The organism is Lentzea flaviverrucosa (assembly GCF_003350445.1).
GTDB classification, from domain to species: Bacteria; Actinomycetota; Actinomycetes; order Mycobacteriales; family Pseudonocardiaceae; genus Lentzea; species Lentzea californiensis.
Genome location: NZ_QQAU01000010.1, coordinates 71,003 through 126,179, shown reverse-complemented (window position 1 = coordinate 126,179; position 55,177 = coordinate 71,003). Strand labels below are relative to the sequence as shown.

62 protein-coding genes and 1 tRNA gene (1 of these 63 only partly in view) are annotated in these 55,177 nt (G+C 69.8%); 31 read left to right on the top strand and 32 right to left on the bottom strand.

Features of this window, described 5'->3' with window-relative positions:
* Nucleotides 1–452 carry the 5' portion of a DUF305 domain-containing protein gene (locus DFR72_RS28585; RefSeq protein ID WP_211335560.1) on the bottom strand. It extends 64 nt beyond the left edge of the window, so 452 of the gene's 516 nt are visible here — the first part of the coding sequence; the start codon lies at nt 450–452; its stop codon lies off the left edge, out of view.
* Nucleotides 453–585: 133 nt separating this feature from the next.
* Here DFR72_RS28585 and ctaD point away from each other — a divergent pair, with 133 nt between their 5' ends.
* The 6 genes from ctaD (at nt 586) to DFR72_RS28555 (ending at nt 7,024) form a co-directional block, all read left to right on the top strand.
* Nucleotides 586–2,376: an aa3-type cytochrome oxidase subunit I gene (gene ctaD, locus DFR72_RS28580; RefSeq protein WP_090068364.1), complete on the top strand. Its 1,791-nt coding sequence runs from the start codon at nt 586–588 to the stop codon at nt 2,374–2,376.
* A gap of 81 nt (nt 2,377–2,457) precedes the next feature.
* Nucleotides 2,458–3,672, top strand: a complete 1,215-nt coding sequence (serB, locus tag DFR72_RS28575) for a phosphoserine phosphatase SerB (RefSeq protein ID WP_090068366.1) — start codon at nt 2,458–2,460, stop codon at nt 3,670–3,672.
* Complete coding sequence (locus DFR72_RS28570; protein ID WP_090068624.1) at nt 3,672–4,349, top strand: peptidyl-tRNA hydrolase; 678 nt, start codon at nt 3,672–3,674, stop codon at nt 4,347–4,349. The genes serB and DFR72_RS28570 overlap by 1 nt, the downstream gene beginning before the upstream one ends.
* 132 nt (nt 4,350–4,481) lie before the next feature.
* A complete protein-coding gene (locus DFR72_RS28565; RefSeq protein WP_245983595.1) occupies nt 4,482–5,768 on the top strand; it encodes a phospholipase D-like domain-containing protein in 1,287 nt (428 codons plus the stop codon).
* 22 nt (nt 5,769–5,790) lie between these two features.
* Entirely contained in the window at nt 5,791–6,363 is a 573-nt protein-coding gene (locus DFR72_RS28560) for a VOC family protein (protein ID WP_090068370.1), read from the top strand.
* A 64-nt stretch (nt 6,364–6,427) separates the two neighbouring features.
* Nucleotides 6,428–7,024, top strand: coding sequence for a VOC family protein (locus tag DFR72_RS28555; RefSeq protein ID WP_090068372.1), 597 nt, complete (start codon nt 6,428–6,430; stop codon nt 7,022–7,024).
* Here DFR72_RS28555 and DFR72_RS28550 read toward each other — a convergent pair.
* From DFR72_RS28550 to xrtP, 7 genes are all read right to left on the bottom strand, one after another.
* Complete coding sequence (locus tag DFR72_RS28550; RefSeq protein WP_245983594.1) at nt 6,993–8,996, bottom strand: ATP-dependent DNA helicase; 2,004 nt, start codon at nt 8,994–8,996, stop codon at nt 6,993–6,995. The genes DFR72_RS28555 and DFR72_RS28550 overlap by 32 nt on opposite strands.
* Nucleotides 8,997–9,080: 84 nt before the next feature.
* A complete protein-coding gene (locus DFR72_RS28545; RefSeq protein ID WP_090068375.1) occupies nt 9,081–9,305 on the bottom strand; it encodes a hypothetical protein in 225 nt (74 codons plus the stop codon).
* 51 nt (nt 9,306–9,356) lie between these two features.
* Entirely contained in the window at nt 9,357–10,145 is a 789-nt protein-coding gene (locus DFR72_RS28540) for a TIGR04222 domain-containing membrane protein (RefSeq protein ID WP_170176425.1), read from the bottom strand.
* Between the two features lie 22 nt (nt 10,146–10,167).
* The gene (locus tag DFR72_RS28535; protein WP_143086830.1) at nt 10,168–10,830 is read right to left on the bottom strand and encodes a hypothetical protein; all 663 of its coding nucleotides are present in this window, start codon (nt 10,828–10,830) and stop codon (nt 10,168–10,170) included.
* Between the two features lie 10 nt (nt 10,831–10,840).
* A complete protein-coding gene (locus DFR72_RS28530; RefSeq protein WP_090068628.1) occupies nt 10,841–11,341 on the bottom strand; it encodes a biotin transporter BioY in 501 nt (166 codons plus the stop codon).
* Between the two features lie 171 nt (nt 11,342–11,512).
* Nucleotides 11,513–12,883: a glycosyltransferase family protein gene (locus DFR72_RS28525; protein WP_484169575.1), complete on the bottom strand. Its 1,371-nt coding sequence runs from the start codon at nt 12,881–12,883 to the stop codon at nt 11,513–11,515.
* Nucleotides 12,880–13,398 (bottom strand): exosortase P, encoded by a 519-nt coding sequence (gene xrtP, locus DFR72_RS28520; RefSeq protein WP_245983593.1) that lies wholly within the window; start codon nt 13,396–13,398, stop codon nt 12,880–12,882. The genes DFR72_RS28525 and xrtP overlap by 4 nt, the downstream gene beginning before the upstream one ends.
* Before the next feature lie 295 nt (nt 13,399–13,693).
* On the opposite strand from xrtP, the gene DFR72_RS28515 reads away from it, so the two are divergent.
* The 4 genes from DFR72_RS28515 (at nt 13,694) to DFR72_RS28500 (ending at nt 16,703) form a co-directional block, all read left to right on the top strand.
* On the top strand, nt 13,694–14,458 hold the full coding sequence (locus tag DFR72_RS28515; RefSeq protein ID WP_090068381.1) for a choice-of-anchor protein CoaP: 765 nt from the start codon (nt 13,694–13,696) through the stop codon (nt 14,456–14,458).
* A 14-nt stretch (nt 14,459–14,472) separates the two neighbouring features.
* Nucleotides 14,473–14,664, top strand: a complete 192-nt coding sequence (locus tag DFR72_RS28510; protein ID WP_090068383.1) for an LPXTG cell wall anchor domain-containing protein — start codon at nt 14,473–14,475, stop codon at nt 14,662–14,664.
* A gap of 70 nt (nt 14,665–14,734) precedes the next feature.
* A complete protein-coding gene (gene wecB / locus DFR72_RS28505) occupies nt 14,735–15,910 on the top strand; it encodes a non-hydrolyzing UDP-N-acetylglucosamine 2-epimerase (RefSeq protein ID WP_090068385.1) in 1,176 nt (391 codons plus the stop codon).
* Between the two features lie 124 nt (nt 15,911–16,034).
* Nucleotides 16,035–16,703, top strand: coding sequence for a hypothetical protein (locus tag DFR72_RS28500; protein ID WP_090068387.1), 669 nt, complete (start codon nt 16,035–16,037; stop codon nt 16,701–16,703).
* A gap of 160 nt (nt 16,704–16,863) precedes the next feature.
* Here the strand turns inward: DFR72_RS28500 and DFR72_RS28495 are convergent, their stop codons facing one another.
* Nucleotides 16,864–17,403, bottom strand: a complete 540-nt coding sequence (locus DFR72_RS28495; protein WP_090068389.1) for an isochorismatase family protein — start codon at nt 17,401–17,403, stop codon at nt 16,864–16,866.
* Nucleotide 17,404: 1 nt separating this feature from the next.
* On the bottom strand, nt 17,405–18,688 hold the full coding sequence (locus DFR72_RS28490) for a nicotinate phosphoribosyltransferase (protein WP_090068391.1): 1,284 nt from the start codon (nt 18,686–18,688) through the stop codon (nt 17,405–17,407).
* Nucleotides 18,689–18,767: 79 nt separating this feature from the next.
* Between DFR72_RS28490 and clpS the strand changes: the two genes are divergently transcribed.
* From clpS to DFR72_RS28470, 4 genes are read left to right on the top strand one after another with little or no spacing between them, the layout of a single operon-like run.
* Nucleotides 18,768–19,067 carry an ATP-dependent Clp protease adapter ClpS gene (clpS, locus tag DFR72_RS28485; RefSeq protein WP_030479230.1) on the top strand — a complete coding sequence of 100 codons (300 nt, stop codon included), beginning with the start codon at nt 18,768–18,770 and terminating at the stop codon, nt 19,065–19,067.
* On the top strand, nt 19,064–19,621 hold the full coding sequence (locus tag DFR72_RS28480) for a DUF2017 domain-containing protein (protein WP_177224604.1): 558 nt from the start codon (nt 19,064–19,066) through the stop codon (nt 19,619–19,621). The genes clpS and DFR72_RS28480 overlap by 4 nt, the downstream gene beginning before the upstream one ends.
* Nucleotides 19,618–20,529 carry a P1 family peptidase gene (locus DFR72_RS28475; protein ID WP_090068394.1) on the top strand — a complete coding sequence of 304 codons (912 nt, stop codon included), beginning with the start codon at nt 19,618–19,620 and terminating at the stop codon, nt 20,527–20,529. The genes DFR72_RS28480 and DFR72_RS28475 overlap by 4 nt, the downstream gene beginning before the upstream one ends.
* A 17-nt stretch (nt 20,530–20,546) precedes the next feature.
* On the top strand, nt 20,547–20,843 hold the full coding sequence (locus tag DFR72_RS28470; RefSeq protein ID WP_090068396.1) for a hypothetical protein: 297 nt from the start codon (nt 20,547–20,549) through the stop codon (nt 20,841–20,843).
* Here DFR72_RS28470 and DFR72_RS28465 read toward each other — a convergent pair.
* Genes DFR72_RS28465 through DFR72_RS28455 form a run of 3 tightly spaced genes read right to left on the bottom strand, consistent with a single transcriptional unit; the run spans nt 20,827 to nt 22,101 of the window.
* Nucleotides 20,827–21,246, bottom strand: a complete 420-nt coding sequence (locus DFR72_RS28465; protein WP_170176424.1) for an SRPBCC family protein — start codon at nt 21,244–21,246, stop codon at nt 20,827–20,829. The two genes, DFR72_RS28470 and DFR72_RS28465, sit on opposite strands and share 17 nt — an antisense overlap.
* Nucleotides 21,243–21,764 carry an SRPBCC family protein gene (locus DFR72_RS28460; protein ID WP_245983592.1) on the bottom strand — a complete coding sequence of 174 codons (522 nt, stop codon included), beginning with the start codon at nt 21,762–21,764 and terminating at the stop codon, nt 21,243–21,245. Before DFR72_RS28460 ends, DFR72_RS28465 begins: the two co-directional genes overlap by 4 nt.
* Nucleotides 21,757–22,101, bottom strand: a complete 345-nt coding sequence (locus tag DFR72_RS28455; protein ID WP_090068634.1) for an ArsR/SmtB family transcription factor — start codon at nt 22,099–22,101, stop codon at nt 21,757–21,759. The genes DFR72_RS28460 and DFR72_RS28455 overlap by 8 nt, the downstream gene beginning before the upstream one ends.
* Before the next feature lie 110 nt (nt 22,102–22,211).
* On the opposite strand from DFR72_RS28455, the gene DFR72_RS28450 reads away from it, so the two are divergent.
* Genes DFR72_RS28450 through DFR72_RS28440 form a run of 3 tightly spaced genes read left to right on the top strand, consistent with a single transcriptional unit; the run spans nt 22,212 to nt 23,885 of the window.
* Complete coding sequence (locus tag DFR72_RS28450) at nt 22,212–22,622, top strand: M67 family metallopeptidase (RefSeq protein WP_030479226.1); 411 nt, start codon at nt 22,212–22,214, stop codon at nt 22,620–22,622.
* 31 nt (nt 22,623–22,653) lie between these two features.
* Complete coding sequence (locus DFR72_RS28445; RefSeq protein WP_030479225.1) at nt 22,654–22,926, top strand: MoaD/ThiS family protein; 273 nt, start codon at nt 22,654–22,656, stop codon at nt 22,924–22,926.
* 8 nt (nt 22,927–22,934) lie between these two features.
* Nucleotides 22,935–23,885, top strand: a complete 951-nt coding sequence (locus DFR72_RS28440; protein ID WP_090068402.1) for a PLP-dependent cysteine synthase family protein — start codon at nt 22,935–22,937, stop codon at nt 23,883–23,885.
* A gap of 84 nt (nt 23,886–23,969) precedes the next feature.
* Here DFR72_RS28440 and DFR72_RS28435 read toward each other — a convergent pair whose 3' ends face one another.
* Nucleotides 23,970–24,830 (bottom strand): SMP-30/gluconolactonase/LRE family protein, encoded by an 861-nt coding sequence (locus tag DFR72_RS28435; protein WP_090068403.1) that lies wholly within the window; start codon nt 24,828–24,830, stop codon nt 23,970–23,972.
* A gap of 33 nt (nt 24,831–24,863) precedes the next feature.
* On the opposite strand from DFR72_RS28435, the gene DFR72_RS28430 reads away from it, so the two are divergent.
* The 4 genes from DFR72_RS28430 to DFR72_RS28415 are packed head-to-tail and all read left to right on the top strand — an operon-like array spanning nt 24,864 to nt 27,421.
* Nucleotides 24,864–25,475: a rhomboid family intramembrane serine protease gene (locus tag DFR72_RS28430; RefSeq protein ID WP_090068405.1), complete on the top strand. Its 612-nt coding sequence runs from the start codon at nt 24,864–24,866 to the stop codon at nt 25,473–25,475.
* Between the two features lie 11 nt (nt 25,476–25,486).
* A complete protein-coding gene (gene murI, locus DFR72_RS28425) occupies nt 25,487–26,239 on the top strand; it encodes a glutamate racemase (RefSeq protein ID WP_090068636.1) in 753 nt (250 codons plus the stop codon).
* 1 nt (nt 26,240) lies between these two features.
* The gene (locus DFR72_RS28420; protein WP_090068407.1) at nt 26,241–27,008 is read left to right on the top strand and encodes an MBL fold metallo-hydrolase; all 768 of its coding nucleotides are present in this window, start codon (nt 26,241–26,243) and stop codon (nt 27,006–27,008) included.
* On the top strand, nt 27,005–27,421 hold the full coding sequence (locus DFR72_RS28415; protein WP_090068409.1) for an OsmC family protein: 417 nt from the start codon (nt 27,005–27,007) through the stop codon (nt 27,419–27,421). Before DFR72_RS28420 ends, DFR72_RS28415 begins: the two co-directional genes overlap by 4 nt.
* Here the strand turns inward: DFR72_RS28415 and DFR72_RS28410 are convergent.
* Complete coding sequence (locus tag DFR72_RS28410; protein WP_090068411.1) at nt 27,379–27,873, bottom strand: DUF2231 domain-containing protein; 495 nt, start codon at nt 27,871–27,873, stop codon at nt 27,379–27,381. The two genes, DFR72_RS28415 and DFR72_RS28410, sit on opposite strands and share 43 nt — an antisense overlap.
* 49 nt (nt 27,874–27,922) lie before the next feature.
* Between DFR72_RS28410 and rph the strand changes: the two genes are divergently transcribed.
* Nucleotides 27,923–28,687, top strand: coding sequence for a ribonuclease PH (rph, locus tag DFR72_RS28405; protein ID WP_090068413.1), 765 nt, complete (start codon nt 27,923–27,925; stop codon nt 28,685–28,687).
* Entirely contained in the window at nt 28,684–29,283 is a 600-nt protein-coding gene (gene rdgB / locus DFR72_RS28400) for an RdgB/HAM1 family non-canonical purine NTP pyrophosphatase (RefSeq protein ID WP_090068415.1), read from the top strand. The genes rph and rdgB overlap by 4 nt, the downstream gene beginning before the upstream one ends.
* Before the next feature lie 199 nt (nt 29,284–29,482).
* Here rdgB and DFR72_RS28395 read toward each other — a convergent pair whose 3' ends face one another.
* The 5 genes from DFR72_RS28395 to DFR72_RS28375 form a co-directional block, all read right to left on the bottom strand.
* Nucleotides 29,483–29,824, bottom strand: a complete 342-nt coding sequence (locus DFR72_RS28395) for a DMT family transporter (RefSeq protein WP_090068417.1) — start codon at nt 29,822–29,824, stop codon at nt 29,483–29,485.
* Between the two features lie 284 nt (nt 29,825–30,108).
* Nucleotides 30,109–30,576, bottom strand: a complete 468-nt coding sequence (bcp, locus tag DFR72_RS28390; protein WP_090068419.1) for a thioredoxin-dependent thiol peroxidase — start codon at nt 30,574–30,576, stop codon at nt 30,109–30,111.
* Between the two features lie 22 nt (nt 30,577–30,598).
* Entirely contained in the window at nt 30,599–31,126 is a 528-nt protein-coding gene (locus tag DFR72_RS28385; RefSeq protein WP_090068421.1) for a hypothetical protein, read from the bottom strand.
* 336 nt (nt 31,127–31,462) lie between these two features.
* Entirely contained in the window at nt 31,463–32,491 is a 1,029-nt protein-coding gene (locus tag DFR72_RS28380; RefSeq protein ID WP_090068423.1) for an LLM class flavin-dependent oxidoreductase, read from the bottom strand.
* Between the two features lie 7 nt (nt 32,492–32,498).
* Nucleotides 32,499–33,251 (bottom strand): hypothetical protein, encoded by a 753-nt coding sequence (locus DFR72_RS28375; RefSeq protein WP_245983590.1) that lies wholly within the window; start codon nt 33,249–33,251, stop codon nt 32,499–32,501.
* 94 nt (nt 33,252–33,345) lie between these two features.
* Here DFR72_RS28375 and DFR72_RS28370 point away from each other — a divergent pair, with 94 nt between their 5' ends.
* On the top strand, nt 33,346–34,392 hold the full coding sequence (locus DFR72_RS28370; RefSeq protein ID WP_090068427.1) for an FAD-dependent oxidoreductase: 1,047 nt from the start codon (nt 33,346–33,348) through the stop codon (nt 34,390–34,392).
* A gap of 504 nt (nt 34,393–34,896) precedes the next feature.
* On the opposite strand, the gene DFR72_RS28365 is transcribed toward DFR72_RS28370, so the two are convergent.
* The gene (locus DFR72_RS28365; RefSeq protein WP_245983588.1) at nt 34,897–35,511 is read right to left on the bottom strand and encodes a DedA family protein; all 615 of its coding nucleotides are present in this window, start codon (nt 35,509–35,511) and stop codon (nt 34,897–34,899) included.
* A 363-nt stretch (nt 35,512–35,874) separates the two neighbouring features.
* Between DFR72_RS28365 and DFR72_RS45725 the strand changes: the two genes are divergently transcribed.
* Nucleotides 35,875–37,005, top strand: coding sequence for an ATP-binding protein (locus DFR72_RS45725; RefSeq protein ID WP_090068431.1), 1,131 nt, complete (start codon nt 35,875–35,877; stop codon nt 37,003–37,005).
* Between the two features lie 91 nt (nt 37,006–37,096).
* On the opposite strand, the gene DFR72_RS28355 is transcribed toward DFR72_RS45725, so the two are convergent.
* Nucleotides 37,097–37,173 (bottom strand) — tRNA-Leu (locus DFR72_RS28355).
* Between the two features lie 109 nt (nt 37,174–37,282).
* On the opposite strand from DFR72_RS28355, the gene DFR72_RS28350 reads away from it, so the two are divergent.
* Nucleotides 37,283–37,504, top strand: a complete 222-nt coding sequence (locus tag DFR72_RS28350) for a DUF3618 domain-containing protein (RefSeq protein WP_090068433.1) — start codon at nt 37,283–37,285, stop codon at nt 37,502–37,504.
* On the opposite strand, the gene DFR72_RS28345 is transcribed toward DFR72_RS28350, so the two are convergent.
* Entirely contained in the window at nt 37,501–38,115 is a 615-nt protein-coding gene (locus DFR72_RS28345; RefSeq protein ID WP_090068435.1) for a TetR/AcrR family transcriptional regulator, read from the bottom strand. The genes DFR72_RS28350 and DFR72_RS28345 overlap by 4 nt on opposite strands.
* Nucleotides 38,116–38,593: 478 nt before the next feature.
* Here DFR72_RS28345 and DFR72_RS28340 point away from each other — a divergent pair, with 478 nt between their 5' ends.
* Both DFR72_RS28340 and DFR72_RS28335 read left to right on the top strand, forming a co-directional pair.
* Nucleotides 38,594–39,736, top strand: coding sequence for a glycoside hydrolase family 27 protein (locus tag DFR72_RS28340; protein WP_090068638.1), 1,143 nt, complete (start codon nt 38,594–38,596; stop codon nt 39,734–39,736).
* Nucleotides 39,737–39,808: 72 nt separating this feature from the next.
* On the top strand, nt 39,809–40,462 hold the full coding sequence (locus DFR72_RS28335; protein ID WP_143086831.1) for a hypothetical protein: 654 nt from the start codon (nt 39,809–39,811) through the stop codon (nt 40,460–40,462).
* Here the strand turns inward: DFR72_RS28335 and DFR72_RS28330 are convergent.
* Nucleotides 40,434–41,189, bottom strand: coding sequence for a class I SAM-dependent methyltransferase (locus tag DFR72_RS28330; protein ID WP_090068439.1), 756 nt, complete (start codon nt 41,187–41,189; stop codon nt 40,434–40,436). The genes DFR72_RS28335 and DFR72_RS28330 overlap by 29 nt on opposite strands.
* Nucleotides 41,186–42,322 carry a carboxylesterase family protein gene (locus DFR72_RS28325; protein WP_090068441.1) on the bottom strand — a complete coding sequence of 379 codons (1,137 nt, stop codon included), beginning with the start codon at nt 42,320–42,322 and terminating at the stop codon, nt 41,186–41,188. The genes DFR72_RS28330 and DFR72_RS28325 overlap by 4 nt, the downstream gene beginning before the upstream one ends.
* Before the next feature lie 109 nt (nt 42,323–42,431).
* Here DFR72_RS28325 and DFR72_RS28320 point away from each other — a divergent pair, with 109 nt between their 5' ends.
* Nucleotides 42,432–43,469, top strand: coding sequence for a zinc-dependent alcohol dehydrogenase family protein (locus tag DFR72_RS28320; protein WP_090068442.1), 1,038 nt, complete (start codon nt 42,432–42,434; stop codon nt 43,467–43,469).
* Here DFR72_RS28320 and DFR72_RS28315 read toward each other — a convergent pair.
* Complete coding sequence (locus DFR72_RS28315; protein WP_090068444.1) at nt 43,450–44,922, bottom strand: flavin-containing monooxygenase; 1,473 nt, start codon at nt 44,920–44,922, stop codon at nt 43,450–43,452. The genes DFR72_RS28320 and DFR72_RS28315 overlap by 20 nt on opposite strands.
* Before the next feature lie 115 nt (nt 44,923–45,037).
* Here DFR72_RS28315 and DFR72_RS28310 point away from each other — a divergent pair, with 115 nt between their 5' ends.
* The gene (locus DFR72_RS28310; protein ID WP_211335575.1) at nt 45,038–45,613 is read left to right on the top strand and encodes a TetR/AcrR family transcriptional regulator; all 576 of its coding nucleotides are present in this window, start codon (nt 45,038–45,040) and stop codon (nt 45,611–45,613) included.
* On the opposite strand, the gene DFR72_RS28305 is transcribed toward DFR72_RS28310, so the two are convergent.
* The 4 genes from DFR72_RS28305 to DFR72_RS28290 all read right to left on the bottom strand — a co-directional run bounded on the left by DFR72_RS28305 (nt 45,597) and on the right by DFR72_RS28290 (nt 49,938).
* Nucleotides 45,597–46,304, bottom strand: coding sequence for a type 1 glutamine amidotransferase (locus tag DFR72_RS28305; protein WP_090068640.1), 708 nt, complete (start codon nt 46,302–46,304; stop codon nt 45,597–45,599). The two genes, DFR72_RS28310 and DFR72_RS28305, sit on opposite strands and share 17 nt — an antisense overlap.
* A complete protein-coding gene (locus DFR72_RS28300) occupies nt 46,297–47,544 on the bottom strand; it encodes a MurT ligase domain-containing protein (RefSeq protein WP_245983586.1) in 1,248 nt (415 codons plus the stop codon). Before DFR72_RS28300 ends, DFR72_RS28305 begins: the two co-directional genes overlap by 8 nt.
* 88 nt (nt 47,545–47,632) lie before the next feature.
* Nucleotides 47,633–48,118, bottom strand: a complete 486-nt coding sequence (locus DFR72_RS28295; protein ID WP_245983585.1) for a helix-turn-helix domain-containing protein — start codon at nt 48,116–48,118, stop codon at nt 47,633–47,635.
* Between the two features lie 116 nt (nt 48,119–48,234).
* Nucleotides 48,235–49,938 carry an LCP family protein gene (locus tag DFR72_RS28290; protein WP_090068448.1) on the bottom strand — a complete coding sequence of 568 codons (1,704 nt, stop codon included), beginning with the start codon at nt 49,936–49,938 and terminating at the stop codon, nt 48,235–48,237.
* A gap of 314 nt (nt 49,939–50,252) precedes the next feature.
* Between DFR72_RS28290 and DFR72_RS28285 the strand changes: the two genes are divergently transcribed.
* The gene (locus tag DFR72_RS28285; RefSeq protein ID WP_090068645.1) at nt 50,253–53,183 is read left to right on the top strand and encodes a glycine--tRNA ligase; all 2,931 of its coding nucleotides are present in this window, start codon (nt 50,253–50,255) and stop codon (nt 53,181–53,183) included.
* Nucleotides 53,184–53,619: 436 nt separating this feature from the next.
* On the opposite strand, the gene DFR72_RS28280 is transcribed toward DFR72_RS28285, so the two are convergent.
* Complete coding sequence (locus DFR72_RS28280) at nt 53,620–54,408, bottom strand: chitosanase (protein ID WP_090068450.1); 789 nt, start codon at nt 54,406–54,408, stop codon at nt 53,620–53,622.
* 144 nt (nt 54,409–54,552) lie between these two features.
* The coding region (locus tag DFR72_RS28275; RefSeq protein ID WP_147290343.1) for a chitosanase at nt 54,553–55,177 on the bottom strand (625 nt) is incomplete at its 5' end.

Genomic DNA, 55,177 nt, shown 5'->3' with positions numbered 1-55,177 from the left:
TGGGCGAGCTTGCGGGTCTCCGGGTCGGTGCCGGCCCCCAGGTGCTTCTGCGCCATCTCCACGGCGCCCCTGTGGTGCTGGATCATCAGCGACAGCCACTGGCGGTCGAACTCCGTGCCGTCCAGGTCGGCGAGGTCGCCCAGGTCGACCATGCCGTGGTTCTCGGGGTGGCCGTGCGAGGTGTGCGAGGAGGCCTGCACCGGCGCGTTCCAGGTGCGCAGCCAGCCGTTCATGCGGTCGATCTCGGGCTTCTGGGCGTCCGCGATGCGCTTGGCCAGGTCGATCACCCGGGGGTTCTCCGTGCGGGACGCGACGAGCCCGGACATCTCCAGCGCCTGCTCGTGGTGCGGCACCATCCCCTGGGCGAACGTGACGTCCGCGGAGTTGTGCGTGGCCGGAGAGCCACAGGCGGCCAGCAACAGGACGGAAGCGACAGCGAGCAATCGAAGCACGGCGGCAGGATACGTGTGACGTGCGCTACGCCGCTGGCCACCGGCCATGGCCCACCCGAATGGAGCTGATCGGCTCCGTCTAATATCCGGGGAGTTTCCCGAACTACTGGTCCCACCAAGGCCTGGAGGTACCGTGACGGCCGTAGCCCCGCAGCCGATCGCAACGCGTCCTTACCCGACGCGCACTGCGGTCAAGGGGTCCTTCCTGCTGCGGATGTTCCGCACCACGGACCACAAGCAAATCGGCATCATGTACCTGGTCACCTCGTTCGCCTTCTTCATGGTCGGCGGCGCGATGGCCATGCTGATGCGGACCGAGCTGGCCCGTCCCGGCATGCAGTTCCTGAGCCAGGAGCAGTTCAACCAGCTCTTCACGATGCACGGCACCGTGATGCTGCTGCTCTACGCGACGCCGATCGTCTTCGGCTTCGCGAACTTCGTGCTCCCGCTGCAGATCGGCTCGCCCGACGTGGCGTTCCCGCGGCTCAACGCCTTCTCGTACTGGCTCTACCTCTTCGGTGGCCTGATCGTGATGGCGGGCTTCGTCACCCCCGGTGGCGCGGCTGACTTCGGCTGGTTCGCGTACACGCCGCTGTCGAGCGCCATCCACTCGCCCGGCGCGGGTGCCGACCTCTGGATCTCCGGCCTGGTGGTCGGTGGTCTCGGCACCATCCTCGGCGCGGTGAACATGATCACCACCGTGGTCTGCCTGCGCGCGCCCGGCATGACGATGTTCCGGATGCCGATCTTCACCTGGAACATCCTGGTGACGTCGGTGCTGGTGCTGCTCGCGTTCCCGATCCTGACCGCGGCCCTGCTGGGCCTGCTGGCGGACCGGCACCTCGGTGCTCACGTGTTCGACCCCGCCAACGGCGGCGTGATCCTGTGGCAGCACCTCTTCTGGTTCTTCGGGCACCCGGAGGTCTACATCGTCGCCTTGCCGTTCTTCGGCATCGTGTCGGAGATCTTCCCGGTGTTCAGCCGCAAGCCGATCTTCGGTTACAACGGCCTGGTCTACGCGACGCTCGGCATCGCGGCCCTGTCCGTCGCCGTGTGGGCGCACCACATGTACGCGACCGGCGCCGTGCTGCTGCCGTTCTTCGCCTTCATGACGTTCCTCATCGCGGTCCCGACCGGTGTGAAGTTCTTCAACTGGATCGGCACGATGTGGAAGGGGCAGCTGACGTTCGAGACGCCCATGCTGTTCAGCATCGGCTTCATCGTCACGTTCCTCTTCGGTGGTCTGTCCGGCATCCTGCTGGCCGCGCCCGCGATCGACTTCCACGTGTCCGACACGTACTTCGTCGTCGCGCACTTCCACTACGTGCTCTACGGCACGATCGTGTTCGCGACCTTCGCCGGCATCTACTTCTGGTTCCCGAAGATCACCGGCCGCTTCATGGACGAGCCGCTCGGCAAGCTGCACTTCTGGACGACGTTCCTCGGCTTCCACGCGACGTTCCTCGTGCAGCACTGGCTGGGCAACGAGGGCATGCCGCGCCGGTACGCCGACTACCTCGCGTCCGACGGCTTCACGACGCTGAACATGATCTCGACGATCGGCGCCTACATCCTGGGCGCGTCGACGCTGCCGTTCATCTGGAACGTCTTCCGGAGCTACCGCTTCGGTGAGGTCGTCACGGCGGACGACCCGTGGGGCTACGGCAACTCGCTCGAGTGGGCCACCTCGTCCCCGCCGCCGCGGCACAACTTCACCGAGCTGCCCCGGATCCGTTCGGAGCGCCCGGCGTTCGAGCTGCACTACCCGCACATGATCGAGCGGATCCGGAACGAGGGTCACGTGACCTTCACCGGCAAGACCATCCCGCACGAGAAGGCGGCACCCGCGCTGTCCGAGATGGCTGCATCCGCCATCAAGTCGGGCACTGCCTCCGAGAAGGACGATTCGGAGCACGACAAGTAACCTGCCAGTAACAGGTTCAACGATGAGCCCCGGCTGCTTCGCGCGGTCGGGGCTCTTCGCGTCTGACGAGGAGACGACGACGTGAAAACGCCCGTGCTCATCACCGTGACCGGCCCCGACAAGCCCGGCGTCTCCTCGGTGCTGTTCGCCGTGCTGACACGGCACGGCGTCGAGGTGCTCGACGTGGAGCAGGTCGTGATCAGGGGCAGGCTGGTGCTCGGCGCGCTGGTCTCGACCGACCACGACCCCGAGGGTCTGCAGGAGTCGGTCGAGCAGGCCATGGCCACCGTCTCGATGCACGTGGAGATCGAGATCGGCGCGAACTCGAAGCGCACCGCGCGCCTGGAGTCCTCGCACGTGCTGATCGTGCTGGGCCGCCCCGTGACCGCGAAGGCGTTCACCGAGGTCGCGCGCCGGCTGGCGTCGCTCGGCGTGAACATCGACGCGATCCGCGGTGTCGCCGACTACCCCGTCACGGGCCTCGAGCTGCGCGTTTCGGTCGCGGACGACACGATGGAGAACGACGCCGCGCTGCGGTCGGCGCTCGCCGACGTGTCCGTCAGGGTGGGTCTCGACATCGCGGTGGAACGCGCCGGGCTGACCCGCAGGGCCAAGCGCCTGGTGGTGTTCGACGTCGACTCCACGCTCATCCAGGGCGAGGTGATCGAGATGCTGGCCGCGCACGTCGGGTGCGAGGAGCAGGTGCGCGAGATCACCGAGGCCGCGATGCGCGGCGAGCTCGACTTCGCCGAGTCGCTGCGGCGCCGGGTGGCGTTGCTGGAGGGCCTCGACGAGAAGGTGCTGGAGGAGGTCGGGTCCACGCTGGAGCTCACGGCCGGCGCGCGCACGACGATCCGGACGCTGAAGCGGCTCGGTTTCTACTGCGGTGTGGTGTCCGGCGGGTTCACGTCGGTGATCACGGGTCTCGCGGACGAGCTGCAGCTGGACTTCTGCGCGGCGAACACGCTGGAGGTCGTGGACGGCAAGCTGACCGGGCAGGTCGTCGGCGAGATCGTCGACCGGCCGGGCAAGGCCGTGGCGCTGCGCCGGTTCGCCGACGAGGTCGGTGTGTCGCTGGCGCAGTGCGTGGCGGTCGGTGACGGCGCGAACGACATCGACATGCTGAACGCGGCGGGCCTCGGCATCGCGTTCAACGCCAAGCCCGCGCTGCGCGAGGTGGCCGACACGGCGCTGTCGCACCCGTTCCTGGACGCGGTGCTGTTCATCCTCGGCGTGACGCGGGCCGAGGTGGAGGCCGCGGACGCCGCGGACGGCCTGGAGCAGATCCGGCTGTGATGATCCTCGATCTGATCGCCTCCCGGAACTACGCGGAGGAGTCCGAAGTCCGAGCGATGCCGATGGTGCTGCGCATCGAACGCGTGGACCCGCCGTCCCGGACGGCCTTGCTGGAGGCCGCGGCCGCGTCGGCGGTCGCGGTGTGCCTCGACCCGCGCGCCGACGTCGACGGCGAGTGGCACGAGGCCGTGCGGGCGTGGGTGGCCGGGCGGATCCGCAAGGTGTCGCGGCGGGCCCGTGGCGTGCAGTGGGACGCCGTGCAGGAGCTGCCAGGGGTGACCGTGACGGTCGACGGCGCGTCGGTCCGTTCGCTGCTGCCCGTGCTGGTGTCCGAGACGCCGCGGGAGGTCGCCAAGCTGCAGATCTCCGGCTCCGACCTGCCTGCCGACGAGCCGGGGCCCGTGCCCGAGGGCGCGCGGCTGCTGTACGTGAACCCTCGTGTCGAGATGTCCGCCGGCAAGCTCGCGGCCCAGGTCGGCCACGCGTCGATGCTGCTCGCGCCGCACCTCTCCGCGGTCGAGCTGAAGGCGTGGGCGGAGCTGGACTACCGGTGTGCCGTGCGGACGCCGTCCGTCGCGGAGTGGGACTCGCTGATCCACCGCGGCGACGTCGTGGCCGTGCGGGACGCGGGTTTCACGGAGGTCGAACCGGGCACCACGACGGTGCTCGCTGTTTAGAAGCGCGTGAAACGGGTAAATCCGCCTCTCGTGGGCTTACTCGACGTTCTTGACGCCCGGCTCGGAGACGGGCTGGAGAACTTGCTGTGCTCCCATCACACGCGAAGACTGCGGAAACTGGGATGGGGCGACGTGCTCGAGGGCGACGGCGCGGGATGGTTCACCCCGCGCCGTCCCGTGCAGCGCGGCAACAACATCGAGGTCCTGGTCGACGGGGCCAACGCGTTCCCCGTCATCGCCAAGGCGATCGAGGGTGCGCAGAAGTACGTCCACATCGCGAACTGGCACGCGTCACCGGATTTCCAGCTGACCCGGGAACCGGGGGCGCCGCAGTTGCGCGAACTGCTGTCGGCGGCAGCGGAACGGGTGCCGGTGCGCGTCCTGCTGTGGGCGGGCCCGCCCGTGCCGTTCTTCGAACCGACGCGCAAGCGCGCCGCCGCGGCGCAGAAGGCCTTCCTGGAGTGCGGAGCGGTCCGTTGCGAGCTCGACGCGCGCGAACGCACCCTGCACTGCCACCACGAGAAGATCGTGATCATCGACGACGTGGCGTTCGTCGGCGGCCTCGACATGACGGCGGTGGAGGGCGACCGCCACGACTCGCCGGACCACCCGCCGCGCGACCTCGGCTGGCACGACCACATCGCGAAGCTGGAGGGCCCGGTCGTCGCGGAGGTGGCCTCGCACTTCGCCGCGCGCTGGCTGGAGATCGCGGGGGAGACCCTGCCCTCGCCCGAGGTACCGCCGGAGGCCGGGTCGTCGTCGGTGCAGCTCGTCCGCACGATTCCGGAGAAGACCTACGACTTCTCGCCGCACGGCGACTTCAGCCTGCTCGACTCGTACCTGCGGGCGCTGCGGGCGGCGGAGTCGTTCGTGTACGTGGAGAACCAGTTCCTGTGGTCGCCGGAGATCACCGAGGTGCTGCTGGAGAAGCTGAAGAACCCGCCGTCACCGGACTTCCGGCTGGTGCTGGTGTTGCCGCAGAAGCCGAGCAACGGCGCCGACACCACCCGCGGACAGCTCGGCCGGATGCTCGACGCCGATCCCGGTGAGCGTGTTCTCGCCGCAACCCTTGTCTCGCACGGAGATGCGCCGGTCTACGTGCACGCCAAACTGTGCATTGTGGACGACAAGTGGATGTCCGTCGGCTCGGCGAACCTGAACGAGCACTCGTTGTTCAACGACACCGAGGTCAACGTGGTGACCGACGACGCCGAGGTCGTGCGGGCGACTCGGCTGAAGCTGTGGGCGGAGCACCTGGACGGCCTGGACGGTGACGTGTCCGGTCCTGTGCACGAGGTGGTGGACACGATGTGGCGCCCGGCCCTGGAACGTCCGGCGCGGGTGACGTCGTTGCCCGGTGTGTCCCGCCGTGCCGGAAGGCTGCAAGGACCGTTACGTGGATTGCTGGTCGACGGCTGATCTACGGGTCTAGTTTGGCGACGTGGCCAACGAGGTGACGATCCCGCTGCTGCCGTGCGCCTCCATCGACGAGGTGGCCGAGTTCTACGTGATGCTCGGGTTCACGGTCACGTACCGGCAGTACCGGCCGAACGCGTACCTGTCGGTGCAGCGGGAGGAGATCAACCTCCACTTCTTCGGCATCCCCGGATACCAGGCCGAGCAGTCGTACAGCTCGTGCCTGATCCAGGCCGAGGACCCTCGTGAGCTGTACGACGCGTTCGCGGCTGGAATGCGCGCCGTGTACGGGCAGGTGCTGGTCACGGGCATCCCGCGGATGACGCGGCCCCGGCGGGACGGGTTCCTGTTCGTCGATCCCGGCGGCAACTGGATCCGGGTGGTGCCCTCGGTGCGCGAACGGGAGAACCGGCGCAACGGGCTGTCGCGGGCGTTGAACAACGCGGTGACGCTGGCCGGGTCGCACGCGGCTGAGCGGCAGGCGCTGAAGATCCTCGAAGGGGCGCTGGCGCGGGAGGTGCACGCTTCGGAGGAGGAGCGGGCCTCGGCGCTGGAGTTCCGCGAAGAGCTGCTGGAACGGCTCGGCCTGCACAGCTGATCCAGTGTTCGCACGAGCAAATAGCTCCGTGTCGTTTCGGCGGTTCCGGGCTTAGCTTCGGGCGGTGGCAAACGAACTGACGATTCCGCTCCTGCCCTGCGTCGACATCGACGAGATGTCGGCCTTCTACGAGATGCTCGGCTTCTCGCTCACCTACCGGCAGACGCGCCCGAACCCATACGTCTGCGTGCAGCGTGAAGGCATCAACCTGCACTTCTACGGACTGGAGGGGCACGTTCCCGAGCAGTCGCACAGCACGTGCGTGGTCATCGTCGAGGACACCGGTCCGCTGTTCGAGGCGTTCGCGGCGGGAATGCGCGCTGTGCACGGGAAGGTGCTCATCTCCGGCATTCCGAGGATGACCCGGCCGCGGCTGCGCAACGACCGGTACACCGGGTTCACCGTCGTCGATCCGGGCGGCAACTGGATCCGGATCAACAAGGCCGCCCAGGAACCCGAGGCGCGCACCAAGCTCGCGAAAGCCATGGAGAACGCGGCACGGCTGGCGGACGCCAAGGGGGACGAGCGGCAGGGGTTGAAGATCCTCGAAGGCGCGCTCGCGCGTGCCGACGGTTCCGAACCGGAACTGCCGGAGGTCCAGGCCTACCGCGACGAGCTGGTCGAGCGGATCAAGGGGTCTGAGCCTCGTCCAGGCGCTTGAGGGCGCCGCGCACCACTTCCGGGTCGTAGGTCGTCCAGAACGGGGGGAGTGAGGCCCTGATGAAACCGCCGTAGCGGGCGGTGGCGATGCGCGGGTCGAGGACGGCCACCACGCCCTTGTCCGACATCGAGCGCAGCAACCTGCCGGCGCCCTGGGCCATCAGCAGGGCGGCGTGCGTGGCGGCGACGGTCAGGAAGCCGTTGCCGCCTCGCGAGCTCACCGCCTTCTGGCGGGCGGAGGCCAGCGGGTCGTCCGGGCGCGGGAACGGGATGCGGTCCATGATCACGAGCTGGAGGCTGGGCCCCGGCACGTCGACGCCCTGCCACAGCGACAGCGTGCCGAACAGGCACGTGCGCTCGTCCTCGGAGAACTTCTTGACCAGCAGGCCCGTCGCGTCGTCGCCCTGGCACAGGATCGGGTACTCGAGCTTGTCCCGCAGCGCCTCGGTGGCGGCCTTGGCCGCCCGCGTCGAGGAGAACAGGCCGAGCGCGCGGCCGCCCGCCGCGTTCACCAGGCCCTCGATCTCGTCGAGGTACTCCGGCGGCAGGCCGTCGCGGCCCGGCGCCGGCAGATGCCTTGCCACGTAGAGGATTCCGCTCTTGCCGTGCTGGAACGGCGAGCCCACGTCGAGGCCGCTCCACTTGGGACCGTCGATGTCCTTGTCGGTCGCCGCGCCCTCGATCTTGCGGACCTTCTCCGCCGGCGGCAGGCCCCATTGGCGCGCCATCGCGTCGAAGGCGCCGCCGAGCGTCAGCGTCGCGGACGTCAGCACGGTGGTGCGCTTGGCGAACAGCCGCTCCCTGAGCAGGCCGCCGACACCGAGCGGCGCGACCCTGAGGGACGGCGCCTTCTGGTTGAAGTCGCCCGACACCCACACGACGTCGCGTTCCTCGTCGAACGCCTCCAGCACCCGCACCGCGCAGTCGTGGACCTCTTCCAGCAACGCCAGCGCGAGCTTGCGCGTCGTCGCCGCGTCCGGGTCCTCCTTGCGTTCCGAACCCATGGCGGACATGCAGTTGTGCGCCGCGTCGCGGGTGGCCGCCAGCGCACCCGCGAGCGCCCGCGGCAGTTCGTCCAGCCGGCCGGACGGCATGTCCTCCAGGATCATCGCCAGCCCGTCGCTCGCCTCGGCCAGCCGGTCCGCGATGTCCTGGTCGATGAGCCGCCCGCACCTGCGCGCCGCCATGCCGACCGACGCCCCGCTCAGCTCCTCCGTGGCCACCGACGTGATGCGGTCGACCAGGTCGTGCGCCTCGTCGATCACCACGACGTCGTGGTCGGGCAGGACCTGGTAACCCTCCAGCGCGTCGATGGCGAGCATCGCGTGGTTCGTGACCACCACGTCCGCCTTGCCCGCCTCGGCCCGCGCCCGCTCCGCGAAGCAGTCGGACCCGATCGGGCACTTCGACACGCCGAGGCACTCGCGAGCCGTGACGCTGACCTGCCGCCACGCCTGTTCGCTGACACCGGGCACGAGCTCGTCCCGGTCACCGGTCTCGGTGTCCGACGACCACTCGTGCAGCCGCTTCACCTCGCGCCCGAGCTTCGACACCGCGAACGGGTCGAACAGCGCGTCCTCCTCCGGCTCGTCCGGCGCGCCGTTGTGCACGCGGTGCATGCACAGGTAGTTCCTGCGGCCCTTGAGGATCGCGAACGTGGGCTCACGCCCCAGGTCCTTCTTGAGCGCCTTGGACAGCCGCGGCAGATCCCGGTCCACCAGCTGCCGCTGCAACGCGATCGTGGCCGTCGAGACCACCACCGTCTCGTCCTCGGCCACCGCGTGCCGGATCGACGGCACCAGGTACGCCAGCGACTTGCCGGTACCCGTGCCCGCCTGCACCGCGAGGTGCTCGCCCGTGCGGATCGAGTGGTCGACGGCCTCGGCCATCTCCACCTGACCAGGACGCTCCGCGCCACCCACGGCGTGGACGGCGGTTTCGAGCAGGCTCAGGGTGGGGGGAACTTCAGGCACGGGACAGACCGTACCCGGAGGGTCCGACAGTCCCGTCAGACCTCGCCGTCAACCGGCGCCTTGCGCAGCCGGAAGAGCGACAGGTCATCGTGGTGGTTGACGCTGCCGAGCAACTTCGTTGGACGGGAACGCGTCTTCCACGCGGAAATGTGAGCCGTACTTCTTGATGCGTCTGGACGGCTGGTTGGCGAGGTAGCGAGCCAGGCTGTCGCGCCTGGCGCCGTCCGCATCGCCCAGCTTCTTGCCGAACTCGACGATGAGATCCGGATCGACTTCGTGGACCTTGAGCGCGAGCTGGTAGGCGGTCATGTAGTGGGCGTTCGACGTGGTGCCCCTTCTTCTTCCTCCCGTCAGACCCGCTCAGTCGCCGCCACCGCCGCCGCACCCACCACCGCAGCCGCTCCCGCCGTCACCACCGCCATCGCTGCCGCAAGAACTCGACGAACAACCCCCGCCACAGCTGCTGCTGGACGACGAATCGCGGTGCGGCAGCGTCTCGACCACGACCGCGCTGAGCCCGAACATCCCGGCGACCGCGACGCCGCCGATCCTCCCGCGCAGCCCCCGCACGGCGACCGCCCCGACCGGGTCCTGCGGGCTCACCCGGCGCTTGGCGCGCTTCAGCAGGACGTAGCCCGCCCTGGTGCGCAGGCGGCCGGGATCGCGGGCGCGCAGCACCGAGGCCCAGACGAACACCGCTGCCGCGGCCGCGAAGAAGTACCAGAACGGGAACTCGGGCAGCTGCGGCACGAACTCCCGCTGGAGTTCCGGGGCCACGGCGTTGAGCACTCCGGCCACCACGAGCAGGGGTGCCAGCAGGAACAGCCACGGGTACAGGCGGGGGCGCAGGGAGCGGCGGCGGCGCAGCAGCCTGCGGTTGATCAGGTGGGCGCGCAGGCCTTCCGCCTCGGCCGAGCTGAACGCGGTGAGGACGACGTCGTTCAGGTAGCGGCCGTGGCGCAGTCCGGCCAGGACCTGCGCCTCCAGCGGGGTGGCGGGGCCTCGGCCGGGTAGGTGGACGGCGCTCAGCACGCCCTCGCGCGAGACCCTGACCAGGCCGGACTGGATCAGCCTCGCCAGGGCGACCTCGGTCGCGCGGGCCGGGCCGCCGGCCAGACAGCCCAGCTCTTCGGGGGTATGCGTCGTCACGCGGATTTCTCGGCCGCGGACCTCACGTCGTTACGTCGGCCGTGATCCGGTCGAACAGCTCTAGGGAGGCTGCGGCGTGTGCGACGGTCAGTGGCACGTCCGCGCCGCGCCGGGACGCCACGAGGTCCAAGATCGGCAGGTCCGGCCAGCGGGCGGCGGCCAGTTCGCCGGCGCGGGACTTGCTGACGATCTCGCCGGTCCGGACGGTGTGCCACAGCCGGGCCGGGCCGAGGCCTGCCCACAGCAGCGTGTCGCGCGGAATCGCCGCTTCCGGATCCAGGGACGGCAGCGCCCCGCGGAGGCGGTCGAAGTCCAGCTTCCAGTAGCTGACGAGGTTGTCGCGGCAGTAGGCCTCGACGTCAGCAGCAGTGCCGGGGCAGGTGGGCCGCACACCACGCACGGTCTGACCGACGGTCCGCAGCTGTTGCCACAGCACGGGAGTGATCTCACCGGCCAACGGCGTCACGTCGAAGACCGGCTTCGCCAGCGAACCGGCGAGCACGACCGCGACGTCGGCGCCGTCCAGGGGCGGTACTTCGGCGGCGGCGGAAAGCTCGATCACGATGTCCAGGTCGGAGTCGTGCACGACGTCGTCGAGCACACGCGACCCGTAGACGTGCGCGCCCGCCACGAGACCGGGCAGGCGCGCATCCAAGAACGAGAGGTACTCCCCAGGTGTGACCACCCGGTCCAAGCTACCGGCGGCGGACGAGTGCCCAGGCTCCCGGCAGCACACCGGCGGCGAGGGCGATCTTCAGCGCGTCGCCGATCAGGAACGGCAGCACGCCCACGGCCAGGGCCTTGCCGAGCGGCATCCCCGTCATGGCCATCAGCCACGGCACGCCGACCGAGTAGATCGCCAGGTTGCCCAGCGCCATCGTGCCCAGCGTCCGCAACGGCGTGCGGTCGCCTCCGCGGCCGGCCAGGTAACCCACGAGAGCACCGGCGAACACGAAGCCGACGACGTAGCCGAGCGAGACCGGCACACCGGACGAACCGCCCTGGAACCACGGCACGCCCGCGACCCCGGCGATCAGGTACAGCAGCATCGAGGTCGCTCCGCGCTGCCAGCCCAGCGAGGCGCCGACGAGCAGGGCGGCGAACGTCTGGCCCGTCAGCGGAACCGGGCTGCCGGGGATCGGCAGCGCCACCTGAGCGGCGAGACCGGTGAAGGCGGCACCGGCGACGACGAGCATGAGGTCGCGGGCCAGGGCGCCCGGCACGAAGTCGGCGAGCACGGTGCGACGCGGCGCGAGTGCGAGAGTCACGGTTCCCTCCCAGGCGGAATCGAGTGAACCGAGGTTAACCACGCGGACTCGAGAACGTCTTTGTTCGATCTCCACAAAGTGACCGGTCACACATGCCGGTCAGACGTCCAGCGCGACCTTGCCCGCCACCCGCTCCTCGTTGCGCCGCGTTTTGGTCCAGCCGTTGTTGCCGCGCACCAAACGGATCAGCGCTCGCCACGACGTGATGTAGAAGGTGTAGATGTACAGCGCGTAGCCGAACCCGTACGCAACGGACTTCCAGAACCCGACGGGTTCGCAGCGTGCGCGGTACACCGGTCCCCACAGGACGAACGGCATCAAACCGAACGCGCCGTACACGGTGAACAGGATCCACGCGCCGTCGAAGAACCACGCCACGACCTCGGCGGGCGACACCGCGAACCGGTACGCCATCATCGCCATCGGGATCGGGTAGATCAGCGTGCCCAGCAACTGCATCCACGGTTGCGCGAGGTAGTACATCATCTCCGCCGCGCCCAGCGTGGTCAGGTGGTCGGAGTCCCAGATGCGCCGCAGGTAACGCATGCACTGCATGGTGCCCTGGCCCCACCGCGTGCGTTGCGCCAGGAACCGCCGCAACGAGTACAGCGCCTCCTGGTTCACGTGCGTGTCCAACGAGAAACCCGTGTGCCAGCCCGCCGTCAGCAGGTGCACGCCGAGTTCGAAGTCCTCCAGCAACGACCCGCGCCACGGGCTCCCGGTCGGCCCGGCGATGGAGTCCAAAGCGGACAGACGGGTGAACTGACCGTTGCCGCCCATGGAGATCGTGCCGGTGGCGCCGCGGGACATCTGGATCGCCGCGATGGCCGTGCGGAACTCCAGGTCCTGCATCCGCACGAGCCCGGCGCCGAACGCCCTGCGCCACCGAGAGACCCCCGGCTGCCGCTGGCCCGCGTTGATCATCCGCACGTCCACCTGCACGGCACCGATCCGCGGATTGCCGAAGAGGTGTTGCGCCGCGCAGACTTCGAGGCAGTTCGGCGCCGGGCGCCCGTCCGCGTCGACCACCACGACGATCGCGCGGTCGGCGTCCGCGCGCCGTCCCATCCACATCTTCAACGTGCGGTAGGCGTCGTTCAGCGCGTTGCCCTTGCCCGTGCGGGCGTACGGGCGCTGGCGTTGCACGAGGTGGATCTGCGGGTCCCGCACACCGCCGTTGCGCTTCAACGTCCGCACGACCCCGGCGGTGCGGTCGTCCGAGTCGTCGTCGATGACCCACACGTGCGCGATGGGGAACGTCGTGCGCAGGTACCGGATCGTGTCGCCGATGACGGCTTCTTCGTCGCGGCACGGCACGAAGAAGTGCCACTCCAGCGACGAGGGCTCGCCGACGGGCGCGGGTTTGCGCCGCAGGTACGGGATCACGATCACGAACACGTACGTCACGAAGGCGACGCTCATCGTGAGGGCGAGCGCCTGCGTGAACCCGAGGACGAGGTCGAGGCTCACTTCCGCGTGGCCAGCCAGACGAACGCGACCAACGCGGCCGCGCCACCGAACACGCTCACCATCGACCCGAGCAGCGTGTGACCCCAGTAGTACCCGGTGTCGACGCCGAGCCAGTCGACCAGCCCCACCAGCGTCAGCACGCGGAACTGGTTCACGACGACGACCGCGAGCGCGGCGACCCCCAGCGCGAACAGCACGCGGTTCTGGATGCGCGGGCGCAACGCGATCATGACCGCGCCGACGACGATCAGCGGCAGCACCAGGAACGCGGACGTGCACTCCGGTGTCATCCGCAGGCCCAGCGGGGTGTCCGAGCCCAGTCCGAAGTAGACGGTCTGGCGGTCGGGCACCACCTCCACGCCGTAGGAGCTGATGACGCTCAGGACCGCTCCGGACAGCGAGATCTCCGCCGTGCGGTACAGGCGATGTGCGAACACGAGTCCCGCCGCTACGGCGAGGAGGGCGACCACCGTCACCCGGCTCGGGAATGCGGTGCGGCGCACGGCAAGCGTCACCCGAAGATCCTTTCAACCGATGAGGGAGCGCCCAGACGGGCTACTTGACGTTCCATCGGTAGACGCAACGTCATCCTCCACCCCCGGATCGGGTGACGCCGTGACCGGAAATTGATCAAAAGTCCCACGATGAGTGGCGCCGATTGGGCGAGTCGGGTGGTCGTGTCGCCCGATACGGGGAGTAACCCTCAGTTCCCTCGAAAGAAAGCCGATGCCGGTAATTGCCCCCGGAAAGCGTGAAACCACATCGGTATCGGCGCGCCCTGGGGCCGGAGGAATCAAGGGAAGGAGATTCATGCGTGTCCGAATGACGGGACTGGCTGGAGTCATCGCGATTGCCGCACTCCTGGTCGGTGCCGCACCCGCTTCCGCCGCTCCGGGGGACGCCTCGGCCTACGGTGCGAAGCTCAACGTGACGCTGCTCGGCAACCCCGCGGTCAACGCGGAGCCGTTCGCCGCAGCCAATGCGAACGGCCCGACCCAGAACACGTTCGCAGGCGTCGACCTCACCGGGATCCTGAAGACGGGTCTCATCAACGCTTCCGCGTCACGGGACGAGAAGTCCGGCGGCGTGTACTCGCGGGCGAGCACCGCGGACGTCCGGGTCGACCTGCTCTCCAAGGTCACCGGCAAGATCTCCGCCGAACTGGTGGAGGCGGAGTGCACGGCCACCCAGAAGGGCCTGGCCGGCAAGGCCAAGCTCGCGGGCGTGAACCTCGGCAAGCTCGGCCAGGTCAACGCCGACCCGGCGGCGAACACGAAGCTCGACGTGCAGCTCGCGGGCATCAAGATCGCCGAAGTGATCTTCAACGAGCAGATCGAGAACAACGACGGCAGCCTCACCGTGAACGCGATCCACATCAAGCTGCTGCAGGGCGTGCTCGGCTCCATCGGCACCGGCGACGTGATCATCTCGTCGGCCACGTGCGGCCCCGCCGGCCTGCCCATCCCGATGGCGTCGGGGGCGGGCCTGTGGATCGGCCTCGGCCTGCTCGGTGTCGTCTCCGCTCCGGTCGCCTTCGTGGCGTTGCGCCGTCGCGCGTCGCTCGGCACGGCCTGATCGAGGAGCGGCAGATGTACAAGGTCCCCGGTACCGGCGTAGGTGTCGGCACGGGCGTGGGTGCCCTCGCGGTCACCGGCGCGGACGTGACCTGGTGGGTCGTCGCGGGAATCGTCCTTCTCGTCGCGGGTGCGATCTTCCTGCACTCGGCGCGGAAGCGGCGCCGTGCGGTCTCCGTCCAGACCAGACCGAATCGAGCCGGCTGAAGTGGTCCGCCTGGGGTCCCCCCCCCCGCCCCCAGGCGGACCTCCCGCCCTCCCCGAGACGAGGACAACGGTGAGCAAACAAGAGGTTCTGCTGGTAGCCGGCACCCGGCCGGAAGCACTGAAGATCGCCCCGGTCGCGATCGCCCTGAAGGGGCACCCCGGCCTGCGGCCCACGATCGTCCACAGCGGACAGCACTCCGGCATGGTCGAGCAGGCGCTCGCGGCGTTCGACCTGGTTCCGGACGTGCGGCTGGACGTGCCCCGCACCACCGGGACGCAGGCCGAGCTGGTCTCCCGGCTGTTGCCCGAGTTCGACGCCCTGCTGCAGGAGCGCGACCCCGCGGTCACCCTCGTGCAGGGCGACACCACCACGACCCTGGCCGCGGGGCTGGCCTCGTACTGGCGCGGAATCCCCGTGGCGCACCTCGAAGCCGGTCTGCGGACCGGTGACCTGTACGGCCCCTTCCCCGAGGAGGGGAACCGGCAGATGATCTCCCGCATCACCTCGCTGCACCTCGCGCCGACCGACGACGCCGCGAACGCGCTGAACTCCGAGTCGTTGCCGGACAGCCACATCGTCGTCACCGGCAACACGGTCGTGGACGCCGTGCAGCGCGTCTCGGCCGCGGACCTGCCCGCGTCCAGCCCGGACCTCGTGGCCCTGGAACGCACCCTGGACGCCACCGGTGGCCGCCTCATGCTCGTCACCGTGCACCGCCGTGAGTCGTGGGGCCGCCCGCTGATGCGCGTGCTCAACGCCGTGCGCGCCATCGTCGACCGCCACCCCGACCTGCACGTGCTGATCCCCGCGCACCCGAACCCCGGTGTGCGCGAACAGGTCGTGTCACTGCTGGGCGGCCACGAGCGCGTCGTCATCACCGATCCGCTGGACTACCCGGACCTCGTGCGCGTGCTGAAGCGGGCGGCCCTCGTGCTGACCGACTCCGGCGGCATCCAGGAGGAGGCGCCGACGTTCGGCGTGCCGGTCCTGGTGCTGCGCGAGACCACCGAACGCATGCTCGCCGTCGACGCCGGGTGCGCCTGGCTCGTCGGCACCGACACCACCCGCATCCTCGCCGAGGCGGGCTGGGTGCTCGGCTCCCGGCTGCGGCTTCCGCTGGGGCGCAACCCGTTCGGAGACGGGCGTGCCGCCGTGCGGGTGTGCTCCGCCCTGGAGAGGCTGGCGGGCCTGCCGACGGCCCTGCCGCGCCGCGAGCCGTACGCCACGCTCGTGGGCGTTCGCTGACGAAGACGCCTGTCACTCAACCAGGTAATTGCCTACACGTTCGGGTGATATGAAGGGCTGGGCATTCATCAGCGCCGCCCATCACAACCATTATCGGGCGGTGGGAACAAAGGCAATGCGAAAAATGCGCAAGAGTTCGATCGCCGGCGCTGTGGTCGCGTTGACGTTCGCGACCGCGGGCACCGCGCTCGCGGCCAACCCGCCCGGCACCGCGTCGTCCGGGTCCGCGGACTTCGCGAAGGCGGACCAGACGTTCAAGGTGGCGCCGCTCGCGGTGTGCGACGTGAACCCGGACGTGGCGGGCACCGTCACCGGCTCCAGCCCGGCGGTGAGCCGGACGGGGCTCAAGATCGGTGAGACCAGCTCGACCTGCACGACCGAGGTGGTGAACCCGGACGAGTTCCTGACCAGGACGAAGTCCGTGGCGAAGGGCGCGGGTTTCGACCTCTCCGTCCTCGCCGGGCTGTCCGGCGGGAACAAGGGACCGCGGCTCAAGATCGCCGAGTGGTCGGTCAACTGCGACGCCGACGAGAAGGGCACGTCGGCAGGCTGGCAGCTCAAGGGCATGTCCGGCTGGACCGGGCTGCCGGCGCAGATCCCGCCCGGCTACGTGCACGACGTCAAGGCGAGCAACGGAACCGTGCTCGCCAAGGCCAAGTTCACCGACACGGTGTTCCCGGTGCCGAACGACGGCAGCCTCAGCATGACCCTGCTGAAGCTCACCTTCGAACCGTCGTCCGGCTACACGGGAAGCATCACCCTCGGCACGGTGGCCTGCTCGCCGACGCCTTAGTGGTGTGACCCGGCCCGTTGGCGAGCGAATTCACGCTCAGCAGGGCGCCTCGCGGCACCGCCCCCACGCCCCCATACGGTCCAGTATGAGGACGTGGGGGCGGCACCACGATGCACCCGTCTGACCGCGAATTCGCCCGGCAACCTTCCGAGCCACACCACTAGGCGACAGCGACACCCGCGGCGAGCAGCTCCTCAACGGCGGCGTCGCGGGTCGTCGCGGCGACCGCCGCCGTCAGGTCGACGAGCACCCGCGTGCGGAAGCCGTTGCGGTGGGCGTCGAGGGCCGTGGCGCGGACGCAGTGGTCGGTCGCGATGCCCACGACGTCCACCTCGGTCACGCCCCTCTCCGTCAGCCAGCCGGCGAGGTCGTTCTCCGCCTCGAAACCCGAGTAGGCGGCGGCGAACCGGCCCTTCGAGAAGACCTGCTCGATGCCCGACACGTCCAGTTCCGGGTGGAACGACGCTCCGGGCGAGCCCGCCACGCAGTGCACCGGCCACGAGTCGATGAAGTCCGGCGTCAGCGAGAAGTGCGCACCCGGATCCACGTGGTAGTCCCGGGTCGCCACGACGTGGTCGTACGACGAGGTGACGATGTGCTGCGAGATGGCCGCGGCCACGGCCGCACCACCGGCGACGGCCAGCGAGCCGCCCTCGCAGAAGTCGTTCTGCACGTCGACGACGATCAGTGCCTTGGTCATGTCAGTTCTCCAGGTAGATCGTCGGGATCGCGGGCTCGCCGCGCGAGAGCTTGAGGCCCTCCCACGGCACGCTCACCAGAGCCGCACGCAGGCGTTCGCGGCTCTGCTCCAGCGTGGGTACCTCGTCGGCGACCTGCCCACCCCGCATCAGCGGGATCTGCACCAGCCGGTCGTGGGGGCCGAGCTCGGGCTCGGAGGACGCCTGGAACACGACCTCCTCCAGCGCCGTGCCCGTGTCCTTGTGCCGCCGCAACGCCTTCTTCCAGCCGCCGCGCGACGTCTTGGACGTGCTGCGCTTCTCGACGTGCCTGCCGTCGACCTCGACGAGCTTGTAGACCATGCCCGCGGTCGGCGCGCCGGACCCGACCACGACCGACGTGCCGACGCCGTACGCGTCCACGGGCTCGGCGCGCAGGGCCGCGATCGAGTACTCGTCCAGGTCACCCGACACGACGATGCGGGTGTTGCGGGCGCCCAGGGAGTCGAGCTGGTCGCGGGCCTGGCGGGCCAGCACGCCCAGGTCACCCGAGTCGATCCGGATCGCGCCGAGATCGGGCCCGGCGACCGCGACCGCTGTCTTGATGCCCTCGGTGATGTCGTAGGTGTCGACCAGCAGCGTCGTCCCGGCTCCCAGGGCCTCGACCTGGCTGCGGAACGCCTCTTCCTCGGTGTCGTGCAGCAACGTGAACGCGTGCGCGCACGTGCCGGCCGTCGGGATGCCGTGGCGGCGCCCTGCCTCCAGGTTGGACGTCGCGGTGAAGCCCGCCAGGTACGACGCGCGGGCGCACGCCACGGCGGCTTCCTCGTGCGTGCGGCGCGAGCCCATCTCGATCATCCGGCGGCCGTTCGCGGCGGTCACCATGCGGGCCGCGGCGGACGCGATCGCGCTGTCGTGGTTGAGGATCGAGAGCGCGAGCGTCTCCAGCACGACGCCCTCGGCGAACGACGCGCGCACCGTCAGCACCGGCGAACCGGGGAAGTACAGCTCGCCCTCGGGGTAGCCGTCGATCTCGCCGGTGAAGCGGTAGTTCGCGAGCCATTCCAAGGTGGAATCGTCGACGACGGCGTTGCGGCGCAGCTGGTCGATCTCCTCCTCGCCGAAGCGGAAGTCCGCGATCGCGTCGAGCAGCCTGTTCGTCCCGGCGACCACGCCGTAGCGCCGTTCGTTCGGGAGCCTGCGCGCGAACAGCTCGAACACGCACGGACGGTCACCAGTGCCGTCACGCAGCGCGGCCGCGAGCATCGTGAGCTCGTAATGATCGGTGAGCAACGCCGTCGAGTTCATGGTCACCAACCCTAAGGTCGCATCCGGTTTACCCGCACGCGGTCTCCGTCACTGCGGCGAACATGACACCATTGGCGGTATGACCACGCCCGTCGAACAGGAACGGACGCAGCCGGAGGCCGTCGGTGAGGAAGTCGCCGCCGAGGACCGACCCTGGCAGACCGTGGTCTGGAACGACCCGGTAAACCTCATGTCCTACGTGACGTACGTGTTCCAGAAGCTGTTCGGGTTCAGCAGGGACCATGCGACCAAGCTGATGCTCGACGTGCACCACAAGGGCAAGGCGATCGTGACATCGGGGACCAAGGACAAGGTGGAGGCCGACGTGGCGAAACTCCACGCGGCAGGGCTCTGGGCGACCATGCAGCGGGCCTCGTGAAGAGGTGGATCCGCGACGGCGACGTCGTCGTCGGCAGGCTGGATCGGCAGGAGGCCGCGGTCGTGCGCGGTCTGGTCAGCCAGATCCAGGACATGCTGCTGGCGCGCGCCGAGGAGGCGCCCCAGGACGAGCTGGCGGAGCTCACAGGCATCAGGACGGGGTCGTCCGAGGCTCCCGACGACCCGATCCTGGGCAGGCTGCTGCCCGACTTCCACCGCCTCGACGACGACGCGCCCGACCCGGACGAGGTCAACTCGGCGGCGGCGTTGCGCTCGTTGCACGAACCGGAGCTCCTGGACCACAAGACGGGTGCGGCCGAGACCGTGCTGCGGACCTGCTCGCCCGACGGCGGTGAACTCCGGCTGACCATCGCGGAAGCCGAGGCCTGGATGTCCTCGCTCAACGACGTGCGTCTGGCCCTGGGGACGGCGCTGGACGTCACCGAGGACATGCCGGAGGAACTGCCGCCGGAGGACCCGAGGTCACCGCACCTCGGCGTCTACCACTGGCTGACCTGGGTGCAGGACACGCTCGTCGAAGCGATGCTGCCGTGATCCCCGGCGTCCTCGTCGGCCACCACCACCGGGTCGAACCGGGCTGGGCGACGGGGACGACGGTCGTGCTGGTGCCGGCCGGAGCCGTCGGTGCCGTCGACAGCCGGGGCGGCGCTCCCGGCACCCGCGAGACCGATCTGCTGGACCCGGCGAACCTGGTCCAGCAGGTGCACGCGATCTGCCTGTCCGGTGGCTCGGCCTACGGGCTCGCGGCCGCGGACGGCGTCATGCGCTGGCTGTCGGAACGGTCGATCGGCTTCCGGGTCGGCGCGCAGCCGCACCACGTCGTGCCGATCGTGCCGGGTGCGGTGATCTTCGACCTGCCCATGTCGGAGTGGGGCAACCGGCCGGACGCCTCGTTCGGCCACGCGGCCTGCGAGGCCGCAGCGGAGTCCTTCGCGCTGGGCTGCGTCGGCGCGGGCGCCGGTGCGCGGGTCGGTTCGCTCAAGGGCGGTGTCGGCGCCGCCACGGCCACGGTCGGCGCGCACCGGATCGGCGCGCTCGCCGTGGTGAACGCCTCCGGTGAGGTCGTCGACCGCACGTCCGGCCTGCCGTGGCTGCCCTCGCTCGGGACGACGCCGGTGGAGTTGCCCGACGCCAAGCCCGAGGGTCTCAACACGACCATCGGCGTGGTCGCGGTGGACGCGGACCTGTCCAAGGCGGAGTGCCAGCGGCTCGCGATGGCCGCGCAGGACGGCCTGGCCCGCGCCGTGCGGCCCGCGCACTCGATGTTCGACGGCGACACGGTGTTCGCCCTGGCCACCGGTGCCGTGCCGCTCGCGGAGCCGCGCGCGTTCGCGTTGGACGCGTTGTGCACGGCCGCCGCGGAGATGTTCGCCGAGGCCGTGGTGTCCGGCACGCGCGAGGCGACGTCTTTGAACGGCGTGTCGGCTTTCCGCGACCTCTGAGTGGGTACACACCGGGCATGACCGATGTCATCGATCAGGCAGCAGGTGTCGTGTCCGAGCTGGCGCCGCCCGGTGCGGCGCGGGAGATCCCCGGCAGGGAACTGGCGGTGGTCGCGCCCGCCGGGCTGTTCGCCGCGGCGTTCCTGGTGCCACCTGGGCTGGGGAAGGTGCTGATGAAGCTGGGTGTCGCCGCCACCCCGTTCGCGGCGTGGGCGGAGCTGGCCGCGTGGCGCGGGCTCGACCAGGGCCAGCGACGGCGCGGGGTGGCGTTGCTCGCCCTCTACGTCGTGGTGGTGCTCAGCCGGCGTCGATGAACGCCTTGAAGTTCTCGACGTTGCGTTCGACCTGCTCGCGCAGCGACTTCTCGAGCACCCTGCGGCCGAGCTTCAGCAGGCCGGACAGCTCGAACTCGTTGTCGCACACGAGCAGCGTGTGCCGGTCGTCGATCGCCGAGTAGCGGTTGGTGATGGTGTGCACCATCCCGGTCGTCCGGTAGCGGGAGATCCGCTCGTCGGCGGTCGCGGACAGCACCGTCTCCTCCAGCGTGAACTTGCGGTACCTCAGCGTCGCGGTGGCGCCGGGCGCGCCCGGCGTCTCGCTGTGCTGGGTGATGCTGACCAGGTCCGGCTGCCAGCCGTGCAGGTGCGCCGGGTCCGACGTGATCACCCGGACGGTCTCGATCGGCCTGTCGAGCACGACCTCCTTGGTGAACTTCACGACAGCACCTCCGTCCACGCGTCGCTGATCTGCTGCGCCCGCACTCCCGCGGCCATCAGGTCCTCCTGCGACGCGGTCGCGATCCAGTCCTTCGCGGCGCCTTCCGGCAGGTCTCCGGCGAGGAAGTCCTCCAGCGCGTGCAGGCCCATCTCCCAGCCGGCGCCGAGCCCCCACATGGTCGGAGACGCGTTCGGGACGAGCTCACCGGGCACGGGGGAGTGCGACAGCGTGAGCACCGTCGAGTCGCCGTCCGGTTCGAGCCGCACGACGACCTCGGTGACGCCGCCGCCCATCTCCCAGGTCAGGCCGATCTCGCTGGGCCTCTCGCAGCGGACGACCTCGCCGCCCGCGTTGCCCTCCAGCTGGTAGCGGCCGCCGGGACGCAGGTCGCCGCTGATCGGCAGGAACCACCTGACCAGGCGTTCCGGCGTGGTGATGGCGTCCCAGACGTCCTCGCGCTCTGCCTTGTAGTGCCGCCGGATGACGAGCTTGCCGTCCTCGTAGGAGCGATCAGTCACCTTCTGCCTCCAGTCTGCGCTCACGCTTGCCGCGCGCCAGCTCGGTCGCCAGCGCGTCGAGGTGCGGTTCCCAGAACCGCCGGAAGTGGTCGAGCCAGGCGTCGATCTCCCGCAACGGGTCGGGCGCCACGGCGTAGAGCCGTCGCGTGCCCTGGGGCCTGACCTCGACGAACCCGGACGAGCGCAACACCTTCAGGTGCTGCGACACGGCGGACTGGGTGATCCCGAACTCGGCCTGGACCACCTCGCCGACGTCCCCCGCCGCCCGCTCACCACTGGCGAGCAGTTCCAGGATCCGCCGGCGGACCGGGTCCGCGAGTACGTCGAACGCGTGCACGGCGGTCACTGTAGTAGTTGCCGCTAATATAAGCCAGAGCTAAATCAAGCGCCGGAGCGCGGGTATCTCGCATACCGAGACAACTCTCGTCAGCCCGTAGGATTGAGCGCGTGCTGGTGATTCGCCGTGACCTGGTGGACGCGATGGTGGCCCACGCGCGCCGCGACCATCCCGACGAGGCGTGCGGGGTGATCGCCGGGCCGTACGGGTCCGACAGCCCTGAGCGCTTCATCGAGATGGAGAACGCGGAGCGGTCGCCCACGTTCTACCGGTTCGACGCGGCCGAGCAGCTCAAGGTGTGGCGCGGGATGGACGCGAACGACGAGGTGCCGGTGGTCATCTACCACTCGCACACCGCCACGGAGGCGTACCCGTCCCGCACCGACATCTCGTTCGCGGGCGAGCCGGAGGCGCACTACGTGCTGGTCTCCACGCGTGACCCGATCGAGCACGAGCTGCGGTCGTACCGCATCGTCGACGGTGTCGTGACCGAGGAACCGGTCAAGATCGTCGAATCCTGAGTTGCACCCGTTTCCCGGAGGTAGAACCACCATGGCAGTCACCGTGTCGATCCCGACCATCCTGCGCACCCACACCGGGGGCGAGAAGTCGGTGTCCGCTGCCGGTACGACGCTCGCCGAGGTCATCGACGACCTGGAGAACAACCACGGCGGCCTCAAGGCCCGCCTGGTCAAGGAGGGCACGCTGCACCGCTTCGTCAACGTCTACGTCAACGACGAGGACGTGCGCTTCTCCGGTGGCCTCGCGGCCGAGGTGAAGGACGGCGACAACGTCACCATCCTCCCGGCCGTCGCGGGCGGCTGATCCTCCCCATGGCCCGTTACGACTCGCTCCTGGACGCGCTCGGCGGGACGCCGCTGGTGGGCCTGCCACGCCTGTCGCCGTCGCAGGACGTGCGCCTCTGGGCGAAGCTCGAGGACCGCAACCCGACCGGCTCGATCAAGGACCGGCCCGCGCTGGCCATGATCGAGGCGGCGGAGCGGGACGGCGTGCTGCGTCCCGGCGCGACGATCCTCGAGCCCACGTCCGGCAACACCGGCATCTCGCTCGCCATGGCCGCGAAGCTCAAGGGCTACGGCCTGGTGTGCGTGATGCCCGAGAACACCTCGACCGAGCGCAAGCAGCTGCTGCAGGCGTACGGCGCGCGCATCGTGTTCTCGCCTGCCGCCGGCGGGTCGAACCAGGCCGTCGCCACGGCGAAGGAGATCGCCAAGCAGAACCCGGACTGGGTGATGCTCTACCAGTACGGGAACCCGGCGAACGCGGAGGCGCACTTCCGCGGCACGGGGCCGGAGATCCTGAAGGACCTGCCGGAGATCACGCACTTCGTCGCCGGTCTCGGCACGACGGGCACGCTCGTCGGCGTCGGGCGGTACCTGCGCGAGGCCAAGCCGGACGTGCAGATCATCGCCGCCGAACCCCGGTACGGCGAGCTGGTCTACGGCCTGCGCAACCTCGACGAGGGCTTCGTGCCGGAGCTGTACGACGAGTCGGTGCTGACCGGGCGGTACTCGGTCGGGTCCTACGACGCGTTGCGCCGCACCCGGCAGCTGCTCGAGACCGAGGGCATCTTCGCCGGCATCTCGACGGGCGCGATCCTGCACGCCGCGCTGGCCGTGGCGCAGAAGGCCCAGGTCGCGGGGAAGTCCGCGGACATCGTGTTCATCGTCTGCGACGCGGGGTGGAAGTACCTGTCCACCGGCGCCTACGCCGGAACCCTGGACGAGGCGGCCGCCAAGCTCGACGGCCACCTCTGGGCGTGAGCGAGCCGCCGATCTCGTCGGTGGTGCCGCGCAAGTTGTGACGCAGGGGTTCCCGGCTCGGGGGGACCCCTGCGGCAGCGCGCCTCAGCCGTTGAACGCGACGCTCGGCACACCCTGGCCGACGCCGGGCAGCACGAGCACGGACCCGTTGAGCTGCCTGTCCATCAGCGCCTGGTCGGACAGTCCCACGCGCGCGGACGTCACGTAGAGGTCGGTGAAGTCGGCGCCGCCGAAGCAGCACGCGGTCGGGTTGTCCACGGGCACCTCGATCTCGCGGTCGAGATCACCGGCCGGCGTGTAACGGCGCACGGCGTGGCCACCCCACAGCGCGACCCACACACATCCCTCGGCGTCCACGGTGAGCCCGTCCGGCCAGCCGTCGGTGTTGCCGACGTGGGTGAGCGGGCGGCGGTTCGCGACGGTGCCGGTGGCGTTGTCGAAGTCGAGGACATCGATGCGGCGGGTCGGCGTGTCGATGAAGTACATGAGCGTGCCGTCCGGGCTCCAGCCGACGCCGTTGCTCGTGTTCACCTTGTCCACCATGACCTTCGCGGAGCCGTCGCCGGTGATCCTGGCGAGCCAGCCCTCGTCGGCGGCCTGGTCGTAGCGCATCGTGCCGGCCCACAGGCGCCCCGACGGGTCGATGCCCGCGTCGTTGCCGCGCACGCCCTCACGGGCCCAGTAGACGAGCCAGCTCTTGGCGCCGTCGCGGTCGACCAGCGCGATGCCGTCGCGCAGGTTGCAGACGATGCCACCCTGCGCGCGGGGCTTGGCGGCGCCCACGTGCTGGGGCACCACGAGCACCGCGTCGTCGTCCCGCGCCGGTGCGTACCGGTGCACCTCGGAGGCGAGGATGTCCACCCACAGCAACGTGGAGCTGCTGTGGTCCCACGTCGGGCCCTCACCGAGCTGGGCGGACACGCGCACCGCTACTTCGATCGACACCCAACCACCCTAGTCGCCACGTACGCTGGAGACGTGGACCGCACCGCGCTCGCGAAACGGGTAATACCGCCGCATCCAGTGCTGTCGTTGCTCGTCGTGGCGGGATTCGTCGGCTTCCTCTACGCCGTCGAGGCCTTCGACGTGGCGACCGGCGGCTCGCTGGAGGACGACGGCGTGCGGCCGCGTGACTTCGGCGAGTGGGACAACCTGCTGTGGATGCCGTTGATCCACGGCGACTGGAGCCACCTCACCGGCAACGCGGTTCCGTTGCTGCTGCTGGGGTTCCTCGCGAACTCGGGCGGTCTCAAGCAGTTCTTCCAGGTCACCGCCGTCATCTGGTTGTCGTCCGCGCTGGGCGTGTGGGTGCTCGGCAGCGCCGGCAGCCACATCGGCGCGTCCGGACTGGTGTTCGGCTTCCTCGCGTTCCTGCTGGTGCGCGGGATCTTCGCGCGCTCGTGGCTGCAGCTGGTGATCGCCGTCGGCGTGTTCATGCTGTACGGCGCCGCGCTGTGGGGCGTGCTGCCCGGCCAGCCCGGCGTGTCGTGGGAAGGCCACCTGTTCGGCGCAATCGGCGGAGTTCTGGCTGCCTGGGGTGTTTCTCGCGACAACCGGCGCACGAGAACACCGGCTACATTCACGGCGTGACGATCGGGATCATGGACTCGGGCGTCGGCGGCCTCACCGTCGCCCGCGCGATCATGGACCAGCTGCCGGGCGAGTCGATCCACTACATCGGCGACACGGCTCATGGTCCCTACGGACCGCTACCGATCGCGCAGGCGCGCAAGCACGCCCTGGAGATCTGCGACCGGCTCGTGGACGAGGGCGCGAAGATGCTCGTGATCGCGTGCAACACCGCGTCCGCCGCCTGCTTCCGCGACGCCCGCGAGCGCTACGACGTGCCGGTGGTCGAGGTGATCCTTCCCGCCGTGCGCCGTGCGGTGAGGACGACGCACAGCGGCCGGGTCGGCGTGATCGCCACGGTCGGCACGATCAACTCCCACGCCTACCAGGACGCGTTCCAGGCGGCGCGCGACGTGACCGTGACGGCGGCGGCGTGCCCCCGGTTCGTCGACTTCGTGGAGCGCGGCACCACCTCCGGCCGGCAGGTGCTCGGGCTGGCGCAGGCCTACCTGGAACCGTTGCAGCGCGCCGATGTGGACACGGTCGTGCTGGGCTGCACGCACTACCCGTTGCTGACGGGCGTGATCCAGATCGTCATGGGCGAGCACGTGACGCTGGTGTCGAGCGCCGAGGAGACGGTGAAGGACGTCGTTCGGCTGCTGACCGAACGCGACGAGTTCGCCACCTCCGAGCCGGCCGTGCACCGCGTGACGTGCACCGGCCCGCCCGAGCGGTTCGCGAAGCTCGCGGCCCGGTTCCTGCCGACCTTCGAACAGTGGGGCTGACGTGCTGCTGACGGTGCTCGGCTGCTCCGGCAGCATCCCCGGACCCGGCGCGGCGGCGTCGGGGTACCTGCTGGAGGCCGACGGGTTCACGCTGGCGCTGGAGTTCGGCAACGGTGTGCTGTCGCGGTTCCAGGAGGAGCGGCCGCTGTTCTCGATGGACGCGCTGGTGCTCTCGCACCTGCACCCGGACCACTGCGTCGACGTGTCTTCCCTCTATGTGGCAAGGAAATACCACCCGCTTCCGCCGTCCGGGCCGTTGCCCGTGTTCGCGCCCGCCGAGGCGCACTCGCGGTTCGTCGCCGCCTACGCGCCGAACGAGGCCGAGCGGTCCTCGCTGGACTTCAGCGACGTCTTCTCGTTCCACGGCCTGGGTTCGCGGGTGGAGATCGGACCGTTCACCGTGGACTCGGCCGTGGTCGCACATCCTTGCGAGGCCTACGGGTTCCGGATCTCGTGCGGCGGGGTGACGCTGGCGTACACGGGGGACAGCGGGCCCTGTGCCGCGCTGGACTCGCTGGCGTCCGGCGTGGACGTGCTGCTGAGCGAGGCGAGCTGGACGCACGCCCCCGACCGGCAGCCGGACCTGCACCTGTCCGGGCGCGAGGCGGGGGAACTGGCCGCGCGGGCGGGGGCCGGCCGGCTGCTGGTCACGCACGTGCCGCCGTGGACGTCGCGCGAGGACGTGCTGGAGGAGGCCCGGTCGGCGTTCGGCGGGCCCAGTGAGCTGGTCGTGCAGGGCGGCCGGTACGAGGTGGGGGAGCGGACATGATCAACCTGGAGCGCGTCGGCGAGCACGAGTTCGTCGCTTCCAACGGGCGCGGTGCGTCGGTGCGGATCGGCCGCAAGGGCCAGGAGGGCTCGTTCAGCCCGGTCGAGCTGCTGGTCGCGGCCGCCGCCGGGTGCGCCATGGTGACGTCGGAGACGTTGATCCTGCGCAGAACCGGCGGCGAGGAGCTGACAGCGGAGGCGGACGCGGTGCAGTCCGAGAGCGGCAACGAGGTGATCTCCATCCCGGTGACGCTCTCGTACGACCTGTCCGCGGTGGACGACCCGGAGGCGCTGGAAACCGTCGTCCGGCGGGCCGTGGAGCAGTTCTGCACGGTCACGCGGACGTTGAAGCAGTCGGCGACGTCGCCGCTTCAGCTCCCGACACCGCTCCAGACGGCCTCCGAACCGCTGTGACCGGCGCGCACGGTCTGCACCGTCGTCCCGATCGCGAGCAGCACGACCAGCACGGACACCACGACTGAGAGCACCCGCCACGTCTTCGTGGTGGGTGCCTCCGCCTGGCGTTCGCGGTCCGCGAGCCTGCCCGCGACCAGCAGCGCGATCACCGCGACACCGAACCCGAGCGCGATGGGCAGCAGCGTCGTGCCGAGGTCGGCGTGGGTCTGGATGGCGGGGTTCTGCACGCCGTTGTTCTGCAGTGCCGTCTGCAGGTCCTCGCCCGCCTGCTTGGCCGCCGGGACCGCCGCGACACCGGCCAGCGTGACCCCGAGAACGGGCCACGCGTACCTGCGCCGCCAGGCCGGGACCAGCGCGATCGCGATCGAGCTGAGCGCCGCGAGGGGCAACAGCACGACCACCGCGTGCACCATCAAGGGGTGGAGCGGAATACCGTCGATCGTCAGCATGTATCTCCCTACGCCATGGCGCTCCGCAGGGTTCATTAGGGTAGGCGCCGTGGTGCGAAGCGATGGCCGAAACGACGACGTGTTGCGTGACATCCGGATCACGCGTGGATATCAGACCTGGCCCGCGGGCTCGGTCCTGATCGAGTTCGGGAACACCCGCGTGCTGTGCGCCGCGAGTGTCACCGAAGGCGTCCCCCGGTGGCGCCAGGGCTCCGGCCTCGGCTGGGTGACCGCCGAGTACGCGATGCTCCCGTCGGCCACGCACAGCCGCAGCGACCGCGAGTCCGTGAAGGGCCGCATCGGCGGCCGCACGCACGAGATCTCGCGCCTGATCGGCCGCTCCCTGCGTGCCTGCATCGACCTGGCGGCGCTGGGCGAGAACACCATCGTCATCGACTGCGACGTCATCCAGGCCGACGGTGGCACCCGCACCGCCGCGATCACCGGCGCGTACGTCGCGCTGGCCGACGCGGTGACGTACCTGGGCGCGGCAGGCCGCCTGGCCGACCCGTCACCCCTGTCGTGCGCGGTGTCCGCCATCTCGGTCGGTGTGGTCGACGGCCGCGTGCGCCTCGACCTGCCGTACGAGGAGGACTCGCGCGCGGAGGTCGACATGAACGTCGTCGCCACCGACGCGGGCACGCTGATCGAGGTCCAGGGCACCGGCGAGGGCGCGACGTTCGCCCGGTCCACTTTGGACCGCATGCTCGACATCGCCCTGCAGGGCTGCGCCGAGCTGAACCGCCTGCAGGCGGAAGCCCTCGCCGCGCCCTACCCCGGCATCCTGCCGGAGCCCAAGGCGAGCAAGCGATGAAGCTGCTCCTGGCTTCCCGCAACGCGAAGAAGCTCCGCGAACTCCAGCGCATCGTCGTCGCCGAGGACCTGTCCGGCATCGAGGTGCTGTCCCTGTCGGACGTGCCGGAGTTCCCGGAGGCCCCCGAGACCGCGCCCGACTTCGAGGGCAACGCCGTGGCCAAGGCCCGCGACGCCGCCCTGGCCACCGGCCTGGTCTCCATCGCGGACGACTCCGGCCTCGCCGTCGACGAGCTGAACGGCATGCCCGGCGTGCTGTCCGCCCGCTGGTCGGGCCGCCACGGCGACGACGACGCCAACCTGGACCTGCTCCTGGGCCAGCTCGGCGACGTGCCCGACGAGCGCCGCGGTGCGGCCTTCGTGTCGGTGGTGGCTCTTGTCGTGCCCGGCGGCGACGAGGTCGTCGTCCGCGGCGAGTGGCGCGGCACGTTGCTGCGCGCCCGTCGTGGCACCAACGGCTTCGGCTACGACCCGATCTTCGTGCCCGAGGGGTACGAGGTCACCTCAGCCGAGATGACGGCGGAGGAGAAGGACGCGGAGTCCCACCGGGGCCGCGCCCTGAAGCTCCTGGTCCCGTACCTGCGCGAACTGTCCTAGTGGTGTGGCTCGGAAGGTTGCCGGGCGAATTCGCGGTCAGACGGGTGCATCGTGGTGTCGCCCCCACGTCCTCGTACTGGTTGTACGGGGCGTGGGGGCGGCGCCGCGAGGCGCCCTGCTGAGCGTGAATTACCCAGCCGACCTTCCGAGCCACACCACTAGTCACGCGGGGACCGAGGGCCTCGGTCCCGCGTTCAGATCACACCGCGGCGGCCTGCGCGTGGGACGCGACCGACACGACGCAGACGCCCGCGGCGATCAGGGCCATGCCTGCGAGCATTGCGAGGTTCAGCGGGTCGGCGAAGAGCACGCGGCTCGTGATCGCCACCAGGGCGATGCCGGCGCCCGCCCAGATCGCATAGGTGATCGCTACCGGCACGCCCATTCTGATCACGAGCGATTCCAGGTAGAGGGCGGTCAGGAAGCCGGCGCCGAGGCCCGCTGTGGGCCACGGTTTGGTGAAGCCGTCGGAGTATTTGAGGCAGAGGGTCGCGAAAACCTCCGCGCCCACGGCAAGGGCGAGCAACATCCACTTGAGCATTGAATTTTCCCAGCACGAAATGCACGCAGCGCTAGGCGCGCGTGTTGAAGACAACGGTTGACGGTGGGCGAAAAGCCCTGGTCAGCCGCCGCGCGTGGGGAAGTGGACTCGCAAGATGAAATCAGACGGGATGTCGGGGCCGTTAGGTGCCGTCAAACGACACACGGTGTATCACCCTCACCGGAACAGGGGCGGCTTTGTTGCACGCCCTCCCATCCAACATACCTGAAAAAGGGGCCGCCGTCGCAACAGGAGCGACGGCGGCCTCGTGTTTCGGCGGGAAATCAGGCGGGGAGTTCGCGCAGGAGCTTGGCGACGTGGCCGGTGGCGCGCACGTTGTACATCGCCTTGACGATCTTGCCGTCGGGACCGACGAGGAACGTCGAGCGGATGACGCCCTGGACGGTGCGGCCGTAGTTCTGCTTCTCGCCGAACGCGCCCCACTCGGTCAGGACCTTCTTGTCCGGGTCGCCGAGGAGCGGGAAGGTCAGGCCCTCGGCGTCGCGGAACTTCGCGAGCTTCTCCTGCTTGTCGGGCGAGACGCCGACGACCTCGTAGCCGAGGTCGTTCAGCTGCGCGAGGCTGTCGCGGAAGTCGCAGGCCTGCTTGGTGCAGCCCGGCGTGCTCGCGGCCGGGTAGAAGTACACGACCACGGACTTGCCGAGGTAGTCGGACAGGGACACCGGCTTGCCCTCGCTGTCGGGCAGCGTGAACGCGGGCGCGGTGTCACCAGGTTCGAGACGACTGGTCATGCCCCAGAGACTATTCCGGAGGCTAGGCCTGGCCCTCGAAGACGGTGGGCGCGTCCTGGCCCTGTCCACCCGGCTGGATGGTCAGCTGCACGCGCACCGGCGACTCCGGCACCGCGAACGCCAGCTGGAGCTGCGTGTCACGGCCCGGCGGGAGCTCGGCGACGGCGGCGGCGAGGCCGTTGAGGCCCTGCACGGAGTCGACGAGCTCTGCGGCGGGTTCACCGTCGGCCGTGGCGCGCACGGAGAGCTGGGAGGGCCGGTAGGGGGCCTTGGAGCCGTTGTAGACGGTGATCGTGAAGACCGCGGTGCGACCAGCCTTCGGGATCGCCGTTTCGGACGGCACGAGGGAGCGAGGGGCGGAGACCACGACGGACAGGCCCGAGGCCCACACGCGTTGCGTGCCGTACGCGGCGGCACCGGACGCGCTCGGCGTCTCGGCTCGCTGCTCGACGGTCAGGTTCTCGTCGGGGGTGACGGCGACACTGGGGCCCGCACATCCCGCCACGGCCAGCAACAGGCACAGGGCCGCGGCCGATTTGGCGAACTTCACGAACTCCCCTTTCCCACCCCGGCGGTGGGTGTGGACGACTCACGTCAACTGTGACGGTGCCGAAGAGGGAAGTGCGAACGAAAGAGGCCTCTGAAGCGGACCTGGTGCCGGGACGTGGCCGACTCGTGATGGGCGGCGTGGGCGGCGCCACAGAGTGCGCCGGCCCCACGCCGTCCTGCGGCCGAGGCCGCGGGTCACGCTAGGGAGCGCGTCGGGGGGCGTGCGCGCTCATACCGATCATCGCCCACTGTGTGCCCCGCGCTACAAGCGGAGCCGTTTATCACCCGTTCAGACCAGTTGGAGTCGTACAAAACGTGAAGCTCACGCCTGGCCGACTCACGTATGTGCGGCTGAACGGCCCAGCGACGGCGTCCGTTCGGCCAGCCCGGCGAGGAGCTCGAACGACCGCAGGCGGTCGTCGTGCCCGTGCACGATGGTCGTCACCATGAGCTCGTCGGCCGCCGTCGACTCCATCAACTCGTCGAGCCCGGCGCGGACCGTCGAGGGGGAGCCGATGACCTGGCTGGCCATGCGGTCCTCGATCACCAGCTCGTCGATCTCGGTGTACGGGTAGTCCGCGGCCTCCTGCGGCGTGGCCAGCGGAGCCGGGCGGCCCTGGCGCAGCCGCACGAAGGAGAGCGCTCCCGGACCCGCGATGTAGCGGGCGTGCTCGTCGGTGTCGGCGACGACGACCGAGGCGCACACCATCGCGTACGGCTCGTCGAGCACCTCGGACGGCCGGAAGTGCCGCCGGTACAGCTCCAGCGCGGGCAGCGTGTTCTGCGCGCTGAAGTGGTGGGCGAACGCGAACGGCAGACCCAGCACGCCCGCGGCCTGCGCGCTGTAGCCGGACGAGCCGAGCAGCCAGATCGGCGGCTTGTTGCCGGCGGCGGGCACGGCGTTGAGCTCGGCGGTGCCCTCGAAGTACTTGATCAGCTCGGTCAGCTCCTGCGGGAAGTTCTCCGCGGAGAGACCTGCCTCGGTGCGCCGCAGCGCCCGCGCCGTCTTCTGGTCGGTGCCGGGCGCGCGGCCGATGCCGAGGTCGATGCGGCCGGGGTGCAACGCCTCGAGCATGCCGAACTGCTCGGCGACCACCAGCGGCGCGTGGTTGGGCAGCATGACACCGCCCGAGCCCACCCGGATCGTCCGGGTCGCGTCCGCGATGTGCCCGATCAGCACGGCCGGCGCGGACGAGGCGATGCCCGGCATGTTGTGGTGCTCGGCGAACCAGTAGCGGTGGTACCCGAGGCGTTCGGCCTGCTGAGCGAGCTCCCGCGAGTTCCGCAGCGCGGTCGTCGCGTCCGACCCCGACGTGATGGGGGCGAGGTCGAGAACGGACAGCGGGATCTCACTGAGACGGCTCATGCATCGATCAACACCGATACTTCGTGACTTCTTCCGTGAGCCTGGTAACTCGTTTCGCGGCCTTCTCGTAGGTGGTGCCCTCCGGGTGCAGCGTCAGCACCGCGACGATGCTGAACCAGCACGTCCCGGACGTGTGCAGCGCCGGCGACTTCGTGTCCAGGTCCCACTGAACGCGCGGGCGCGGCCTGTCGACGCACGGCTTCGTCGGGTCGCCGAACCCCGACCAGCCCTGCTTGAACGCGGGCTTCCACGTGGCGGATGGCAGCCCGAACGACTGGTCGAACCCGTCCGACGCGCACTTCTCGGCCCGCTGCAGGTGGCCCATGATCGTGTGCCGCACCTTGGGCTTCGCGTCCTCCAGCACGTACCGGTAGATCTTCACGACGTCCGAGGCGCTCACGGCCGTGTAACCCCACATGCCGCGCTTCTCCGGCGGCCGCGTGTCGTCGAGCTTCAACCGCTCGGCCGTGCGCACGACGAGCTGCTCCCACCCGTTCTCCACCCACAGCTCGCTCGCCGCGTTGTCGTCGCTGACGCGCAGCATGGGTTCGATGCGCGGGTCGTCGCCCCGCGTCTCCAACTGCTCGATCGCGATCAGGATCTTCACCAGGGAGGCGGACCTGATCGGTTTGTGCACGTCCCGCCCGGTCACCTTGTGCGTGATCCGGTCGTAGACCGCGTAGGAGGCCGTCGGCTCGGGAACGGGGGCCGTCGTGGAAACGGGCGCCGCGAGCAACGCCATCGTCAGAGTTAGGTGCACGCTCCCGGAAGCTAGTGGCCACCCGAACCTTTTGCCCGATGTTTTGTGGGTCACAGGTGAGAAGGACCGGCCGCCTCCTTCCGTTGACCGAGGTGTGACGGATGTGGTGGTGATCGGCGCGGGACAGGCGGGCCTGTCCGCCTCGTACTTCCTGCAGCGGCGCGGTGTCGCCCACGTGGTGCTGGACGCGAACGACGCTCCCGGCGGCGCCTGGTTGCACCGCTGGCCGAGCCTGCGCATGCGGACCGTGCACGGCATCCACGAGCTGCCCGGCATGCCGTTCGAGCAGCCCTCACCCGACGAGCCCGCCAACGAGGCGATCCCGTCCTACTTCGCCCGCTACGAACAGCTCTTCGACCTGCCCGTGGTGCGCCCGGTGAACGTGACCCAGGTGGTGAACGACGGCGCGCTGCTCAAGGTCGAGACCACCGACGGCGTCTGGACCACCCGAGGCCTGATCAACGCGACCGGCACGTGGCGCCGCCCGTTCTGGCCGCACTACCCGGGCCAGGAGACGTTCCAGGGCCGCCAGCTGCACACCGCCGACTACCAGGGCCCCGCCGAGTTCGCGGGCAAGCGCGTTGTGGTCGTGGGCGGCGGCGCGTCCGCAACGCAACAGCTGATGGAACTCGCTCCTTTCGCCGCGGAGACCCGCTGGGTGACGCGGCACGAACCGGTGTGGCGGGAGGGCCCGTTCACCGAGGACTACGGCCGCTGGGTGGTCGGCATGGTCGAGGAACGCGTGCGGGCCGGCCTGATCCCGCGCAGCGTCGTCAGCGTCACCGGCCTGCCGCTGACCGACCAGACGCGTGCCGCCATCGCCTCCGGTGTGCTGGACCGCAGGCCGATGTTCGAGCGGCTCACGCCCACCGGCGTCGAGTGGACGTCCGGGGAACGCTTCGACGCCGACGTCATCCTGTGGGCCACCGGGTTCCGGCACGACCTCGATCACCTCGCGCCGTTGCACCTTCGTGCCTCCGGCGGCGGGATCCAGGTGGACGGGACCCGTGTGGTGTCCGACCCGCGGATCCACCTCGTGGGGTACGGGCCTTCTGCCAGCACGATCGGGGCGAACCGGGCGGGGCGCAGTGCGGTTCGTGAGTTGATGGGCTATCTGGACAGCTTGAAGGTCGCGCACTAGGCGGCCTCGCGTGCGGGTAGGCGTGGGTGTGGGCTGTGCACGGTCCGGGGTTGGCGCGCGGGGTGAGGGCTGACTGGGGTCGCTGCGGCCAGGCTTGGCTGAGGGGTGTGAGCGGCCCGAAACCGGCGCAGGTGAGATTGGCCGGGATTGCTGCGGGCGGACGTGGTTGAGGACGCGAGCGGTACGGGGAGTGGCGTGTGGACTGGCTCCGTGCAGGTGCTCGGGTACCACCCCAACGCCGGTGCGCGGTCGGCATTGCTGCGGGCAGGCGTGTGCTGTGCGCGGTCCGGGGGTGGCGCACAGGTGGAACGGCCGGATTGCTGCGTGCGAGCTTGGTCGAGAGACGCGAGCGGTACGGGTGCGGCGTGTGGACTGGGGTGCTGCACCCGTCGCAGCTGACCGGCGTTGCGTGATCGGACCTGGGCAGGCTCGGGGCCGCAAGTGGTCCAACGTGACGCCGGAACGTCTGACGCCCCCTGCGAGCTGCTCTGGCGTGCCGGGCGTTCAGACTCGCGACTTGGCGCGCCTCCTCGACAGGCGGGTGACCACGAAGATCAGCACTGCCACCACGGCCAGGCCCAGGACCACCTTCGAGCCGATGCCCACGTACTGCTCGACCAGGTGCCAGTTGTCGCCCAGCAGGTACCCCGCGAGGATCAGCGCCGTGTTCCACAGCAGGCTGCCCGCGGCCGTGTAGGCGAGGAACGGTGCTAATCGCATGCGTTCGACGCCGGCCGGGATCGAGATCAGGCTCCGGAAGACCGGGATCATGCGGCCGAAGAAGACCGCCCGGTAGCCGTTGCGCAGGAACCAGGCCTCGGTCCTGTCCACATCGGACACGCGGATCAGCGGCATGCGGGAGGCGATGCGGCGGACCCGGTCACGGCCCAGCAGGGCGCCGACCCAGTACAGCAGCAGGGCGCCCGCCACGGAGCCGAACGTGGTCCAGAGGATGGCGTCGAGCAGCGACATCTTGCCCTGGGCCGCCGTGAAGCCGGCCAGGGGCAGGAAGACCTCGCTCGGCAGGGGCGGGAACAGGTTCTCCAGCGCGATCGCCAAAGCCGCTCCGGGTGCGCCGGCCGTGTGCATCAGGTCGGTGACCCAGTCGACCAAGTTCATGGTGTCCAAGCTACGGATGGGGTGGGCAGGGGACATTGGGGTAGACCGCAAGGTTGGGGTGGGGGAAACCTCACCTCGACTGGGGGATGACCATTAGGGGGAGCTGGATACCCAGTGGTCAGCCGAAGAGCGCCGTCGGTCCGCGTGCCGTCGCAACGGTCCGCAACGTGCAGGGTGAGAGTCCTCACGCCGGTCGCCTTCACGGCCTGATCGCCGGTCCGAGAACGCGCGCCGGGGCACGGTCCGCGCCGAGCTGATCATTCCTCCACACAGGATTTGGTGGGACTCGGACATGTGTCGTTGGTCCACATCGTCCCGGAAAGGCCTTTCCGGTCTGAAATCGTTTGACTACGATCGTGTTCGATGGCTGACCAGGTGGGGACGTGCGCGTTCTGCGGCACCGGGACCGCCACCTCCCGGCGCAGGCAGGCGCGGTACTGCTCGAACGCGTGCCGGCAGCGGGCCTACCGGCAGCGCGTGCACGAACCCGTTACGGCACTGGACAGTTTCGTCGGCCGCGACGCCGAACTGGCCCGTCTCGGCGGGTTCGCCGGCGCGCGCGTGCTCACGCTCGTCGGGCCGGCCGGCGTCGGGAAGAGCAGGCTGGTCAAGGAGTTCGTCGGCAGCCGGGCGGTGTGGGTCGAGCTCGCGTCGGCGCACGACGTGGCGCGCGCCTGTGCGGCGGCGCTCGGTGAGCCGGTCGGGGAGCCCGTGCTGAGCACGCTGGTGCGGGCGCTGGCGGGCCGCGAGACGCTGCTGGTGCTGGACAACTGCGAACGCGTCGCGGCGGAGTGTGCGGCGTTGCTGGAGCCGTTGCTGCTCGGCTGTCCCGGTCTCGGGGTGATCGCGACCAGCCGCGAACCGTTGCGGGTGCCGGGCGAGGTCCTCTTCGCGGTGCAGCCGTTGTCGATCACGGACGCGGTGGAGCTGTTCGCCGACCGCGCCCGTGCGAACCAGGTGGGCCTGCGGCTGGGCGACCGGGACGCGCTGGCCGCTCTGTGCGCGCGTCTCGACCGCCTCCCGCTGGCCATCGAGCTCGCGGCCAGGCTGGTGACCCTGTTGCCCGTCAAGGAGGTCCTGGCGCGGCTGGACGACCGGCTGGAGCTGCTCAACCGGGGAAACCGCACCGCCGCGGAACGCCACCAGAGCCTGCGCGCCGCGATCGGGTGGAGCTACGACCACCTCAGCGCCGACGAGCAGCACGTGTTCCGGTGCATCTCGCAGGGGCACGGAGGCTTCGGGCTCGACGTCGCGGTGCAGGCCTGCGACCTGCCCTCGGACCGGGTGCTGGTGTTGCTGTCCGCGCTCGTGGCCAAGTCGCTGCTCACGTTCACCGGGGCCGGCCGGTTCGAGCAACTGGAGTCGGTCCGGCTCTACGGCAGGGAACGGCTCGCGGAGCAGTTCACGGAGCAGTTCGCGGGAGGAGCACGCGGTGCCTCGGCGACTGATCGGAAGGTGGTCCGCCGCGGGTCGGCCCCTGCGGCGAACCGCTGAGAAACCCTGACCCGGGGTGCGGGTCGCCCCCGCAGGACACGCTATCTGACCTGGGCGAACGTGCTCTGTGAGCACACTCGGCCGAGGAAGATGGTGAGGTCGGGGGGACTCGAACCCCCACTGGCTGGGACCTAAACCCAGTGCCTCTGCCAATTGGGCTACGACCCCTCGGGTGGAAGCCTATAGGCCCCCCATGTACACGCTCTCCCGGGTCGCGCGAAGCCGCACTCCCGGCCGTCCACTACGGTTGCGGGCAGAACCGCTGCTAGGAGGACATGTGGCTCGCGACCCCGACACCATCCAGCGCGAGATCGAGCAGGCTCGCACCGCGCTGGCCGCCACCCTGGACGAGCTCAGCGAGCGCGCCAACCCGCAGAAGCTCGTCGAGCAGGGCAAGTCGTCCGTGCTCGACGTGCTGAGCCAGCCCAGGGTCAAGTACACCTTGATCGCGGTCGGCGCCGTGGTCGGCTTCGCGCTGGTCCGCAAGCTCTTCCGCTAGGAAACCCGCACCAACGGCAGGAGCACCTGCTCGACGACCTTCTCCACGAACGGCTCGTCGAGCGGGTCCCCGGTCAGCATCAGCCGGTAGATCAGGGCCGCGCCCGCGATCTCGACGGCCATGCCGCGCGGTGCGTCGGCCTTGAGCTCGCCCCGTTCGGCTGCCCGGTCCAGGATGCCGCGCAGCACGTCGCGCTGCGAGATCAGGAACGTCTCCCGGAACGCCGTCGCCAGCTCGGGTTCGTGCGGCAGTTCGCCCACGAGTGCCTGAGCGGCCTTGCCGATCGGTCCTGAGAGGAACGCGGCGAACGACGAGAGGAACTCGCGCAGGTCTCCGGCCAGTGAGCCGGTGTCCGGTGCCGCGAGGTTCTGCGTGGCGAGCTGGGTGCACGTGTCGATCACGAGATCGAGCTTCGACTCCCACCGCCGGTAGATCGTCGCCTTGCCCGCTCTCGCACGGGCCGCCACCGCGTCCATGGTGAGGGCCCGGTACCCGACCTCGGCCATCACCTCGAGCGCCGCCTGACGTAAGGCGTCGTCCCTGCTGGCGTCGCGAGGACGGCCCCGCTGGGGGACCCTGCCCTCGTTGACCGCCGCTGTCGACACAGCCATGCCACCTCCTCGTACAAGGGCACGGCTGATGCGTGTCCTCCCCGCCCCTTTGGCGGCACATCCTAGGCGTTCTGCCCCACTCACAGGGCGGGCAGCACCCGGTTGTTGCATCGTGTTGAGATTGGTCGGTCCTGTGCGATGCGCCCAGAACTCCTACCTTTCGAAGGTCTGGACCAGGCTACCTCGCCGCGCGGCTGACCTCGAGCAGTTGACATGCGCGTGGGAGGAGCTGGCAATGTTCGCTGACAAAACACGTCTTCTCGGCAAGTTCACGGCTGCGGTGTCGCTAAAGGCAGCGACCAGCCGAGAGGGCAGGGCATCGGATGTCTTGCGCTGTGACGGCACGCCGGAACGCGTCCGGGAGGAGTTCCCGGTCCGGGATCTTCGAAATTCCTGTCGGAAACCTGAAGATCGCGACCGGTCCGGACGAACCCCGGGGGGTGTCAGGCGGGCGGTCGCGCTGGTCGTGCTGTCCACAATGGCCGGTGCGGTCCTGGTCGCCCCCGCGGCCAGGGCGCTGCCGGACGGTCTCGCCCTGACCCCGCCGATGGGCTTCAACAACTGGAACACCACCGCCTGCGGGCCCGAGTTCACCGAGGCGATGGTCAGGGACATCGCCGACATCTTCGTCTCGAAGGGCCTGAAGGACGCGGGCTACGAGTACGTCAACATCGACGACTGCTGGGCCGAGAAGACCCGTGACGCCGCCGGCCAGCTCGTCCCGAACCGCACCCGGTTCCCCAGCGGTATCAAGGCCGTCGCGGACTACGTGCACTCCAAGGGCCTCAAGTTCGGCATCTACACCTCGGCCGGCACCGCGACCTGCGAGAAGGACAACGGCTTCCCCGGCGGCCTCGGGCACGAGGAGTCCGACGCGCAGCAGTTCGCGTCCTGGGGCGTCGACTACCTGAAGTACGACAACTGCAACAACCAGGGCGTCGACGCGAAGGAGCGTTACCGCAAGATGCGCGACGCGCTGAAGAAGACCGGCCGTCCGATCGTGTTCTCGTTGTGCGAGTGGGGCCAGAGCAAGCCGTGGGAGTGGGCCTCCGACACCGGGCACCTCTGGCGCACCACCGGCGACATCGTCGACACCTGGCCGCGGACGATGGAGATCTACGAGGAGAACGTGGTGCTGGACTCCTACGCCGGGCCCGGCCACTGGAACGACCCGGACATGCTCGAAGTCGGCAACGGCAAGATGAGCGCCGTGCAGTACCAGAGCCACTTCTCGCTGTGGGCGATCATGGCCGCGCCGCTGCTGATCGGCTCCGACCTGCGCAAGGTCTCCGCCGACACGTTCACGATCCTGGAGAACAAGGACGTCATCGCGGTCGACCAGGACCGGCTGGGCGTGCAGGGCAAGCGGATCCGCACCACCGGCGCGTCGGGTGCCGACGTGATCGTGAAGCCGCTGGCGAACGGGGACAAGGCCGTGGCGCTGTTCAACAAGTCCGCGTCCACGCAGACCATCTCGACCTCGCTGGCGGAGATCGGCATGTCCGGTCCAGCGGTGCTGAAGGACCTCTGGACGAAGTCGGCGCACACCACGTCCGACGCGATCTCGGCCTCGGTCGCGTCGCACGCCACGGTGATCTACCGCGTCTCGGCGAACGGCTGAGGTCCCGCAGTCCCACGAGGACGGCCTGTGGCCTGGTGTAACGCGGGTCACAGGCAGTCTGATATCCCGTGCATGAAGGCAACGCGTCTACTCCCCGCCCTCGCGGTGTCCGCCGCGCTGGCGCTGGCGCCCGGCCTCGCGCTCGCCGACCCGGGAAACGGCAAGGGGAACGGGATCACGAACAACCCGAACGTCCCACCGGGACAGTCCGAGCAGGACACTTCGACGCCCCAGCCGCCGTCGAACGCAGACTTCAGCGGCAACGGCGCGAACGTGCCCGGCTCGTACGTCTCGACCCGGGACGGCTCACCGTCGCAGAACGGGAACGGTACGGGCGAGGCGAACGGCAGACCGTGCGCCGGTTGCGCCGGCAAGGCCGACAACAAGAACCCGCCAGGTCAGCAGCCGGGCGGTTCGGACGCCAACTCCGGCTACGAGTGCGACTCGAACCACGGCGTGGGCCGTGGCAACCCCGCCCACACGGGCTGCGTCCCGGCGGAAACGCCCCCGTCGACCACCAGCCCGTCAGTCCCGCCGGTGGTCCAGCAGGGCGGAGCCCCACCGGCACCCCAGGCGGTGCCGGCACCTCAGGCGGCGGCACGTGAGGTCGCGGACGACCTGGCGTTCACCGGCTTCGACCTGCTGCCGCTGGGCGTCGCAGGGCTCGTGCTCGTGGGTGGCGGCGGCGCCGCGGTGGTCATGGCCGACCGGGGCCGGAGACCCTGACCGCGAGGGCGAGCTGGGTCAGGTACCGCTTCACGATCCGGCCGTCGTAGCGCGTGTCGATCAGCTGCCGGACGTCCGCGAGCAACCGGTCGCGGTCCGGCAGCACGATGTGGTTCGAGTACGTGAGGAGCAGGTCCGCGTACTCCTCGGTGCTGTACGCCTGCTCCCACTCGTAGCGGTGGAACTCGGGCTCGCCGAAGAACGGGCTTTCGTCGAACTCGCACGGGATCGCTGAGGCGGGAGACTGCCGCAGGTTCGGCGGTGTGGTGGGATCCCAGCGCTCGTAGCACTCCTGCACGTCCACGAAGAACTGCTCGGTGCCGCCCGCGACGTGGTGCGTCGAGATCACGGCCAGCGAGCCTCCCGGACGCAGGGCCGCGGCGCAGCGGGCCATCCGGGTGGCGGGGTCGAGCCAGTGGAATGCCGTCGCCGACACCACCAGGTCGAACGGGTCCGGCAGCGGCCAGACGTCGAAGTCCGCCACGACCACCCGGGCGGCGGGGGCGTGGGCACGGGCGACGGCCGCCAGATCGGGGCTGAGCTCGACCGCCGTCACCTCGCCCAGCGCCGTCAGCGGCAGCGTCGCCTGGCCGGTGCCGGGGCCGATCTCCAGGACGCGCGGGCCGGTCAGGCGTTCGAACAGCTGCGGGGGATAGGTGGGACGTGCCCGGTGGTACCGGGCCGCGTCCTCGCCGAAGGTGGTGCGCAAACGTTCGCGGTCGGTCATCCGCCGAATTCAAGCGAGCGCGACGGCAACGCGTCCAGCCCGTTCCGCGCGAACGTCGTCCAGGCGCCCCGCAGTGTCTTGGCCAGCACGGGATCCGGTTCCTGGCCGGCGAGCATGCCCGCCCCGAGCCAGCCCTCCGGGTCGAACAGGAACGGCAGCTCCATGCAGTGGCACGAGCCCAGCGGTGCATCGGCCGGCGCCCACCCGAACAGGTAGGTGGCGACCCGGCCGCCCGCGGCCGTCCAGTCCTGCGCCAGCTGACGCGTGCCGATGGCGAAGATCAGCTCGGTCACGGCCTCCCAGTGCTCCCGGCTCTGCACGTACGGGCTGCCGTCGTCGGCCGTGTGCCCGACGAGCAGTTCGACGCGGGACGCGGCCGCGGCGAGGTCGCCGTCGACCTCCGGTGCGAACGGCATGCCGCCCGAGGGGACGAACTGGGGACCGACAGCGGCGACGGCCGCGACCTGGGCCGCCAGCACGTCCTGCACGGAGGTCGAGGTGTCGACGGCGATCGACGCGCGCAGAGCCGCCGTCATGTCCGCGCGTTCCGGGCTGCGGGTGCCCATCGGCGCGCTCTGCATGATCGCGCGGTGGAACAGGGCCTCCGTGTCGGTGAGAATCAGCGCGTACACCGAGTCGCCGCCCGCGGACTGCCCGAAGACCGTGACGTTCGCGGGATCGCCGCCGAACGCCGCGACGTTGTCCCGCACCCACCTCAGCGCGACGAGCTGGTCGAGCAGACCGAGGTTGTCGCGCAGGTAGCCGAAGACGCCGAGGCGGTAGCTGACGCTGACGACCACGACGCCTTCCGAGGCCAGCAGTCCGGCCTCGTACTTCGTGGACTCGCCGCTGCCGGTCACGTACGCGCCGCCGTGGAACCAGACCATCACCGGTAGACCGGACGCGCCGGCCGGAGCGGTCACCGAGAGCACCTGGCAGTGCTCGTCGAACGAGAGCCCCTCGACCGAGTTGCCCACGACCGCCGCCAGTGCGGAGGGGGGCTGCGGGCAGGCGGGGCCGCGCCGCGAGTCGTCGATCACCCCGTCCCAGGCGACCGGGGACGGCGGGGCGAAGCGGTCGGCTGTCGCATAACGGATTCCGCGCGCCCGTACGAGGCCTTCGGCAGTGATCACCGTCCGATACTAGGCACGAGTAAGCAATTCCACAGCGCCTCGATTCGGCGGAAACTCTCGGACAGGAGCACGATGTAACGGTTGGACAACGAGACCAGGGAGGCGCCCGGTGCGGGCTACGACGATCTACGGCACCCGAGACATCCGAGTCGAGGAGGTGCCGGACGCGGCCCTCCAGGAGGCCACCGACGTCGTCGTCCGGGTCGAGCTCGCGTGCATCTGCGGCAGCGACCTGTGGGCGTACCGGGGTGTGGCCAAGCGCGAGGGCGGGCAGCGGATCGGCCACGAGTTCCTCGGCATCGTCGAGGAGGTCGGCAGCGAGGTCCGCAGCGTCCAGGCCGGTGACCGGGTCATCGCGCCGTTCGTGTGGAGCGACGGCACGTGCGCGTACTGCCAGGCCGGGCTGCAGACGTCCTGCCGCAGCGGCGGTTTCTGGGGCAGCAAGGGCAGCGACGGCGGGCAGGGCGAGGCCGTGCGCGTGCCGCAGGCCGACGGCACGCTGGTCCGGGTTCCCGCGGACGCCCCGGCGGCGTTGCTGCCCGCGTTCCTGAGCCTGAGCGACGTCATGGGCACCGGTCACCACGCCGCCATGGGCGCGGGTGTCGGTCCCGGCAGCACGGTCGCGGTCGTCGGTGACGGCGCGGTCGGCCTGTGCGGCGTGCTCGCGGCCAAGCGGCTCGGCGCCGAGCGGATCATCGCGATGGGCCGCCACGAGGACCGCGCCAAGATCGCGAGGCTCTTCGGCGCCACGGACCAGGTCTCCGAACGCGGTGAGGCCGCGATCGAGCGGATCAAGGAGATGACCGGCGGGCTCGGTGCGTCCGCGGTGCTGGAGTGCGTCGGCACCGAGCAGTCGTGGGAGACCGCGATGGGCATCGTGCGCGACGGCGGCCGGATCGGCTACGTCGGTGTGCCGCACGAGATGCCGGGGCTGCCGCTGGGCAAGCTGTTCGGCCGCAACATCGCCATCGGCGGCGGTGTCGCTCCGGCACGCGCGTACCTGCCGGAGCTGCTGGCCGACGTGCTCGCCGGGCGGATCGACCCCGGTCCCGTGTTCGACCGGACGGTCTCGCTCGACGACGTCGCGCTGGGCTACCAGGCGATGGACGAGCGGACCGCCCTGAAGGTCATCGTGCAGCCGTCGTGAGGACGTAGTCCTCGGCGCGCACGCGCTTGGTCCGCATCCAGTACCGCCAGGTGAATCCCGGCCACACGGTGCGGTTCACGCCCTGCGCGTCGAGGTACCAGCTCTTGCAGCCGCCCTGGGTCCACACGCCCTTGGTGAGCTTCTGCTGGAGCTCCGTGTTGAACTCCTGCTGGGCCTCCACCCGCACGTCCAGCTCCGCTGCGCGGTGTTTTTCGAGGAGCTGGAGGCACTGCGAGATGTACCGGATCTGGGACTCGATCATGAACACGACCGAGTTGTGCCCGAGTCCGGTGTTGGGGCCCAGCAGGAAGAACAGGTTGGGGAAGCCCGAGACCGTGATGCCGTAGTAGGTCTCGATGCCCTCCTGGCGCCACTGCTTCGCGAGGTCGACGCCGCCCTTGCCCTGGATGTCCAGGTAGTCGAACGAGTCGACGACGTGGAACCCGGTGCCGTAGATGATGACGTCGACCTCGTGCTCGACGCCCGAACTGTCCACGATGGACTTCTCGCGCACCTCGGAGACCTTGTCCGTCACCAGGTCGACGTTCGGGTTTCCCAGCGCGGGGTAGAAGTCGTTGGAGATCAGCACGCGCTTGCAGCCCATGGTGTAGTCGGGCTTCAGCTTCCTGCGCAACGCCGGGTCCGGCACCTGCTTCTTCATGTGCCGCAACGCGATGCCCTGCGCGAACTGCATGATCTTCGGGTTGACCGCGAAGCCCAGCGCGGAGGACTCACGCGTCCAGTAGACGAAGTTGCGGTAGGCCCTTTGTGTGAAGGGCAGGGCGCGGAACAGCTTCTGCTCCCAGCCGTTGATCTCGCGGTCGGCCTTGGGCATGATCCACGGCGGCGTGCGCTGGAAGATCTTCATCGACGCGACCTGGCCGGCGATCTTCGGCACGAACTGGATCGCGGACGCGCCGGTGCCGATGACGGCGACGCGTTTGCCCGTCAGGTCGTAGTCGTGGTCCCACTGCGCGCTGTGGAACGCCTTGCCGCCGAAGTTCTCGATGCCGGGCAACTCCGGGACGTTCGGGATGTGCAACGCGCCGACGCCCGCGACCAGGGCCTGGGCCGTGTACGTGTCGCCCTGTTCGGTGGTGATGTTCCAGCGCTTGGCCTCGTCGTCCCACTGCGCGCCGGAGACCTTGGTGTTGAAGCGGATGTGCGGCCGCAGCCGGTACTTCTCGGCGACGCGCTGCAGGTAGCCGAAGATCTCGCCCTGCCGCGCGAACATCCGCGACCACTTCGGGTTCATCTCGAACGAGAACGAGTACATGTGCGAGGGCACGTCGCAGGCGCAGCCCGGGTAGGAGTTGTCCCGCCAGGTGCCGCCGAGGTCGGCGGCCTTCTCCAGCACCACGAAGTCGTGCTCGCCGCGGCGCTTCAGCTCGATGGCCATGCCGAGGCCGGAGAAGCCGGTGCCGATGACGACCACTTTCGTCTCTCGGTGCATGGGGAAGTCCCTCCGCTCGCGGTAGCTACTTCGCAGTAGGTTACCCCGAGTAAGTTACGAGCGGTAGACTCCAATCGTGACAGCTCCACGGCGCCGCATGCCCAAGGCCCAGCGCATGGCCCAGATGCTCGCCGTCGCCGAGGAGATCTTCGCCGAGCAGGGCTACCTCGCCACCTCCATGGACGAGATCGCCGAACGCGTGGGCGTCTCGAAGCCGATGCTCTACGAGTACTTCGGCTCGAAGGAAGGCCTGCTCATCGGCTGCATCCACCGCGCCCGCACGGAGCTGCGGGAGAAGACGGCGGCGGCGATCGCGGGTGCGGCGAGTCCCGAGGAGTTCCTGAGGCTCGGCCTGCTCGCGTTCTTCGAGTTCATCGACGAGCACCGCAGGTCGTGGGCGCTGCTGCGGCAGGAGGCGGCCGTGGCCGTGCCGTCGGCGCAGGAGGAAGTGGAAGGCATCCGCCAGCAGCAGACGGACATGATCGGGGCCGTGCTGGCGTCGTTCACGCCGGAGATCGACCCGCTGGAGGCGGAGGCGTTCGCCGAGATCGTCGTCGGCGCCACGGAACGGCTCGCGGTGTGGATGGAGCGCAGGCCCTCGGTGGGGCCCGCGCTCGCAACCGACTACGTGATGGCCGTGATCTGGCCTGGTGTCGCCGACAGGCTGGTGCCGGTCAGCTCGCTGCCTTGACCCGCTCCGCCCGCATGGCGGTGACGGCGGGCAGATCCAGCGGTGCGGGCTTCACGCCCGTCGCCCACTCGATCAGCAGGTCCGCGATCTGCGGGTTGCGCGGCAGCACCGGGCCGTGCAGGTAGGTGCACAGGATCCGGCCCTGGACGGCGCCCTCGACGCTGCCGTCGTTGCCGGTACCGACCTTGACGTGCGCGAGCGGCCGGGCGGCCGGGCCGAGCACGGTGCGGCCCTGGTGGTTCTCGAAGCCGGACAGCACGCCCTCGAACAGGCCGTCCGCCGGCTCGGCGAGGACCTCGCCGATCGCGCGGCTGCCGCCGGCGTGCGAGGTCGAGTCGATCAGGCCCATGCCGGGGTGCGTGACGTTGTCGGCACGGGTGAAGCTCTCGCCGAAGATCTGGATGCCGGCGCAGACGCCCAGCACCACGGCGTTCTTCGTGACGGCGCGCTGCAGGCCTGGGTGCTCGCGCAGGTGCTTCACCGCCAGCGTCTGCGCGGTGTCCTCACCTCCGCCGACGACGTAGATGTCGCACGAGTCCGGCACCGGCTGGCCGTAGTTGATGGGCACGATCTCGGCTTTGATGCCGCGCCACGTCATGCGCTTCTCTAGGACCACGGCGTTGCCGAAGTCGCCGTACGTGCCGAGGAGATCCGGCAGCACGAGCGCGATCTGGATTGTCGACTCACTCATCAGCGGCAGCCCTGGCATTCAAGTCGCGGAACGCGGTGTAGTTGGCGATGACCTCGACCGCCCCCTGCGGCATCTGGTCGATGGCCTTCAGGGGGTCGGGCACGATCGTGTGCTGGACCTCGGCGTAGGTCAGGCGGACGGCGAGATCGGTCGCCCGTTCGCCGGACGCGATGACCGTGCGGCCCTGGAGGCGCTCGAACGGGACGTCCCACAGCCAGCTCAGGTCGCGGCCGTCGGCCTCCTGGGCGTTGATCACCAGGACGGCCGGGTGGTTGGCCTCCTTGACGACCGTGAGGGTCTCGCTCCAGCCCGCCGGGTTCTTGCTGAGCAACAGCCGCGCGCTGCGGCCGCCCCGCTGGATCGTGCGGTAGCGGCCGCTCACGTTGGAGACACCGCGCAGGCGGCGCACCGCCTCGTCGGCGGGGACGCCCATCGCGTGGGCGGCGGCGGACGCCATGACGGCGTTGGCCTGGTTGAACTTGCCCGGCAGCGTGAGGCGCAGTTCGAGCTTCTGGTGGTCCGGCGTGATCATCGCCTCGTCGGCGGTGATCCAGTTCGGGTGCGGGCGCGAGAGGTCGCAGCCCGTGCAGTGCCAGTGCTCGCCCTGCCAGCGGATCGGGTTGCCGCAGCGCGGGCAGCTCGCCGAGTCGTGGTGCCAGCCGGTGCCCGTGGCGACCCAGACGACCTTGGAGGCGTTCCAAGCCGCGCTCGTCACCATCACGTCGTCGCAGTTCGCGATGATCGTGCAGTTCTGCAGCTTGTTGACGGCGTCGCGCAGCGACCGCTCGATGGTGCGGACCTCGCCGACCCGGTCGAGCTGGTCGCGCGAGAGGTTCAGGATCACCGCGACGGACGGGTTGCTGGCGCCCGCGACGGCCGGGAAGTAGGCCTCGTCGCACTCCAGCACCGCGTACGGCGCGTCCGGCTGCTTCGAGAGCGCCGTGACGTGGCCGTCGGGCATGTTCGCGCCGCTGTGGTTCGTGGCGACCTCGCCGAGCGCGCCCACGGCCCGCGCCAGCATCATCGTGCTGGTGGTCTTGCCGTTCGTGCCCGTCACGACGGCGACCCTGCGGCCCTGGGTGAGGCGGTTGAGCGCCTGCGGGTCGAGCTTCAGCGCAACCCGGCCGCCGATCATGCCGCCGGCGCCGAGACCCATCTTCTGGGACAGCGTGGAGCTCAGGTTGCCCAGTTTCACGGCGGCTGCGGTGCGCAGGGGGAGGCGGGCGGGGGAATCGTTCACCCCGGCGATGTTACCGGCGTTGCCGTTCGCCCCTTTCGGACGGTCGTTGCGTTGGTGTGAACGGGGTTCGGTACAACTACCGGCTCAGCTAACGGCTCAGGGCGCGCAGGATCCGGATGAGCTCCACCGCGGGCAACTGGCACAGCTGCGCCATGTTCTCGAGCGCGGGCAGGTCGAGGTGCACGTCGGGTGTGGCACCTGGCGGCAGCGCGTGCAGCCGTCCGGCCGCCCACCGTTTGAGCGGCAGGATCCGCGGGTTGTCGGCCGCGGCGATCGAGGTGAGGCTCAGCGTCAGGTGCCCGGCGGGGGTGTCGCCGAAGAAGCGTTCGTGCACGCGGGCGAGGACCTCGTGCGCCGGGACGTCGAGGGCGTGACAGATCTCCACGAGACGTACGACGGAACACTGCCGGGTGCCGAGTTCGTAGGTCGCCAGCGTCTGCAGCGAGATCTCCGTCTGCAGCCGCTTGTTCAGCTCCTTGCGGGTCCATCCGCGCTGCTTGCGAAGGCTGCGGATCTCATCACCGAGCACGCGCTGGTACGCCACTGTGTCGATTTGGCCGTTCGCAGTCTGCACCCTGGTCCTCCACCCCGTGAGCGGGTCTCACGGTGATGGAAGGCCCCAGTGCTTCGCCGCTTACGCAACTTGCCAGGAGAACCCCCCGAATGGGGGATACATATCTACTCTGAGTATCAGTTTACGCAGCGCACGCCGTCTGCGGAGATGGGCGGAGGGGCCGCGGGGTCAGCCGGTTGCTGACGCGCACCGTCCAGGGCGAGTACTCCGGAACCGGCGAAACCCTGCGTGCCGGGACCCGAGTAGTCCGATCCGAGGAAGACGCGGACGGCGCCGGCCGGCACGTTGACGTCCTCTTCGACGTTCAGGCCGCCGAGCGTCTCCTGGACCGCGTTCGCACCCGTCTCGCCGCCCTTGCCGTACCGGACGACCGACTTCGCCATGGCGTCGGCGTTGCCTGTCTGGCCGCCCGTGAAGCCCTTCGCGACGAGCGACTGGAGCACCTTGCCCGCGAGGCCGGGCTGGCCGGAGGCGTTGCGGACGTCGACGGTCACCGAGGCCTTGTCGAACTTCGGGTCCGCCGCGGTCGACGACGACGGGGCCTTGCCGAGGTTCTTGACGAACGTCCGCACCTCGGACTCGATCACCTCGACGGCCGAGCCGTCCTCGGGGGTCTGCAGGTCGGGGTTGCCGGTCGGGATCGTCTGGAACGTCATGTTGCCGCCCGTCATGTCCTTCATCTGCAGGGCGAACTTGGTGATGTCCCAGCCTTCGTCGAGCACGATCGCGCCGCTGACGGCCTTGATCATCTCGCTGCGCTTGGTGCTGTCGGTGAGCACGCCCGCGGACAGCATCTTCTTGGCGAGGCCCGCCATGAAGACCTGCTGGCGCACGACGCGGTCGAGGTCGCCCAGCGGCAGGCCGTGGCGCTGGCGGACGAACGCGAGCGCGTTCTTGCCCTCGATGGTCTGCTGGCCCGCGGGGAAGTTCGCGCCGGAGAAGCTGTCGCGCACCTTGGCGTTGAGGCAGACGTCGATGCCGCCGATGGCCTTGGTGATGTCGTAGAAGCCGACCAGGTTGACCTCGGCGTAGTGGTCGATCGTCGCGCCGGTCAGGGTCTGGATGGTCTCGATGAGGTTCTTCGCGCCCGCTTTGCGCGACTCCATCTCGACCTCGGGCGCGGGCTTGCCGCTGCCCTGCAGCTTCTCGGCGGCCTGGTTCTTGGCGAAACCGTAGGCAGAGTTGATCTTGTGTCGCCCGAACCCGCCCGCGATCTTCACGTAGGAGTCGCGCGGGAACGACACGGCGTAGGCCTTGCCGCTGTCGTTCGGGATGTGCAGCAGGATCAGCGTGTCGGTGTTGAAGCCGCCGTCGTCGGTGCCGCCCGCCTGCAGTTCGTTGAGGATGTTCTGCGGCAGCGGGTTGCCCTTGGAGTCGGTGCGGCTGTCCATGCCGACCAGCAGGATGTCGATCGCGCCGTCGGCGGGCTTCTCGCCCGCGTCGGCCAGGTTCAGGTCCTGCTTGGTCAGGCCGTCCGTCAGCGCGTTCAGGTTCTGCCACGCGATGCCGGTGACCAGCAGGATCGTCGCGGAGACCATGCTGATGAAGATCTTGGCGCCGGTGGAGGCGCCGCGCTCGGCCTTGCTCGGCCGGCGGGGCGGTGCGGGCCTGGGCCTCGGGCGGGGCGCGGCGGCCTCTGCCTTCGCGGGCGTGGTGCGGACCGTGGGACGGTCGGCGATCGGACGCGGGCGCGGGGCGGACGAGGAGGCGCGGCCTGGTTCGCTGCGGCTCGCCGACTCCCGGCGAGGGGGCTCGCGGCGGGGCGGTTCGGCGCGGCTCGAAGGCTCGCGGCGCGGCGGTTCGACGCGCTTCGGAGGCACCCGGCGCGGGGTTTCGGCAGCACCGGGCTGCCTGCGCGGGGGCTCGGCCGCGCGTGGCGGGACCTGCGGGCGGCGGGGCTGGCCCGTCTGGGGACGCGGGGTGGCGGAAGGTCGCCTGGGATTCCCTGTCGGGTCTCCCGGCCGCGGCGGCCGGTTGTCCACACCCACTCCTCTCAGCACATCCGGGTACACCAAGTAGACGTGCGGGGCCGCCACTCGGTTGTGCACAGCGTGGCACAGTGGCGGAGACCACCTGATCGAGGCCCCTTGACCAGCGGTTTTGTCTGTTTCGTAGACTCGTCGCCGTGTTGACGATGCAGGACGCGCTGCTCGCGCTGACCAAGTACTGGACCGACCGAGGTTGCATCGTGGTGCAGCCGTTCAACACCGAGGTCGGGGCGGGAACGCTGAACCCGGCCACCGTGCTGCGGGTGCTGGGTCCCGAGCCGTGGCGCGTCGCCTACGTGGAGCCGTCCGTGCGGCCCGACGACGCCCGCTACGGCGAGAACCCGAACCGGCTGCAGACGCACACCCAGTTCCAGGTGATCCTCAAGCCCGACCCGGGCGACCCGCAGGAGCTCTACCTCGGTTCGCTCGAGGCGCTCGGCATCGACGTGCGCGGGCACGACGTCCGGTTCGTCGAGGACAACTGGGCCTCGCCCGCCCTGGGCGCCTGGGGCCTCGGCTGGGAGGTCTGGCTCGACGGCCTCGAGATCACCCAGTTCACCTACTTCCAGCAGGCCGGCGGCATGACGCTGGACCCGGTGTCGGTGGAGATCACCTACGGCATCGAGCGGATCATGATGGCGCTGCAGGGCGTCGACCACTTCAAGAAGATCGCCTACGCGCCCGGCATCTCCTACGGCGAGGCGTTCGGCCAGGCCGAGTACGAGATGTCGCGGTACTACCTCGACGACGCGGACGTGGAGGCGAACAAGCGCCTCTTCGAGGAGTTCGCGGCCGAGGCCCGGCGCATGCTCGACGCCCGCCTGCCCGTTCCGGCGCACAGCTTCGTGCTGAAGTGCTCGCACATCTTCAACGTGCTGGACGCGCGCGGCTCGATCTCCACGACCGAGCGCGCCCGTGCGTTCGGTCGCATGCGCGGACTGGCGCGCGAGGTCGCCGCGCTGTGGGCGGAGCGCAGGTCCGAACTGGGGCACCCGCTCGGTGTGGCCGAACTCCCGGCCGTCGTCGAGAAGCCCTCGTCCTTCGCGGACGTCGTCGCGCCGGCCACGCTGCTGTTCGAGATCGGCACCGAGGAACTGCCGCCGCACGAGGTGACCCGGACCGTCGACGCGGTGCGCGCCGCGGTGACCTCGAAGCTGGCGGCGACCCGGTTGTCCAGCGGCGAGGTGACGGTGCACGGCACGCCGCGCCGCATCGTCGTGCTGGTGCCCGCGGTGTCCCCGCGTGAGCCGGACGCCGAACGCACCGTGCGCGGTCCTCGCGTCTCCGCCGCCTTCGACGGCGACGGCAACCCGACGAAGGCCGTGCAGGGCTTCGCGCGCGGCCAGGGCGTCGAGGTGTCGGCGCTCGGGCGTGTGGAGGAGAACGGCGTCGAGTTCGTCGCGCTGACCAAGTCCGACGCCGGTCGTGGCGCCGTCGAGGTGCTGAGCGGGCTGCTGGCCGAGGTCGTGTCGGACCTGCGCGCCGAGAAGAACATGAAGTGGAACGACCCGAAGCTGTCGTTCACCAGGCCGATCCGCTGGCTGCTCGCGTTGCTGGGGGAGACCCCGGTGCCGGTCGCGGTGTCGTCGCTCGCCTCGGGCACCTCGACGCGCGTGCACCGGACCGCCGACGCACCCGTCGTCGAGGTGTCCAAAGCAGACGGTTACCTGGAGTTCCTGGAGTCGCACGGCATCCAGGCCGACTCCTCGGTGCGTTCCGCCTCGATCGTCGCCGCCGCGCAGGAGCTGGCGGCGTCGGTCGGCGGCGTCGTCGAGGTCGACGGCCTGCTGGACGAGGTGACGAACCTCGTCGAGTGGCCGACGCCCATCCTCGGTTCGTTCGAGGAGCGGTACCTGGAGCTGCCGGGGCAGATCCTCACCACCGTGATGCGCAAGCACCAGCGCTACCTGCCGGTGCGGTCGGCCGACGGCACCCTGCTGCCGCACTTCGTGGCCGTGGCGAACGGTGCCGTGGACGCGGACCTGGTGCGCGCGGGCAACGAGGCCGTGCTGCGCGCCCGGTACGAGGACGCGGCGTTCTTCTGGCGGGCGGACCTCAAGACGCCGCTCGACGAGATGAAGTCCGGTCTCGCGAAGCTGACGTTCGCGGACAAGCTCGGCTCGATGGCCGACCGGGCCTCCCGGATCGCCGCGCTGGCCGGCCGGTTCGCTTCGGTGGTCGACGTCGACCGCGAGACGCTGGACCGGGCGGGCGCGCTGGCCAAGTTCGACCTCGGCTCGCAGATGGTGATCGAGCTGTCGTCGCTGGCCGGCGTGATGGCCCGCGAGTACGCGGCACGCGCGGGCGAGACGCCCGAGGTCGCACTGGCGTTGTGGGAGATGGAACTCCCGCGTTCGGCGGGCGACGCGCTGCCGTCGTCGGTGCCGGGTGCGCTGCTGTCGCTGGCGGACCGCTTCGACCTGCTGGCGGGCCTGTTCGGCATCGGCGCGCAGCCGACCGGTTCGTCCGACCCGTTCGGCCTGCGCCGCGCGGCTCTCGGCGCGGTGACCGTGCTGCGGGCGCACCCCGACCTGCGTGCGATCACGCTGCCGGTGGCTCTTTCCCTTGCGTCCGAAGGGCTCGAGGTGTCCGCGGAGGCCCTGGAGACGGCCCGCGAGTTCGCGGTGCGCCGGTACGAGCAGGCGCTGCTCGACGGCGGGCACGAGCACCGGTTCGTGCAGGCGGTGCTGCCGCTGGCCGACTCACCGGTGCTGGCCGACGAGACGCTGACGCAGCTGGAGTCGCTGGCCGGTGACGAGTCCTTCGACGCGCTGGCAGCGGCCTTGCAGCGGGTGCGGCGGATCGTGCCCGCGGCCGTCGAGGGCACGTACGACGCCTCGGTGTTGTCGGAACCCGCCGAGGTGGCGCTGCACAAGGCGTTCGACGGGGTGTCGCGGGACGTCGTGGGGCTGGCGGCGTTCTTCGCCGCCGCTGAAGGGCTGACCGGGCCGATCAACACGTTCTTCGACGAGGTGCTGGTCATGGCCGAGGACGAGAAGGTCAAGGCGGCTCGGCTCGGGCTGCTGGCGTCGATCCGGGACTTCGCTGCGCCGGTGCTGGACTGGACGCAGCTGTAGGTCGCTCGGGTGGGGCGTCCGAGTCGGGCGCCCCTACCTCGGCCGTGCGGGTCGGCATGCGTTGGCTGGCGCCGGTTCCAGCGGGGTTGGTCGCGTTCCCGTGTGAGAGGTCGCCTTGCAAGGGTGGTTGCGCGGGTCGTGACGGAACTGCGCGGGGTTGCGATTGGGGCTTGACCTCGAGCCTCTGGCGGGATGCTTGACGGCCGGGAGAAGGCCGGGCTGAAAAGCGCCCGGCCGTGCCCGTGAGGGGAGCATCCCGCCCCCTCGAGGTAAAGCCCCAATCGCCATGAGCGGACCCGAACCGCAACCCGGCGCCCTAGGTTCGGACGGCTCGCTTCGCATCGCCACGCCAGACTCGTACGTCGCCTTGCGTTGCCTTGCTGTAGGCGAAGAGGAGGGCGCCCCGCTCGGGGCGCCCTCCTCCTTGTTTGAGCGGTTAGTTGATGCTGAAGCTCTGGCCGTAGACCTTCCACTTCAGCGGTGTGTTCAGGTCGAGGTTGCCGGCCTTGAGCCACACGCGCTGCGCCGTGTCGACGCGGCTGGTGTTCTCGTGCGCGGGCTCCTGCTTCATGGTCCACACGCGGGCGTCCATGAAGGCGTTGAGCCAGGTGGTCTCGTTGCCGCCCTGCGATGGCGGCTTCGCCTTGGCGAGGGCGCGCTTGCGGATGCCCGAGAAGTCCAGGCTGCCCCAGCCGTCGCCGTGCATGACGATCGCGTCGTAGTACGCGAACTGGCCCAGGGCGCGCACGCCGTCGGCCTTGGCCTGGCGCAGCGCCGGGTTGAAGTAGACGCGGTCGCGTTCGGACTCCTGTGCTGCCTTGAAGACCGAGTCCTTGGCCGCTGTCTTCCAGTCCTTGGTGTAGTTGGGGTCGAGGCCGGAGTGCGAGTCGGTGCCGTTCACCCTGCGCAGTGCGGGGAGGTACTTCTCCAGCACGTTGCCCGGTTTGCGGGACTTGTAGAGCTCGACGAGGTCGAGCATGTCACCGGTGCCGCTGCAGAAGCCGATGATGCCCGCGGTGTAGCCGCGGCCGTCGTCGATGTCCTCGATGTAGCCGAACTGCGCTTTCCAGTCCGTGGACGAGTTCTCCGCGCTGGACACGATCTGCATCGCGATGTCCTTCATGCGCGGGTCGTTCAGGTCGGCCGCCTGAGCGGTGCCCGTTGTCGCGGTGGCGAGCGCGACGCATGTCAGAACTGCGGCCACCACTCGGCCTGAGATCCTCATGCATTCCTCCCGGGGTGTCCCGGGCGGCGGTGCAGCAACGGTAAGGGGTCCGGACCTTCATCGGCAAGAATGTTTACAAATTTACGAAAGTGGAGGACGCCCTGGTCAGGACGCCCTCCACTTCTCATGTGTGAAACCGCAGGTCTAGTTGATCGTGAAGCTGTCGCCGTAGACCTTCCACTTGAGCGGCGTCTTCAGGTCGAAGTTGCCGGCCTTGAGCCACGCGCGCTGCGCGGTCTCGATGCGCGACACGTCCTCGTGCGCCGCTTCCTGCTTCATGGCCCACACTCGGGCGTCCATGAAGGCGTTGAGCCAGGTGGTCTCGTTGCCGCCCTGCGACGGCGGCTTCGCCTTGCCGAGGGCGCGCTTGCGGATGTTGCTGAAGCTGGTCTTGTCGCCGCCGTCACCGTGCACGACGATCGCGTCGTAGTACGCGAACTGGCCCAGGGCGCGCACGCCGTCGGCCTTGCCCTGCTTCACTGCCGGGTTGAAGTAGACGCGGTCGCGTTCGGACTCCTGTGCTGCCTTGAAGGCGGAGTCCTTGGCGGCCGTCTTCCAGTCCTTGGTGTAGTTGGGGTCGAGACCCGAGTGCGACTCGGTGCCGTTCACCTTGCGCAGTGCGGGGAGGTACTTCTCCAGCACGTTGCCGGGCTTCTTGGTCTTGTAGAGCTCGACGAGGTCGAGCATGTCACCGGTGCCGCTGCAGAAGCCGATGATGCCCGCGGTGTAGCCGCGGCCGTCGTCGATGTCCTCGATGTAGCCGAACTGG

Coding starts and splice junctions, on each gene's coding strand:
- DFR72_RS28570 (WP_090068624.1), top strand. CDS start 3,672: ATGATCCTCGATCTGATCGCCTCCCGGAACTACGCGGAGGAGTCCGAA.
- DFR72_RS28545 (WP_090068375.1), bottom strand. CDS start 9,305: ATGACCGCCTACCAGCTCGCGCTCAAGGTCCACGAAGTCGATCCGGAT.
- DFR72_RS28530 (WP_090068628.1), bottom strand. CDS start 11,341: ATGCTCGTCGTCGCCGGTGCCGCCTTCACCGGTCTCGCCGCTCAGGTG.
- DFR72_RS28515 (WP_090068381.1), top strand. CDS start 13,694: ATGCGTGTCCGAATGACGGGACTGGCTGGAGTCATCGCGATTGCCGCA.
- DFR72_RS28510 (WP_090068383.1), top strand. CDS start 14,473: ATGTACAAGGTCCCCGGTACCGGCGTAGGTGTCGGCACGGGCGTGGGT.
- DFR72_RS28500 (WP_090068387.1), top strand. CDS start 16,035: ATGCGCAAGAGTTCGATCGCCGGCGCTGTGGTCGCGTTGACGTTCGCG.
- DFR72_RS28495 (WP_090068389.1), bottom strand. CDS start 17,403: ATGACCAAGGCACTGATCGTCGTCGACGTGCAGAACGACTTCTGCGAG.
- DFR72_RS28490 (WP_090068391.1), bottom strand. CDS start 18,688: ATGAACTCGACGGCGTTGCTCACCGATCATTACGAGCTCACGATGCTC.
- clpS (WP_030479230.1), top strand. CDS start 18,768: ATGACCACGCCCGTCGAACAGGAACGGACGCAGCCGGAGGCCGTCGGT.
- DFR72_RS28470 (WP_090068396.1), top strand. CDS start 20,547: ATGACCGATGTCATCGATCAGGCAGCAGGTGTCGTGTCCGAGCTGGCG.
- DFR72_RS28445 (WP_030479225.1), top strand. CDS start 22,654: ATGGCAGTCACCGTGTCGATCCCGACCATCCTGCGCACCCACACCGGG.
- DFR72_RS28440 (WP_090068402.1), top strand. CDS start 22,935: ATGGCCCGTTACGACTCGCTCCTGGACGCGCTCGGCGGGACGCCGCTG.
- murI (WP_090068636.1), top strand. CDS start 25,487: ATGGACTCGGGCGTCGGCGGCCTCACCGTCGCCCGCGCGATCATGGAC.
- DFR72_RS28415 (WP_090068409.1), top strand. CDS start 27,005: ATGATCAACCTGGAGCGCGTCGGCGAGCACGAGTTCGTCGCTTCCAAC.
- DFR72_RS28410 (WP_090068411.1), bottom strand. CDS start 27,873: ATGCTGACGATCGACGGTATTCCGCTCCACCCCTTGATGGTGCACGCG.
- rdgB (WP_090068415.1), top strand. CDS start 28,684: ATGAAGCTGCTCCTGGCTTCCCGCAACGCGAAGAAGCTCCGCGAACTC.
- DFR72_RS28395 (WP_090068417.1), bottom strand. CDS start 29,824: ATGCTCAAGTGGATGTTGCTCGCCCTTGCCGTGGGCGCGGAGGTTTTC.
- bcp (WP_090068419.1), bottom strand. CDS start 30,576: ATGACCAGTCGTCTCGAACCTGGTGACACCGCGCCCGCGTTCACGCTG.
- DFR72_RS28380 (WP_090068423.1), bottom strand. CDS start 32,491: ATGAGCCGTCTCAGTGAGATCCCGCTGTCCGTTCTCGACCTCGCCCCC.
- DFR72_RS28365 (WP_245983588.1), bottom strand. CDS start 35,511: ATGAACTTGGTCGACTGGGTCACCGACCTGATGCACACGGCCGGCGCA.
- DFR72_RS45725 (WP_090068431.1), top strand. CDS start 35,875: ATGGCTGACCAGGTGGGGACGTGCGCGTTCTGCGGCACCGGGACCGCC.
- DFR72_RS28345 (WP_090068435.1), bottom strand. CDS start 38,115: ATGGCTGTGTCGACAGCGGCGGTCAACGAGGGCAGGGTCCCCCAGCGG.
- DFR72_RS28340 (WP_090068638.1), top strand. CDS start 38,594: ATGGCCGGTGCGGTCCTGGTCGCCCCCGCGGCCAGGGCGCTGCCGGAC.
- DFR72_RS28335 (WP_143086831.1), top strand. CDS start 39,809: ATGAAGGCAACGCGTCTACTCCCCGCCCTCGCGGTGTCCGCCGCGCTG.
- DFR72_RS28330 (WP_090068439.1), bottom strand. CDS start 41,189: ATGACCGACCGCGAACGTTTGCGCACCACCTTCGGCGAGGACGCGGCC.
- DFR72_RS28315 (WP_090068444.1), bottom strand. CDS start 44,922: ATGCACCGAGAGACGAAAGTGGTCGTCATCGGCACCGGCTTCTCCGGC.
- DFR72_RS28310 (WP_211335575.1), top strand. CDS start 45,038: ATGGCCCAGATGCTCGCCGTCGCCGAGGAGATCTTCGCCGAGCAGGGC.
- DFR72_RS28305 (WP_090068640.1), bottom strand. CDS start 46,304: ATGAGTGAGTCGACAATCCAGATCGCGCTCGTGCTGCCGGATCTCCTC.
- DFR72_RS28285 (WP_090068645.1), top strand. CDS start 50,253: ATGCAGGACGCGCTGCTCGCGCTGACCAAGTACTGGACCGACCGAGGT.
- DFR72_RS28280 (WP_090068450.1), bottom strand. CDS start 54,408: ATGAGGATCTCAGGCCGAGTGGTGGCCGCAGTTCTGACATGCGTCGCG.